Source organism: Archangium sp. (assembly GCF_057119385.1).
Genome location: NZ_DBNGVP010000130.1, coordinates 1 through 49,275, shown reverse-complemented (window position 1 = coordinate 49,275; position 49,275 = coordinate 1). Strand labels below are relative to the sequence as shown.

Sequence of the window (49,275 nt, the reverse complement as noted above, 5' to 3'; positions counted from 1 at the left end):
TCCTGCTTGCTACCCGCGCCCCCGGGAGGGCCGACGTCTGTTCTGTGCTCGAAATCGCTCACAAGAGCCCCTGGTTCCTGCTCTCATGCATGAGTTGGGCCAGTTGTCATGAATATGATGGGCTCACGCCAGCGCTCGGAAGCCGAGAAGCCGAACCAATTGCGCACGTCCGTCACCCGGCGGGTCCACCGGGCATCCAGCTCCGCATGGCCCTCGCGCCCGCGGAAGCGCTCGATGATGCGCTTGACCTCGAGGAACTTCTTCTCCGAGTACGCATCGTCCTCCGAGCCCGTGAGCGCCCCTTCCGTGCAGGCGCGCAAATCCTGTTGGAACTCGCGCACGTCCGGGTCGGCGCTCGAAGCGGTCTCCAGGACGATGTATCGCCCCGGGTTGTAGTCGATGCCTTGGAGTGAGCGGTTGATGAGCTGGATGCGCTCGAGGATGTCCTGGCGCTCGCGATGAAGCTGGGCCTGGAAGTTGGCCACCTCGCGGATGGTGTTCTCGTTCAGCAGGCTCTTGAAGCGCGCCTCGAAGGCGGGCAGGCCGTCCTTGCGCAACGACTCCAGCATGCCGATGTATTCGCCCGCGGCCTCCAGCCGGGCGTCCACTTCCTGGGTGTCCAGCGGAAAGGCCGCCCGGTAGGCCTCCATGGCGGAGATGATGGCGTCACGCACCGTGGTGAGCTTCCGGTTCTCGGCATCGATGCGCTTCTGGAGTTCTTCGCGCACCTCCCGTTCGCGCTCGTCACAGGTCTCCACCTCGAGCGTATCGCTCCCCCACCTCTCCGCGTACAGGGCCGCGACACGCGGGTAGTGCGAGCGCAGGGGCTCGGGAGTCTGCTGCTGGAGCAGCTCGCACCTGGCCAGCTCCTTGCGTGCGCTCTCCTCGTGCGTTTCCAGCCGGCCTTGGAGCTTCTCCACCTCCTTGAGCTTCGTTTCCGTCCGCTTCAGCTCGCCCTCGAGCTTCTCGAGCTGGCGCTGGAGGACGCGCAGCTTGTTGGACCCGGACTCGAGCTCGCGCAGTTGCTCCTCCAGGCGCTGGAGGTTGGCGGCGACGGATGGCCAGTCCAGCTCGCGGAAGGAGTCGAAGACGGCGAGTTGGCTCAGCACCTCGCTCCGGCCTTGCAACGCCTTGCGCCGGGAGTCCAACGCCTGCCAGCGCTCGAGCACCTCGTGGATGTGTGTCTCCAGCTGACGCGCCCCGGCTTCCAGGACGGTCCGCTTCTGTTCGTTCGTCCAGCCGAGTACCCACTGGGAGCGGTCATCGAGCCGATGCCGGTCGTCCTTCTCGTGCCGCCCACCCGGGTTCTTCATCTGGCCCGTGGCGGTCAGCGCCTGACGCTCGCGCCGGAACTGCTCCAGGGTGTCGCAGCACACGTAGTCGAAGCGCCGCGCGAGCTCCGCCTCCAGCCACCGGTACATGCCCGAGTCCGGTTTGATGGAGAGCTTGCGGAGCAGCGATTGGGGATGAGGCGTGTGCGCCCGTGCCGCTGGCTCTTCGTGGACCCGGTAATAGACGAGCCGTCCGCCCAGGTGGGTGCGATTCACCCACTGCGTCACCTGCGGGTAATGCGCGTCCGGCACCAGGAGCGAGAGCCCGAAGGCGTGCAGCACGCGCTCGATGGCTCCCTGCCAGGCGTGTTCCTCCTCCCGCACTTGCAGGAGCTCGCCCGTGAAGGGCAGTGTGTCCACGGGAAGCTCGAGCCCGGCACACAGCCGCTCGCGCAGCTCCAACATGCGGTGGGGGAGGTTGGAGCGCCGCCGCCGCAGCGACTCGAGCTCGGCGGTGACCTCTTGATGTCTGCTCTTGAGGTCGCGCAGCTCGACCCCCAGGTCGGTCAGTGCGTTCTGGGTCTGGGAGAGCTCGCCTTCCGCTTGCTGGCGCAGCCTGGGGAGGTCGCGGCTATTGGCCAGGAAGCGCTCGACGTCCGTGGCCTCCGGCAGCCCCAACTCCCGGGCCATGCGTGCATACCGCTCGGCCTTCTGGCGGCGCTCCTCCTTCTCCCGGTGGTGCTGGGCCAGCTCCGCTTTCAGCGACTCGATGCGCTCGCCACCATTGGCCGCGATGTCCTGCTTGAGCCGGTCTCGCTCCCGGCCCTGGTGACCGCGCTCCTCGGTCAGCTGCTCGGCTTCAATCCGCGCGCTCTCGCGTCTGGCCTTCAGCTCCGCGAGCTGGACCTCGACGAGCCGGGCCTTCTGCTCGGAGAACCACGGGCGCAGCGCCTCGCGGCAGTTCCGGAGTACCTCCACTTCGGCCACCAGCGTGCCGTGGCGCTCACAGTCCCGCACCAGCGGCTCGAGCTGGCTGACCTGACGCTTGGCCTTGAGCACGGCTTCGTGCGCGCGGTGAAGGTGCTCGAAGTGGGCAATGAGTGCCTCCAGGCGCTGCTCGGTGGAGGACGGCTGCAACATGTGCTGGCGCACGAAGTCCGTGAGGTTTCCCACGGACTTCATCGACACGGTCTGATGGAAGAGCTCCAGCGCCTGCTCGTTCCCGATCGCGAAACGCCGCCGGAAGGCGGCCTGGTAGGGCGGGAACGTCTCGTGCACCTCACGGGTGAGCCCCTTGAGGCGCTTCTTCAGGGTTCCGAGGTCCGCTCCAAAGCCAGCGAAATGCTCGGCAATCGAGAGCCGTGCGTCCGCCACCACGAAGAGCCGCTGGGGCTGGCCCTCGGCTTCGCGCATCCAGAGCACCTGCGCCAGCGTGACGTGCTGCGCATACCCCTCGTTGTAGAAGTGGCCGAGCAGGACGGAGTAACTCGTCCCGTTGCGCAGGAAGATGGGGCGGGCGCCATGTCCTGTCTCACCCCGCTCGGACTTGTACTGTCCCAGCACATAGGAGCGCGGGGTGCGCTCGCGCGACTCCGCCCCCGCCGCCTTGTTGTAGGCGAGCTTCTGCGGGGGGACGAGCAACGTCACCAGCCCATCCACCAGGGTTGATTTGCCCGAGCCGATGTCGCCGGTCAGCAGCCCGTTGTCGCCACCGAGGTCCAGGTGCCACACCCGCTCGTGGAAGGTCCCCCAGTTGTAGACCTCGAAACGGTGGAGCCGGAAACCGCTCCGCTCGCTGGAGGTGTGGGAGTCGAACAGGTGGCCTTGCGTGATGGGAATTCCGGTGCTCATGACCTGTCTCCCCCTTCCTGCACGAGGTGGGCGTGGTAGTCCGCGAGCCGCTGTTGGAAGGTGTCCAGCCACTGCGCATCGACGAAAGCCTTGAGGATGCGGCGGACCTCGAGCGCATCGTCGGTGCCCCTCATCCGGCGAAGGAAGCCCAGCTCCACCACCTTGGCGATGTCCGCATCGAGCCGGTCCTCCAGACGCGCCTGATTGGTTCCGTCTGGCAGGAACAGACGCACCATCTCCAGGATGTCGTCGCGCCGGAGCACGAGCCGGCTGTCACCTCCTGTCGCGTCCGCCTCCGCCAGCTTCTTGCGCAGGAGCGCCAGGAGCAGGCTCACCCCGTAGCCCAGCTGCCGGCGTGGGACGAGGCGCGGCAGCTCCGGCTCGCCCTCCACGGCGGGCCGCTGGCGCAGGTAGGCGTAACCCTCGGCCTCGTCGAGCATCAACTGCAGACCCAACACCGTTACATGGTCACGCACGCGCGCCTGCAACTGGAGCAGCTCCTGCCAGAGGGAGGGATCGCTCTCCTGGTAGAGCACCCCCTTCATCAGGGAGACGAGCACATGGGAGAGGGAAGGGGCGGAGCCCGTGGGGTTCGAAGTGGGGAGCGTCATCGGTGGAATCGCACCAGGGGAAGGATGGCGCGGCGCACGTGGCCCCGCGCGTCCGTCCAGAAAAGGGTCTGTGAGGTGTCCTCCTCGACCGCGGCGCGCCGGTCCTCGGCGGCGAGACTCAGGTAGGCCACCAGCTCGGCGAGTCCGTGCTGGAGTGGGTGCTCCCGCACGAGCTCCGCGAGCGACACCTGCTCGCGGGCCTGGAGCGCGTGACGGACGTTTTCACGCAGCTGCGCCTTGTCGATGAAGGTCTGATGGAAGAGGGCCTCGGCGGGGACCTCCTCGCTTGCCTCGAGCACCGTGGCGTCCGCCATGCACGGCCGGAAGGGGGGCGAGAAGAGGGGCCGCTCCAGGGGCAACTCCACCGCGGGGGCGGGCTCATCCAGCTCCATGAAGGCGCGCTCGGGCGGGTGGGCCCGCACCGCGAGTGCATGGTGCTCGACGCCCCGTAACAGCTGCATGATGCGGCGGTTCTCCAGCCAGACACGGTCGTCGAGATAGCGTCTCAACTGCTCGGAGAGCCGCGCCACGGTGCGCTGGGTGTGCTCACCCGCCTCGAGCCAATCGAAGTGGATGCGCATCAACCGTGGGTCCGGGTGGAGCGCCTGGACCGCCGGCTGGGCAAACACCCGCTCGAGCTGGCGGGTGAGCTCTTCCTGGCGTGTGGGCGACATGAGGAAGTCCCAGAAGGCCCGGAAGCTGCGTCCCTCGGCCGAGCCACTGATGGTGTCGCGCTCGCCAAAAACCGTTTCCAGCAGCTCTCCCTTGGCGCCTTCCCAGGTCGCGACCCGCTCACGCAGGGAACGGTCATGGTCGACGAACCTGTGCTCCAGCTCGCGGAAGTCGGACAGCAGTCCGCGGGCGGTGTCCGCCATTTGTTGGAAGCGGTCCTTGAGGGCGGACTCGTCCATCAACTCCAGGTGCCCGGCGCGCAGGCGAGCCATCTCCTTCTCGAGCTCGCCTTTGCGGCGCTCCAGCTCCGCGAGCCGGGCCTGGGCGTCCAGCTCCGTTCCCTCCGTCATCTGCTCCAACAGGTGGAAGATGGTGAGCAGCCTCGATTCCGTTCCCACGAAGGCCCGTTGGTGGAGCTGAACGAGCCAGTCCATGGCGCGCACGGTCGCCGGAGTCAGGTCGAAGTGGGGCTCGTCCGTGTCAGGTGGGTAGAACTTGCGCAGCCAGCCCCGGCCGTCCGCCGCCCAATCATCGAGGTAGGCCCCTGCCGTCCGTGGAAAAGCCTCTTCCCCCCATCGCTCGCGCAGGGCATGCAGGTGGTCCTCGAGCCTCGTCACCAGCTCGCGTTGGGACAGTGCCCGCGCGTTGGCCTGGAGGAAGACGCCGTGGAGGAAGCTGATGATGAGCGGAGCGTGGTCCGCGACGAGCAGCCGCCAGGCGGGATGTTTCTGTCGCAGGGTCTCGAGCGTCGCGAAGTCCATGGCGTCTGCCTCGGACGCGGGGCAAGGACACCCGCGTGAGGCCGCTCAGGGTAGGAGCCAGGAAGTCACTTCCCAGGCATGGCTCCGCATGGAGAGCGTCTCTCATTGGTAATGAGGACAGGGTGCTTTGTCTGTACCACTCGAGGGGTAGACAGGAACCTGCCTGGTGGGGAGGCGAGCAGCTCTGGCCGGCGTCCCCGTGGTTCCGCGATAGCCGCGTCGCGTTGGCCATCAGCCCACCAGCAGCCCCACCAGCGCGCCACCCAGCACGAGCCACGCGGAGTTGACGCGGTAGCGGATGAGCAGCACGGCGCTGACGAGCGCGAGGCCCACCGTCCACACGTCCACCAGGGCCGCGCGCCCGAGCTGCCAGGTGACGGTGGCCATCAGCGCCAGGGAGGCCACGTTGACGCCGTCGAGGAACGCGCCCGCCACCCACGAGCGGCGCATCCGGGGCACCAGCGGTCCGCTCACCGCGACGAAGAAGAACGCGGGCAGGAAGATGCCCACCGTGGCCACCACCGCGCCCGGGGCGCCTCCCAGCACGTAGCCGATGAAGGTCGCCGTGGTGAAGACGGGCCCGGGCGTCACCTGGCCCACCGCCACCGCGTCCAGCAATTGCGCCTCGGTGAGCCAGCCCCAGCGCTCCACCAGGTCCGCGCGCAGGAAGGCCAGCAGCACGTAGCCACTGCCGTACAGGATGGAGCCCACCTTCAGGAAGAAGAGGAACAGGCCGCCGAGGCTGAAGCCCGGAGCCGCCGTCGCCGCCATCACTCCGCCCAGTGGCAGGCCCGGGAGCAGTGCCTTCACCGACGGGGGCGCCATGCCTCCGCCCTCGCGCCGCCGGGCCACCCACCGGCAGAGCGTCACGAAGCCCCCCGCCAGCAGCAACAGGAGCAGCTCGTTCACTCCCAGGACGCCCAACGCCACGCAGACCACGCCCACCGCCGCCAGCAGCTTCGTCTTCGCCGCCCCGCGTGTCAGTCCCCAGATGGCCTGCAGCACCACGGCGATGATGACGGGCTTCACGCCATACAGGACATGCCCCACCCGCGGCAGCTGCCCGAAGCGCGTGTACACCCAGCCAATGGCCGACACGATGAGGAACGCCGGCAGGATGAAGCACGTGCCCGCCACCACCAGCCCGCTCCAGCCCGCCCGCCGATGGCCGATGTGGATGGCCAGCTCGGTCGAGTTCGGCCCGGGAATGAGGTTGGCGGCTCCGAGCAGATCCAGGAACTCCTCGTGCGTGAGCCACTTCCGGCGCCGGACGACCTCGTCCTCCATCAGCGCGATGTGTGCCGCCGGGCCTCCGAAGGCCGTCGTCCCCAGCCGCAGGAAGAGCAGCGCCAGCTCCCTCAGTGCCCCCGCCTGGCTCACTTCCGCCGCTCCGCTCCGACGAGCAGCGTCGCGGGTGGAGCCTCGCTGGACAGAAGGCGATCGAAACGCATCGCGTCACACCCTCCCTTTCCGGCCGCTCTTCGCACGGATTTCCCTCGCTGTCGCGGCTCATTCGCGTCACGACGCTGCGTGTCGCCGGGTGCACCAGGGGCCGGTGGACGCCCGGAGCGCTGCTCGGGCAGCATGCGCGACCTGAAGGAGGAGCATCCAGGCAGCCATGGGAATTCCCAGCCGCTCCTGGGGTTACCTGCCTTCGTCTCACCCGATACCGCACAGCGAGAACGCATGAACAGCAAGAAGCCCCTCCGTCTTTCCTGGGCTCCCACGCTCGGGGCCTGCCTCCTCCTGGGATGCACGGCCACCTCGCGCACCACCCAGCCGGACGCGGCCGTCCAGGCCTCCACGCCCCGCGCCCTCGGCGTCGACACCCAGAACTTCGACCCCAGCGTGCGCCCGCAGGATGACTTCTTCCGCTACGTCAACGGCACGTGGCTGAAGACGGCGGAGATCCCCGCCGACAAGGCCCGCTACGGCTCCTTCATCGAGCTGCGCGACAAGAGCGAGGCCGCCCTGCGCGTCATCATCGAGGAGGCCGCCTCCACCCAGGGCAAGAAGCCCGGGACGGATCCGCAGAAGGTCGGTGACCTGTACCAGAGCTTCATGGACACCGAGCGCATCGAGTCGCTCGGCCTCCAGCCGGTGCGCGGGGACCTCGAGCGCATCTCCGCGCTCCAGGACAAGCAGGGGCTGCCCGAGCTGTTCGCCGCGCTCGCGCGCATGGGCGTGCAGACGCCGCTCACCGTGTACGTGAGCCAGGACGCCAAACAGGCCACGCGCTACATCGCGCAAGCCAACCAGAGTGGCCTGGGCCTGCCGGATCGCGACTACTACTTCAAGCAGGAGCCGCGCTTCGCCGAGACGCGCGCCGCGTACCTCACGTACATCGAGACGCTGCTGGGCCTGGCGGGGGAGAAGGACCCGGCTGGCGCGGCCAAGGCCGTCCTGGCGTTCGAGACGTCGCTCGCGGAGAAGCACTGGGACCGCGTGCGCAACCGTGATCGCGAGGCCACCTACAACCTCAAGAGCGTGGCCGAGCTGGATCAGCTCACCCCGGGCTTCTCCTGGTCGCGCTACCTCAAGGCCCTGGGGGCGGAGAAGACGCCGGGCGTCGTCGTGCGCCAGCCGGACTACTTCCAGGCCATGGACGCGGTGCTCGCCCAGACGCCGCTGCCCACGCTCAAGCAGTACCTCGCCTTCAAGCTGCTCGACGACATGGCGCCCCTGCTCAGCTCCAGGTTCGAGCAGGCCGAGTTCGTCTTCCGCGGCAAGACGCTCCAGGGCCTCCAGGAGAACCGCCCCCGCTGGAAGCGCGGCGTGGAGACGGTGGACGGCGCGCTGGGCGAGGTGCTCGGCAAGCTCTACGTGGAGCGCCACTTCAGCCCCGAGAGCAAGGCCCGCATGCAGCAGTTGGTGAAGAACCTGCGCGTCGCCTTCGAGAAGGGCATCGACCAGCTCGAGTGGATGAGCCCGGACACGAAGACCCAGGCCAAGGCCAAGCTGGCGAAGTTCAACGTGAAGATCGGCTACCCGGAGAAGTGGCGGGACTACTCCGCGCTCACCGTCAGCAAGGACGACCTGGTGGGCAACGTGAAGCGCGCCACCGAGTTCGAGGTCCGCCGCAACCTCGACAAGCTGGGCAAGCCCATCGACCGGCTCGAGTGGATCATGACGCCGCAGACGGTGAATGCCTACTACAGCTCGACGATGAACGAGATCGCCTTCCCGGCCGCCATCCTCCAGCCTCCCTTCTTCAATCCCGAGGCGGATGATGCCGTGAACTACGGCGCCATCGGCGGCGTCATCGGCCATGAGATCAGCCACGGCTTCGATGACCAGGGCAGCCGCTCCGACGGTGACGGCAACCTGCGCGATTGGTGGAGCGCCGAGGACAAGTCCGCCTTCCAGCAGCGCACCGGCATGCTGGCGGACCAGTACTCCGCCTTCACCCCGCTGCAGGGGATGAACCTCAACGGCAAGCTGACGCTGGGAGAGAACATCGGCGACCTGAGCGGCCTGACCGTGGCCTTCAAGGCCTACAAGCTGTCGCTGGGCGGCCAGGAGGCTCCGGCCATCGAGGGCTTCACGGGAGATCAGCGCTTCTTCCTCGGCTGGGCCCAGGTGTGGCGCACGCTGCACCGCGACGATGCCCTGCGGCAGCTGCTCCTCACGGACACGCACTCGCCCGGCGAGTACCGGGTGAACGGCGTGGTGCGCAACATGCCCGAGTTCTACTCCGCCTTCGGTGTGAAGGAGGGTGACGGCGTGTACCTGCCTCCCGAGAAGCGCGTGAAGGTCTGGTAGTTTTTCAGTGACGGCGTGCTCCCGGGGGCGCTTCCGACGCGGCGAGTCATGTGACTCGGTGTCTGTTTCGGAAATACGCCCCCGGGCTGATAGGTTCGCGCGCCACCATGAAACTCCGCGCTTTCTCCGCCGCCGCGTGTGCCCTCTGGCTCACGCACTGCAGCCATGCTCCCGCGCAGCTGGAGGCCCAGTCCCCCAGCGCGTCCCAGCCCTCCACCGCGCCCTCCGCTTCCAGCTCGGCGAGCGCTTCCTCCCAGGCCTCCTCGCGCCCGAGCTATCCCGCCGCGCGCAAGGACGACGTGGTGGACGACTACCACGGCACGAAGGTGGCCGATCCGTACCGCTGGCTGGAGAACCCCGACTCCCCCGAGTCCCGTCAGTGGATCGAGGCCCAGAACCAGCTCACCTTCGGCTATCTGGAGAAGCTCCCCCTCCGCGCTCAAATCAAGCAGCGGATGACCGAGCTGTGGGACTACGAGAAGTACGGCGTGCCCTGGCGTGAGGGCAATCGCTACTTCCTCTTCCGCAACAACGGCCTGCAGGCCCAGTCCGTGCTCTACACGGCCGACTCGCTCGCGGCCGAGCCCCGCGTCCTGATCGATCCGAACACGCTGTCCGCGGATGGCACGGTGGCCCTCTCGGGCCTCGACATCACCGAGGATGGCAACCTGATGGCGTACGGCGTGGCCTCCGCCGGCAGTGACTGGAAGGAGATCCGCGTGCGGGACGTGCGCACGGGCAAGGATCTGCCGGACATCATCAAGTGGGTGAAGTTCTCCGGCTCGTCCTGGACGAAGGACGGCAAGGGCTTCTTCTACAGCCGCTATGACGAGCCCAAGGCCGCCGAGGCCATGAGCGGCGCCAACTACTATCAGAAGCTCTATTTCCACAAGCTGGGCACGCCGCAGGCCGAGGACGTCCTCGTCTACGACCGCAAGGACCAGAAGGAGTGGGGCTTCGGCGGCTTCGTCACGGATGACGGGCGCTACCTGCTCATCAACGTCTCGCGCGGCACCGAGCCGAAGAACCTCGTCTTCTACAAGGACCTGAAGGACTCCAGGTCCCCGGTCGTCGAGCTGCTCAAGGACTGGGAGGCGGAGTACGAGTACGTCGGCAACGACGGCACGGTCTTCTGGTTCAAGACGGACCTGGACGCGCCGCGCGGCCGTGTCGTCGCCATCGACCTGCGCAAGCCGGAGCGCAAGAGCTGGAAGGAGATCATCCCCCAGGGCGAGGAGACGCTGGCGCACGTCAACCTCGTCAACAACCAGTTCATCGTCAGCGTGATGAAGGACGCGCACTCGCAGGTGAGGCTGTACTCGCTGGAGGGCAAGGCGAAGGGCGAGCTGGCGCTGCCCGGCCTGGGCACCACCTTCGGCTTCGGCGGCAAGCGCCAGGACACGGAGACCTTCTACGCCTACTCCAGCTACACCACGCCGACGACCATCTACCGCTATGACCTGAAGGCCGGCCAGACCCAGGTGTTCAAGGCGCCGCAGGTGAAGTTCGACCCGTCGCAGTACGAGACGACGCAGGTCTTCTACACGAGCAAGGATGGCACGCGCGTCCCCATGTTCCTCAGCCACAAGAAGGGGCTGAAGCTGGATGGGAACAACCCGACGCTGCTCTACGGCTACGGCGGCTTCAACGCCCCGATGACGCCGGGCTTCAGCGTGGCCAACCTGGTGTGGATGGAGCAGGGCGGTGTCTACGCCGTGGCCAACCTGCGCGGGGGTGGCGAGTACGGCCGCGAGTGGCACGAGGCCGGCACGAAGCTGAAGAAGCAGAACGTCTTCGACGACTTCATCGCCGCGGCCGAGTGGCTCATCGCCAACAAGTACACCTCGACCCCGCGTCTGGCCATCACCGGCCGCTCCAACGGTGGCCTCCTGATTGGCGCGGCGGTGACGCAGCGTCCGGACCTGTTCGGCGTGGCCCTGCCGGGCGTGGGCGTGATGGACATGCTGCGCTTCCACAAGTTCACCATCGGCTGGGCGTGGACGAGCGACTACGGCTCCTCGGAGAACCCGGAGGAGTTCAAGGCGATCCACGCGTACTCGCCGCTGCACAACCTGAAGCCGGGCACGCGCTACCCGCCCATGCTCGTCCACACCGCGGACCATGATGACCGCGTGGTGCCGGGCCACAGCTTCAAGTTCACCGCGGCCGCCCAGGCGGCACAGGCCGGTGACGCCCCGGTGCTCATCCGCATCGAGACCAAGGCGGGCCATGGTGCCGGCAAGCCCACCGGGAAGATCATCGAGGAGTACACGGACCTGTGGGCCTTCACGCTGCAGCAGATGGGGCTGGGCGTGGGTCAGGCCGTCGCCGGTGACCAGGCGCGCTGAGCCGGGCGTCAGGCGGGCTTGCGGAGCACGTCCAGGGCCGCGACGAGCACGGGCGTGTAGTCGGTGAAGCCCTCGGGGGTCTTCCCTCCGGGGAGCAGCACCGCGCCCTTGCCGCCCACCGCGCCGAAGCGCACGCCGGGGGCCTCGAAGTACCCGCCATGGAAGGTGTCCTGGATGAGCTGGGCCTGCTGCTCGGGGTTCATCTTCGTCCAGGGCTTCCCCGCGCGCAGCGCCTTCACGTAGTCGTAGCCCTCGCCGAAGCTCTGGGCCCACAGCGACTCGGCCACGTAGCCGATGCCGCGGTGCTGGTACTGCCAGACGTGGGTGCTCTCGTGGACGAGCAGCCACGCCTTCGCCCTGTCCCCGCGCCACAGGGCGTCGTAGTCGATGGAGGGCAGGTGGAGCGTGTTGCCCAGCACGAAGGCCCGGCTCCCGTTGAGGCCCGCGATGAAGGGGGCCATCCGCACCAGGCGCATGGGCTTGTAGTCGAGGCCATCGCCGAACACCTCGCGCAGCAGCCGCACCTCCGCGTCACTCAGCGAGCGCTTGTCGCCGCCCGGAGCGGCCGCCTTGGCGTCCGCCGTTCCCACCGCGCGGAGGCCTGGCGCCTCCTGCTCCCGTCCCTCGGGAGGCACTGCCTGGGGACGGGGTGAATCCCGGCCTGACATGTCGAGGCTCCTCGCGTTGACCGCCGCGCGAAGGTTAGCCCGGCCCGCTTCAGCTCTCCAGCGAGGCGCGCAGGAACCAGGCGTGCTTCTCGAACTCGGTGATGATGCCGGTGAGCAGGTCCACCGTGTCCGTGTCCTGGTGCTGCTCGGCCACCTTGCGGCTGTCGCGCGCGCCCGTGAGGTAGGACTCGATGCGGTCGGCCAGCAGCCGCACGTGCTCCAGGTCCTTGGACGTGTCCTGCGGGTAGTCCGGCAGGCGGCTCGTCTTCGCCACGTGCCGGGCGGTGCCGTACGCCTTGCCTCCCAGCGTCACCGCGCGCTCGGCCACCGAGTCGTTGTGGGCCGCCAGGCTCACCGCGAACGTCTCGAAGAGCGGGTGGAGCGCCGCGAACTGCGGGCCCTTGATGTTCCAGTGGGCGACCTTGATTTGACTGTGCAGATCCAGACCATCGGCCAGCCGCTCGTTGAGGGTGGCGGAGACGGCGGAGCGGGTCTGCTCGGAGAGGGGGCTCGGGCTGCGGTACATGCGTTCGTTCCTTTCGTGTGTGTTTGAAGAGAGAGATGCGCGGGCCCGCAAAGTGACGCGCCCCCCGGTGTTGCCACCGGAGGGCGTGTCTGATGTCAGCGTGAAGCGGAACGCCTACGACTCGAGGCCCACCGCCGCCGCGTGGACGACCGCGGCGATGCGGACCGCGTCGTGCACCTGGTCCTCGGAGAGGCCGCCCTCGATGACGACCTTCTCGTGCGACTGGACGCACGTCTCGCAGCCGTTGATGGCGCTCACCGCCAGGCAGACGAGCTCGAAGTCCACCTTGGTGGTGAGGACCTGCACCAGCCGGTTCATCCGCAGGCCGGCCCGCTTGGAGGAGTAGGACTCCTTCCCCACCATGTGGCGGAACCGGTAGTAGACGTTGTTCATCCCCATCAACGAGGCCGCGGCGCGCGCGTCCTCGATGACAGGCTCGGCCTTCTCGCCCAGCGCCTGACGGGCCTCGTGCAGCATGGCCTCCTTCAGCCGCTCATTGCGAGCCGCGAAGGCGCTGCCCACCGCCACCCCCCAGCGCTGCTCGGGGGTGAGGCTGTTGTTCTCCAGTACCGCCTGGAGGTTCAGCCGGGTGTCCCGGTGGGCATCCGTCAACTCACCCCGAACGACTTCGAGCGACGCCATGACGCCTTACCCCGCCTTCGCCAGCTTCTTGGTGAGGGTCTCCTCGCCCTTCTGCCAGTTGCAGGGGCACAGCTCGTCCGTCTGGAACGCGTCCAGCGTGCGCAGCGTCTCGGAGACGTTACGGCCCACCGACAGGTCGTTCACCGACACGTGCCGGATGATGCCCTGGGGGTCGATGATGAAGGTCGCGCGCAGCGCCACGCCCGCGTCCTTGTGCAGGATGCCCAGGCCCGCGCTCAGCTCGCGCTTGATGTCCGCCAGCATCGGGAAGGGCAGGTTCTTCAGGTCCGGGTGGTGCGTGCGCCACGCGTGGTGCACGTACTCGCTGTCGGTGCTCAGGCCCAGCACCTGCGCGTTACGGTCCTGGAAGTCCTTCTCGCGCTTGCCGAACTCGGCGATCTCGGTGGGGCAGATGAAGGTGAAGTCCTTGGGCCAGGAGAAGAGCACCAGCCACTTGCCCTTGTAGCTGTCCTGGTTGATCTCCTTGAACTCCTTGCCCTTCTCCAGGCTCACGACGGAGGTGAGGTTGAACGCGGGGATCTTGTCGCCAACGGTCAGCATGTGATTCGACTCCTTGGGGGTTGAGGCCTGCCTGCTGGCAGACCGGACAGGGTTTCTTCGCGTACTACCGAGAGCAGCGTCCGTGCCAGGGAAACTCCACCTGTGATTCCAAAGGGTTGACTCCTCCCCAGTCCCTGGACGACGCCGCCGGACCGGTGCATACCGAAATATCGGTGCCCGGCGCCACTGACATTTCGGTGGCGCCCCGGTTATCTACAAGGACGCATGGCGGATGACATCGTTTCTGTGACGCGAAGTGGATTGCGGCAGGAGGCCCGGGACCTGGTCGAGCTGGCGGCCTCGGAGGAGGCCGTGGCGGAGCTGCTGCGCCGGGGCCTGGACTGGCTCACCCGGGTGGTGCGCTTCGATCTGGCCACGCTCTTCTTGTTGCGAGAAGGAAAGCTGGTGGCGGTGGCGGCACGGGGGCCATTGGCCTCGGACAAGGTGCGGCGCCACGAGCTGAAGCTGACGGACTTCCCCACGCTGCGCCATGCGCTGGAGACGCGCCGGGCCCGGGCCTTCACGCACGAGGACCACGCGCACGGGGATGGAGATCCGTTCGACGGGGTGTTGGACCTGCCGCCCGGGCACTCGTGCATGGTGGTGCCGCTGTGCGCGGGGGAGAGCTGCTACGGCCTGCTGACGTTGGACCGGACGGAGTGCGAGACGTACCCGCGGGAGCTGGTGGAGCTGGTGGAGGTGTACGGGCAGATGCTGGCCACCACGCTGCAGGAGACGCAGCAGAAGAGCACCCTGGAGCGGCTGCACCGGCGGGAGCACGAGCACGCGCGGCTGCTGGAGGCGCAGCTGGGCGGGGACGAGGTGGGGGTGCTGGAGACGTCGCGCAGCGCGGCGGTGCGCGAGCTGGCGCGGCGGGCGCGGCAGGTGGCGGAGACGGAGACACCGGTGCTGCTGCTGGGCGAGACGGGCACGGGCAAGGAGCGGCTGGCGCGGGCGGTGCACCGCTGGAGCCCCCGGGCCGAGGCGCCCTTCGTGACGCTCAACTGCGCGGCCATCCCCGCGGGCCTGCTGGAGAGCGAGCTGTTCGGCCACGTGAAGGGGGCCTTCACCGGCGCCATGCGGGACAGGGCCGGGCGCTTCCAGATGGCGCACGGGGGCACGCTCTTCCTGGACGAGGTGGGGGAGCTGCCCGTGGAGCTGCAGGCCAAGCTGCTGCGCGCCCTGCAGGAGAAGACCTTCGAGCCGGTGGGCAGTGACAGGACGGTGCGCGCGGACGTGCGGATTCTGGCGGCCACGCACGTGGACCTGCAGCAGGCCATCGCCCAGCGGCGCTTCCGGGAGGACCTGTACTACCGGCTGAGCGTCTTCCCGCTGCGGCTGCCCCCGCTGCGCGAGCGGCTGGAGGACCTGCCCCAGCTGTGCGCCGCCCTCCTGGAGGAGCAGGCCCGGCGCACCGGCCGGCGCGGGGTGAAGGTGACGGCGGAGGGCATTGCCCGCCTGGCGGCGTACGACTGGCCGGGCAACATCCGCGAGCTGGCCAACGCGCTGGAGCGCGCCACCATCCTGTCGCGCAAGCCGGAGCTGGGGGCCGAGGCGTTCGATCTGCCCCTGCGCGCACCGGGGGCGAAGGTGGCCGTGGAGGCGCCGCCGCTGGTGGAGGGCTCGGTGCCCACGCTGGAGCAGGTGCAGCGCCAGCACATCCTGCGTGTGCTGACGTTGACGCAGGGCCGCATCTACGGCCCGGGCGGCGCGGCGGCGTTGTTGGGTCTCAAACCCTCCACCCTGCAGAGCCGGATGAAGAAGCTGGGCATCACCCGGCTGGAGCAGTACGTCGCGGTGACACCCGAACCGGAGGAGTCATGAGCGATCCGCAGCAGCCCCAGGGGACACCCACCGGCGCACCGGTGCCCGGTCCCTCGCGCAAGCCCATCGTGTTGGCCATGGCCGCCCTCGCCGTGCTGGGCGCGGGCCTCCTGTGGTTCGCCCTGCGCGACAAGCCCCGGCTTCCGGAGTCCGTCGCCCCGTCTTCCCCGCCCGTGGCCGCGGCCCCTGCGCCCGACGCGCAGCCGGCGGCGCCCACCCCGCCCACGGTGCCCCTGCCTCCGCTGGGCCAGAGTGATGCCCGCGTGCGCGAGCTCGTGGGCCCCCTGTCTCCCATCCCCGAGCTGGCGAAGTGGCTCGCCTCCACCGAGGACCTCGTCCGGCGCTTCACCACGGCCGCCGGCAACATCGCCGAGGGCGAGAGTCCCCGCGCCGCGCTCTCCTTCATGGCGCCCGTGGGCACCTTCCAGGTCGTCGAGCGCGAGGGCCACACCTTCATCGCCCCCGAGAGCTACGCCCGCTATGACGGGGTGTCGCGGGTCGTCGGCTCGCTCGACACGCAGGCCAGTGTGAGGGCGTACCAGACGCTCGAGCCGCTCATCGACACGGCCTACAAGGAGATCAGCCGCCCCGGCCAGCGCTTCGAGCAGACGCTCGCCAATGCCATCCAGCGGCTGCTCGACACGCCGGTGCCCGAGGGCGAGCTGGAGGTGGTGGACACGCCCGGGGTGAACTATGCCTACGCGGCCCCGGAGCTGGAGCAGCTCAGCGCCGCGCAGAAGCACCTGCTGCGCATGGGGCCGGCCAATGCCCGCGCCATCCAGACGAAGCTGCGGGAGTTGCAGGGCGCGCTCGCGCTGCCCCGCGCCAGCCGCTGACGCTCCGGCTCACCGGCTCCGCGCGGGCTCCGCCATGTAGAAGTGGAAGCGCGTCACGGGCCGGTAGCCCATGCGGCGGTACACGGGCAGGCCCGCCGGGGTGGCGTGCAGCACCGTGCGGTGAATCCCCCAGGCGCGCTCCGCCTCGGCGAGCGCGTGGCGCATGACGGCCTCGGCACAGCCGAGCTGCCGGTGCGAGGGCAGGGTGGCCACCATGGAGATGTAGGCCACGCCGTCCACCCGGATGACGGCCGCGCCGGTGGCGGCCTCTCCGGAGCGGTAGCCGACGAAGCCCTTGCCGTCCCCCTGGAAGAGGCCCGGCACGTCGAAGGTCTCGCGCCCCGTGGGAATCGGCATGTCGTAGCAGCGGGAGTTGACGTCGGCGAGGTCGCACCGCCCCCGGGAGTCCTTCGCCTGGCGGAGCTCCATCACCGGCTGGGGCCGCAGGGAGGGCACGAGGCGCTCGGCCACCATGCCGGTGGCCACCATGGACAGCTTCAACCCGTGGGGGGCGAGCAGCTCCCCGGCCCGCTCCCGCAGCCGGGGCGGCACCTGGTCCTCGCACAGGGCGAGCATCCAGCCCCGTCCCTTGGGGGCCAGGTGCCGGGCGGCGGTGGTGGCCGCCCGCTCCAGGGCCTCCTCCGTCTCCACCGGGGCGGGGAGGAAGGCCGCGTTCATCATCGGCCAGGAGACGTTGCTCGACGCGATGCTCACCTCGGGCAGGTCGAGCACTTCTCCGGCGACGCTGTTCCTGGCGAAGAAGCGCCAGGAACCGTACAGCTGGGTGTTGGACTCGTGGATTTCGTCGTGGGACATGCCGGGCTCAGCGAGAGCCCGCATTATTGGAGCCGCGATCCCCGAAGGCCAGCGTGGTCATCTTGTCCGACGCGTAGAGCAGCTGGTAGGCCGAGGCGCTGCCCAGCACCCGCTTCACGTAGAGGCGTGTCTCCTCCACGGGAATCTGCTCCACCCACTCGTCCAGCTCGGCGCCGGGGTAGCGCGACAGCCAGCGGTCCACCGCGCCCGGGCCGGCGTTGTAGCTGGCCACCGCGTAGGCCGGGTTGCCCGAGAAGCGGCGCTGCAGGCTGCCCAGGTACGCCGAGCCCAGGCGGATGTTCTCCCGGGGCTCGAGCAGCGCGGCGGGCGTGGCCAGCGGCACGTTGAGCTGGCGCGCCACCGCGAAGGCCGTGGCCGGCATGAGCTGGGCCAGACCCAGTGCACCCGTGGGCGAGCGCGCGTTCGGGTTGAAGGCGCTCTCCTCGCGGATGAGGGCCTGCATCAGGTCCGGGTTCACCCGCGCCGCCCGGCTGTGCTGCACCACCAGGTTGCGGAAGGCGTGCGGATAGGCCGCCGCGTAGATGAGGCGCGTCTCGGCCTCGGTGGGCGCCGCCAGTCCCTCCCGGCGCAGCGCCCAGGCGATGGAGCGCGCGTACCGCTCGTAGCCGGAGGCGTGGAGGATGTGGAAGAGCAGCCGGATGGACTCCTCGCTGCGGCCCTTGCGGTCCACCGCCAGCAGCTCCGAGGCCGCCTCGCGGTGCTCCAGCTTCAGCAGCTCGATGCCGGTGACGAAGTGCGGATCCTCCGCGAGGTTGCCCGCGTCCAGGGGCCACACGCTCATGGCGCCCGCGGGGCTGCGCAGCCGCTCGTCCACGGCGCGGGCCCGCTCCGGAGCCTCCACCGCCAGGCGCGAGCGCGCCATCAGCCCGTACCACGTGGCCGCTCCCTCGGCCGCCACGCGCTCCATCAGCACGTTGGCCTCCTCGGCGCGGCCCAGCGTCCGCAGCGTGCGCGAGCGCCAGTAGCGGGCGCGCTGCACCGACTCGTGCGTGGAGCCCTTGCCCCGGAGCTCTTCAATCCGCGAGAGGGCCTCGAGCGCCGCGTCCTGCTGGCCCTCGGCGCGATACACCCAATAGCGCTGGAAGAGGGCCTCGGCCGCGAAGTTCCCATCCGGGTGGTGGGAGATGAGCTGATCCAACGCGGCCATGGCCGCCGCCTTGTTGCCGCGGTCCAGTGCCTTGTGCGCCGCGTAGAAGAGCGCGTCATCCGCGTACGGGTGCTGGGGGTAGTCCTGCGCCAGCTTCAGGTAGGTGGGGATGGAGCTGTCCGGCTCCACCACCGACTCCGAGTAGCCCAGCACGTAGAGGGCGCGCGGGCGCAGCGCCTCGTCCTGGCACTGCTCGACGACGGGCCGCAGCGCGCGGATGGCCAGCGAGTGCTTGCGCTCCTTGCGCAGCGCCGTGCCGTAGGCGAAGTGCGCGCGGCAGGCGAGCGGATCCGGCAGCTCCATCTTCGGGAGCATCTTCTCCAGCATGTCCAGCGCTTCGCGGTTGTGGTGCAGGGAGAGCAGCGTCTCCGCGCGCGCCACCTTCCACTTGGGCACGTAGGGCAGGTCCCTCAGGCCCCGGATGGCCGCGGGCACCTGCTTGGAGAAGGGGTGGAGCGCCCAGACGGCGAGGTGCGCCCGGTGCTCGCCGTTGTAGTCGGCCTGGTAGCGCGCCAGCCGGGCGATGGTCAGCCACGCCTCGGCCTGCCGGGGATTGTTCGGCTTGGGCGTGTCCGTCTGGACGATGGGCGTGAGCGCCGCCACGGCCCCGGCGTAGTCCCGCTTCTTCTTCTCGAGGATGGACGCCATGCCGAAGCGCGCCTCCTCATAGCGCCGCGCGCCGGGAGACACGGCCCCGTAGTGGGTGACGGCCTCCGTCCACTTGCGCATCCGCTCGTAGGCCTTCGCGGCCTCGAAGTGGCAGTAGTCGCGCAGGGGCGGGTGGATTTCCGCCAGCGCCGAGAGCTCCTCGGCCGCCGTGGCCCACTGGCCCATGCGCAGCGCGCTCATCGCCCGGAGGTAGCGCACCGGCGGCGTGGCCTCCTCCGTCTCCAGCAACTGGCGCGCGGTGCGGTAGCGGCCCCCGTCATAGGCGTCCTTCGCCTTCGCCAGCAGGCCCTCGGCGAAGTAGGACTTGAGGTCCGCGAGCTCGAACCTGCGCACCCAGCGGCGCTCTCCGGGCGCCACGGGCTCGGTGGGCCCGATGGTGAACTCGGGCTCCGCCTCCTCGTCTTCACTGTCCAGCGAGGAGGGAAGCTGATGCTTGGAGGAAGCGCTCTCGGCGAGGTTGGAGATGTCTCCCGCCGGAGGCTGTTGTTGCTGCTGCTGGGCCTCGGCCCGGGCAGCGGGCGCCACCCAGAGGGCCGCCACGAGCGGCCAGCTCAGCAGCCGGTTCGTGTACCGCAGGAGGCCTCGGAGCGTCGCGTGTTCCAGTCCCACACCCATTCCCCTTGTTCGAGGCACGCACCGCGCGTGAGCACCACGAGATAGGAATGGTGCAATGGGACCGGGAGTGTGGGAGCACGGCGCCTTGCTCGCCTGCGTTGTCTCGTGCACGGCACACATGCACGCCAGGGAGCAGGCGGGCGAGCTACGCGACACCGCGTGCGGGTGGCTCGCCCGCTCTCAAAACCTGGGAGCGGTGCTTCTCATGGCGCGTGAGTCTTCACGGCCGGCGCAGTGTCACCTCGTCGGCGTTGGCGCTCTCGGGCCAGCGGGAGAGCCGCGGCGTGCGCCCCGGCGCGTCGCACAGCTCCAGCCGGCGGCCTCCCGGGTGGAGGAAGTAGAGCGAGCGCGGCGCGCGGAAGGACGCGGGCAGGGCCGGGTCCTCGGTGGGCTTCATCAGGCGGCCCACGCGCCACGTGCGCACGACCGGCTTCTCGCGCAAGTGGTGGTGCACGGACACCACCACCTGCTCCACACCCTCCATCGTCCAGTCCAGCGCGAGCTGCGTCCCGGCGAGCCGCTTCTCGTCGAGCAGCGGGAAGGAGCGGCCGCCCGCATACGCCACGGCGTCCACCTTCGCGCCGCGCAGGTCTCCGAGGAAGCCGAGCTCCAGCCGGCGTCCGTCGCGGGGCACCCGGAAGGCGTAGGCCATGCGGCCCGGGCGCTCCGAGTCCGCGCCGGTGTACGCGGTGGCGTCCTGCTCGAGGAGGAGCGCGGGCTCGCCGGAGCGGAACCAGTCCACGTCCGCCGGGGCGGCGAGCGCCGGGGTTTCCTCGGGCAGCACCACGCGCTTCCACCCCGCCGTCTGGTCCGAGGGGACGAAGCAGCGGCCTTCGGGTGTGCCCGTGGCGAGCATCATCACGAGTGCGGCGAGGGGGGGCATGGTCACGCGCTCCGGGCCGTGCGGGGAGTGGACAGCCACGCGCCGCCGAGCATGAGCGCGCCCGCACCGGCGAAGCAGGCGACGCGCAGCGTGCCGCTCAGGTGCGTGGTGTCGTAGGCGAGCGCCTTGCCGAGGGCCACGGCGATGAAGGCGAAGCCCGCGTCGCGGATGACGCTCTCGCCGCGCAGGCGGCCGTACACCACGAGCCCCACGCCCGCGCCGAGCCAGCCGAGGGTGAGCACCAGCCGGCGGCCGAGGTCATCGGCGGCGAAGCCCAGGGTGAAGAAGTGGAAGTAGAAGGCCCACGAGGCGGCGAGCACCGCGGCCGTCAGCCCATACCAGAGGAGGCAGGCCTGCACCTTGTCCTCGCGCGCCTCGGTGCGGCGCCAGGTGCGCGCCACGGTGACGGCCGAGGCGAGGACGGTGAGGCCCAGGCCCGCGAGCAGCAGCCCGGACTTCGTGGCCGCGTACCAGAGGCCTCCCGAGAGGCCGGTGAGGAGCAGGGCGATGGGGCCGACGAGCGGGCGATGGCGGGGCACCTCGGCGAGGGCCAGCATGGCGGCGAGCACCGCGGCCACCGCGAGCAGCAACTCGTGCGGCACCTGCAGGTCGCGCCACAGGAACACGCCCGCGAGCCCCATCATCCCCGCGCCCGCCACAGCGAGTACCCGCACATCCCACTTCGTCGACATCGTTGCGTTCATGCGTTCGGACCCTCCGGGGTGAGGGTCCTCTGCACCGCGCGCGCCAACCGTGGCGCCCTGCGTCATGCAGAGGGAAGAGGAGGGCGCGGTGTGTAGCGGCTGTGCAACGGAGCACACAGGCTCCGGGCGACAGTGTGCAGCGGGCCGTCAGTCGAGGAAGCGGCGTTGCCAGCGACGCATGTCCTCCTCGCTGAAGCCGTCCAGGATGCAGCGGTTCATGTACAGCCAGGGCTCCAGGACGCGCGCCAGTTCGCGGTAGGCGGGCAGTGTGTGGCCCTGTTCCGTGTCGCCCGCTTCAGGCCATTTCCCCAGCGTCACCAGCACCTGCTCTCCATCGAGCTCCTGTACGGTGGTGTCAGGCGAATGCAGGCGTTCACGCAGGCCCGCGGCGCCTCCCAGTTCTCCCAGCACGGGTGGGCCCAGGAAGTTCAGCCAGTGCACCCCGTCCACCCGCGTACCGATGGCACTGGCGGAGGAGCGCGCTCCTGGGATGTCCATGCCGGGGTGGAGGAAGGCCAGGTCACGGATGGGGCGCGTGGCACCGAGGATGGTATCCGGGAAGTGGAAGCAGAGCCCCGCGTGGCCAGAGTTGAAGGGCAGCACTGCCGCCAACTCCAGTGCCAGTTCCTTGACGCGCCCCGGACCATGTTCCTCAAGGTATTCCGTGGGAAGATAGAAGGACACCTGACTCGCGGGAGCGCCTTGGTAGACCTCGAGCAGAAGCCCGTCATAGAGGATCTCGTACCCCAGGTTTTCACTGGCTGACTTTTGCAGCCAGAGGTAGGTGGCGGGTTCTTCGAGCATCTCCCGTCGAATGTATGCCCAGCCCTTGTCATCGAGTTCATCCCAGTCGCCGCTATAGGGATCGGCGTACCAACCCAGCGTTTGGAGTCCTACCGCACGGCGGTAGGCGTCCATGGCTCGCATCACGTGTTGCACCACCTCCTGGTGAGAGCGCTTCATGTAGAAGGTGATGCTCACGCTCTCCCGGATGCACAGGAGTTGTTTCTCCCCAACGCTCCTGTCGATTCGTATGCGCGGGTAGTGCTTGCTCATCGCTTGACTCCACCAGGAGTGACGGGACTGGGCGCGCCCTTTCGGTCAAGAAGCAGCTCCTTGTACATCTCTCGCTGGTCCTTCGGAAAATGCGGGTGGCCCTTGGCGTATTTCCCCCAGGAAGGAGGGTTGGTTGACTCTTCAGTCCAAGCTGGAGCCACTCCTCTACCTGCGCGGGATCAATCCATCGCCACAATCCAGTGGAAGGGTCCTTCTGGTAGGTGGGCTCCACGCTGACGTTGTCCGAAAAGCGTTCCGCGAACGCTGCCTTGACGCAGTCGAGCGCCAGCTTGTGTTTCCTGGCCCCGAGTTCCATGGCCCGCGTCATCTGGGTCTTGCCCTCCTGGCGGACGACCTGGCGGCACTGCTCGAAGGTGGGCTCCCGTCCCTGTAACTCCTCGTCCTCCTTGTTGACCCGTTCGTTCGCGGCCTGGGCGCACTGAGTCAGCGTCCGTTCGACGAACTGGATATCCGTCTCCTGCAGCATCATCGTCACATGGGTGGCGGTGCGGGCAGCGTCCACGGCACGAGACACCCAGGGGATGATGGCCTCCTCGCCCGGCTTCGTGATGTAGCAGGAGGGGTTGCGCAGACAGCCGTTCGTCGCCGAGTCCACCGTCTGCGCGTAGGCGCCCGGTGCGCGGGGATTCATTCCGGCATATCCCGGTAGCAGCACGAGCAGGACGGGGAGTCCGAACAAGGGTGGGGCAGTGAACCGGGTGGACACGTCGTGGTCTCCTGTGTTGACGGCGGTGAAGTCCCCATGAGAGCAGAGTCCGCCATGCCCATCACCCAGCTCGAGGTCTCCGGGTACCGCTCGGTGCGCCAGCTCGTGCTCCCCGTGGGGCCGCTCACCGTCATCGTGGGGCCCAACGGCAGCGGGAAGACCAACCTCTACCGCTCGCTCTACCTGTTGTCCGCCGCCGCAGATGGCCGGCTCGCCCAGGCACTCGCGGAGGAGGGCGGTGTGCCCAGCGTGCTGTGGGCCGGCTCGCGCGACAAGAAGCCCGTGCGCATGACCGTGGGCGTCACCCTGGATGACCTCGCCTACGAGCTCAGCCTCGGCCCCGTGCCGCCCGCCGCGGGCAAGGACCGCGAGTCCCCGAGCCTCTTCAACCTGGACCCCGAGGTGAAGGAGGAGCACCTGTGGACCGTGGAGTCCAAGCGCCGCGCCGTGTTGATGGAGCGCAAGGACCGCACCGCCTTCCTGCGCGACTCGGAGGGCAACCGCACCACCTTCCCCATGCAGCTGTGGGCCGGCGAGTCGGTGATGGCGCAGCTCTCCGAACCGCACCGCTTCCCGCGCCTCGCCGAGTTGCAGCGCGCGCTGCGCATGTGGCGCTTCTACCACCACTTCCGCACCGACCCCGAGGCGCCCCAGCGCTCGCCCCAGGTGGGCGTGCGCACGCCCGTGCTGGCGCATGACGGCAGGGACCTGGCCGCCGCGCTGCAGACCATCATCGAGATCGGCGACGCCGAGGGCCTGGAGCGCGCCCTCGAGGACGCCTTCCCGGGCTCGCGCGTGGAGATCCAGGCGCCGCAGGGCCGCTTCAGCCTCTTCCTCCACCAGCCCGGGCTGCTGCGCCCACTGGCGGCTCGCGAGCTGTCGGATGGCACGCTGCGCTACCTGTGTCTGCTGGCCGCGCTGCTGAGCCCGAGGCCTCCCGCCTTCCTCGCGCTCAACGAGCCGGAGACGAGCCTGCACCCGGACCTGCTCGAGCCCCTGGGCCGGCTCATCGTGGACGCCTCCATGCACAGCCAGGTCTGGGTGACGACCCATGCGGAGCCCCTGGCCCAGGCCATCGCGAAGCGCTCGCGCGCGGAGCCGGTGCGGCTGACAAAGGAGCTCGGCGCCACGGTGGTGGAGGGGGGGACGGCGCCCGGGGACGCATAGGCTCCCCTCCTGGCGGCGCCGTCAATGCATCGCCTTCCCGGGGCCAGGGGCCCCAGAGACCGCCAGGAGGGGGCTCACGCGCTCACGTGCCCTGGATGTCCGGCGTGTCCGTCATCCGGGCCTGGGAGGACTCCACGCCCGTGTCCTCCCCGGTGTGCTCCATCTCCATGCGCAGGCCGCTCAGGAAACCCTCCCGGTCCCTCGCGTCCATCGCGCCGAGCACCCGGGAGGCGAGCATCCGCATCACGCTGAGCTGGGCGTTGAAGGGGAGCTCGAAGACCTGGTCGATGAGCTTCGTCACCGTGTCCCCGGTGTTGGGCTGGGCCGTGGCCGTCGTGTCCGGGGACATGCCCATGTTCATCCCCATGCCCGTGTCCATGCCGGTGTGCCGCTTCACCGTCTCCGTCCCGTTGCCGAAGCCGTGAACCGGAACACCGCGGATGCCCGGCTCCATGTGCATGTGCTGCTGCTGGGACATCTCCATCGCGGCGGCCTCGCGGATGCTCATGTGGCCCTTGCGCTTGTCGGGGTGGTTCTCGGTCGTGGGGGTGATGATGTCCTTGTCGTCCTGCGTCATGGGGTCGCTCCTCGGGGGGTGGATGCTGGGGCCGGTGGTCTCCAGTCATGCCCCTGGCTCTGAGCTATGCAGGCCCCGGGGGCGTACCCAGTCACGAGAGAGCGGCGCTCCCCTCGAATGCCCGCTAGCATCGGGTGCTCCGTTGCCCCCCGGCCGCCAGACCACGTGCAACCCGGCTCGGAAGGATTCACCTTTAGACACGTCATGAGCCCACGCGACGCCATTGCCGTTCCTGATGACGACTTCCAGCTCCTCGTGGGCGTGCTGCCCGAGCCGCTGAAGGCCGCGGTCCGGGACCTGCCTCCCGGGGAGGTGCTCGAGGTGGTGATGGACCTCGGCCGCCCGCCCGAGGCCCGGCTCACCGGCCGGGTGGTGCGCCTGTCCGAGTCCCCCATCACCCGCGAGGACCTGGCGCATGTGCTCTCGCAGGTGGGCACCGTGAGCGAGGACAACCGCGCCGGCATCGAGCGCACCCTCCACCGCGTCTCCGCCATCCGCAACCGGCAGGGCAAGGTGGTGGGCCTCACGCTGCGCGTGGGCCGCGCCATCTTCGGCACCATCGACATGCTCAAGGATCTCATCGCCTCGGGCCTGAACATCCTGCTGCTCGGCCGGCCCGGCGTGGGCAAGACGACCAAGCTGCGCGAGGTGGCCCGCGTCCTCGCCGATGACCTGGGCAAGCGCGTCATGGTGGTGGACACCTCCAACGAGATTGGGGGCGACGGGGACATCCCCCACCCGGGCATCGGCGGCGCGCGCCGCATGCAGGTGTCGCGGCCGGACCGGCAGCACGACGTGATGATCGAGGCGGTGGAGAACCACATGCCCGAGGCCATCATCGTCGATGAGATCGGCACCTCGGCCGAGGCCTCCGCGGCCCGCACCATCGCCGAGCGCGGCGTGCAACTGGTGGCCACGGCCCACGGCAACACGCTGGAGAACCTGGTGCTCAACCCCACGCTGTCGGACCTCGTGGGCGGCGTGCACACCGTCACGCTCAGCGACGAGGAGGCCCGGCGGCGCCACACGCAGAAGACGATCAACGAGCGCCGCGCGCCGCCCACCTTCGACGTGGTGGTGGAGATGGTGAGCCGCGACGAGGTGCTGGTGCACCGCGACACCGCCCAGTCGGTGGACCGGCTGCTGGCGGGGGAGAACGTGGGCGGCGAGCGGCGCCAGCTCGTCGAGGGCCAGGTGGAGGTGAAGGAGGAGCCGCAGTCCGTGGCCCCGTTGCCGGTCCGGTCCTCCGAGGCTCCCGCTCCCGCCGCGTCCCGGGCGGCCGCTCGCAGGGGCGGTGGAGCCCAGCCCGGCCTGCGCCAGGGCACCACGCGCGTCTACGCCCACGCGGCCAGCCGGGACTTGCTCGAGCGGGTGCTGCGGGACCTGGGCCCGGACGCGCGGGTGGTGGGCCGGTTGGAGAACGCGGACGTCATCCTCACGCTGCGCTCGCGCGCCAATGACCCGAAGCTGCGGAAGGCCGCGGAGAAGACGGGGGCGCGCGTGCTGGCCATCAAGCGCAACAGCTCGTCGGAGATGCGGCGGGTGCTGCGCGACGTCTTCCTCATCGCCGAGGGCGTGGACGAGGACCAGGTGCGCGAGGCGGTGGCCGAGGCCGAGCACGCCATCCAGCGCGTGCTGAGCGAGAGCGTGGTGGTCCCCCTGGCCCCGAGGCCGCCCCGGCTGCGCAAGCTGCAGCACCGGCTCGTCTCGCGCTACCACCTGGAGACGGTGAGCCACGGCAGCGAGCCCCAGCGCCACCTCATCATCTACCCGCTGGGCGCGCTGGTGGACATCCCCCGGGATCAGCAGGAGATGGAAGGCGAGGAGGGCGTGGAGGGCCTGGCCTGAGGCCGCGGTCCCCACACGCCCTCCCGGGTGCCACGGGCTCTCAGCTGCCCATGTACGGCTGAGCGTCCCGGTTCTCCCGCGGCTGCTCGTCACGCGACCGCGAGGCTTCCCGCGTCATGGGCCTGTCCCGCGGCTCGCACCTCCGGCAAGGGGGCGTCCGAAGCGGGGCGCCCGGCTAACCCTCCCCGCGGGACGAGGCCTCCGCCCACCGCTCGACCCAGGTGCGCCGCGCCACCCAGGCCACCACCAGGGACACCCCTCCGAGCAGCCCCAACTCCAGGCCCTCGGGGTGCCGCACCGCGCAGGCGCCGACGAGCAGTCCGGCCAGCAACACCAGGAGCGTGGACAGTCCATGGTGGAAGCGGGCGACGTCCGTGCGCGGCCAGGAGTCATCTTCCGCACGGGCCTTCCGCCCCATGGCCACCAGTCCCCGGGCCACGGCCAGCAGGAAGAGCGCGTAACCGCAGCCCCACAGCACCTCGGAGTGGAGGCTCATGGTTGCCCCTCCGCGGGCCCGGCCTCGCCGTCCACCCGGGTGAAGAGCGGGGCGAGCTCCGGACCCGCCTTTTCCGTGTGCGGCACCCGGTGGCGCACGCCCCGCCAGCACAACAGCACCAGGGGCAGCACGCCGCCGGCGATGAAGAGCGCATCCCCGGGCAGCCGCATCCACTCGAGCAGCTCCACGCGCTCGCTGGTGAGGAAGTCCAGTTGGCGCGCCTCGTGGTAGCCGTGGCTGACGGACTCGTGCAGCTGCAGCACGCCCAGCGGGAAGAGCGTGGCGAACACCATCCACGCCAGCCCGAGGTTGAGGGACCAGAAGCTGAGCCGTGCGGCGCGCTCGGACCAGCGCTCCTCGGGGATGAGGTAGCGCAGGGCGAAGAGCGCCAGCGCCACGGCCAGCATGCCGTAGACGCCCATCATCGCCGCGTGGCCGTGGTTGGAGGTGAGCGCGGTGCCAATCTCGTAATACGACACGATGGGCAGGTTGATGAGGAAGCCGAAGATACCGGCGCCCAGGAAGTTCCAGAAGCCCACCGACACGAGGAAGAGGATGGCCCACCGGTGGGGGAAGGGCGCCTGGGACTTCGCGTCCTGCTCGCGGCCGAGCCGCAGGAAGCTCCACGCCTCCACGGTGAGGAAGGTGAGGGGGATGACCTCGGCGGCGGAGAAGAAGGCGCCCAGGGCCATGTGCTCCGCCGGGGTGCCGGAGAAGTACAGGTGGTGCATGGTGCCGATGACGCCGCCGGCCGAGTACAGGATGATGTCCAGGTAGATGACGCGCAGGGCCACGCGCTCGGACACCACGCCCAGCAGCACGAAGATGTAGGCCACCATGAGGGTGGTGAAGAGCTCCAGGAAGTCCTCCACCCACAGGTGCACCACCCAGAAGCGCCAGAACTCGGTGAGGGTGAAGTGCGAGCCGGGCCGGGCCAGCAGGCCCACCGCGTAGAAGGCGGGGATGGCCAGCGCCGAGTAGAAGAAGAGCCACGGCATGTTGGCGGCGCTCTCGGTGCGCAGCCGGCGCCGCAGCACGCGCCACAGCAGCACCACCCAGAACAGCAGCCCCAAAGACAGCAGCACCTGCCAGAAGCGCCCGAGGTCCAGGTACTCGAAGCCCTGGTTGCCGAACCACACGCTGGTGGTCCACCCGTGGATGCCGGCGAGTTCCCCCGCCATGCTCCCGAACACCACCACCGCGAGCGCCCCCAGCAGCGCGTAGGCGAGCCAGTGCTGTCCGCGCGGCTCGTGGCCCGCCACCAGGGGCGCCAGGAAGATGCCGGCGGCCAGGTACGAGGTGGCCACCCACAACAGGGCGAGCTGCACGTGCCAGGTGCGCGCGAGGTTGAAGGGGAGGAGGGTGGCCAGGTTGAAGCCGAAGAAGCTGGCCAGCTCGGCGCGGTAGTGCTGCGTGGCGCCGCCCAGCAGTGCTTGCATCAGGAAGAGCACCGCCATCACCAGGAAGAACCACGCGCACGCGCGCTGGGACGCGGTGAGGCGCACCTCGCTGGGGCGGCGGAAGGACACCGTGCGCTGCTCGTGGCCGTGCCAGCCGAGGAAGTTCCACCGCCCGAAGGCGGCCATCAGCAGGCCGATGCCGCCCAGCAGCGCGATGAGCGACAGCACGCTCCACACCACCATGGGGCCCGTGGGGCCGTTGCCCACGCGCGGCTCCGGGGGCCAGTTGTTGGTGTACGTGTAGTCCTTGCCCGGCCGCAGGGTGGAGGCCGTCCACGCCGTCCAGGCGAAGAAGGCGGTGAGCCGCCGGGTGTCCGCCTCGTCCGTGATGGCGCCCGGCCGCAGCCCCATCGCCGTCGTCGGCTGCGAGAAGGTGGCGTGGTAGTGCTTCGCCAGCGCCTCGAAGGCCCCGGCCTGCTCCGCCGTGAGGACGAGCGTGCCGGTGTCCGGCGCGTACCGGTTCTCCTTGAAGTCCTTCACCGTGCGCGCCGCCGCCGCCGCGTCCTCCTGCCCGCCGAGCCGCTCGCGCACGAGGAGGGCCGAGCGGCGCAGGTAGTCCGCCGTGTAGTCCGGCCCCAGGTAGGCGCCGTGGCCGTACACCGAGCCGTACTGCATCAGCCCGTTGCGCAGGAAGATCTCCTGTCCGGCCAGGATGTCCTCCCGGGTGTAGACGCTCCTGCCGTCCGGGGTGACGGTCCGCTCGGGGATGGGCGCGCTGTCCGTATGCGCCCGGTACGCGAGCAGCCCCAGGACGAAGAAGCCGAAGAGCGTCACCAGGGCGGCGGCCTGCACCCAACCCCTGGACAGGAGGAACTCGCGTCGTCGCGGCTCGGCGTTCATCCTCACTCCTTGGTATGCCTCGGGTCTGGAGTGCCGTGCTCCCGGATCGACGCGGCCCGGGCAAGCACGGACGCGCAAAAGTTGCGCGCTACATCCACCAGGGAACGGAGGCTTGCCGGAGGTGCCGACTCGCGAACATCATCGGCCATGTCCTCTCCTTCCTACGTCCACGGAACCAGCACCACCCCGCTGCTCGGGGAGACCATCGGCCACAACCTGCGCCGCACCGTCGAGCGGTACGGAGATCGCGAGGCGCTCGTCGTCGTCTCCCAGGGCTACCGCGCCACGTGGCGCCAGCTCTGGGACGAGACGACGAAGGTGGCCCTGGGCCTGCTGGCCTTCGGCGTGGAGAAGGGGGACCGGGTGGGCCTCTGGTCTCCCAACCGCTTCGAGTGGGTGGTGACGCAGTTCGCCGCGGCCCGCATCGGCGCCATCCTCGTGAACCTCAACCCCGCCTACAAGACGGCGGAGCTGGAGTACGCGCTCAACCAGTCCGGCACCAGCGTGCTGCTGCTCTCGCGCGGCTTCCGCCAGACGGACTACCGCAAGATGTTGGAGGAGGTGCGCCCGCGCTGCCCCCAGCTGCGCGTCTCGCTCGTCCTGGACGATGACTGGAAGCTGCTGCTGGACAACGGCACCCGCGTGAGCGAGCGCATGCTCACGGACCGCGAGGCCACGCTCCAGTTCGATGACCCCATCAACATCCAGTACACGTCCGGCACCACGGGCTTCCCCAAGGGCGCCACGCTCAGCCACCACAACGTCCTCAACAACGGCTTCTTCGTGGGCGAGGCGCTGCGGCTGGGGGCGGAGGACCGCGTCTGCATCCCCGTGCCCTTCTACCACTGCTTCGGCATGGTGATGGGCAACCTGGCCTGTGCCTCCCATGGCTCCACGATGGTGATTCCGGGCGAGGCGTTCGAGCCGCTCGCGGTGCTGCAGGCGGTGGGCGCCGAGCGCTGCACCGCGCTCTACGGCGTGCCCACCATGTTCATCGCCGAGCTGGACCATCCGCGCTTCGGCGAGTTCGACCTCTCCACGCTGCGCACCGGCATCATGGCCGGCTCGCCGTGTCCCATCGAGGTGATGAAGAACGTGCAGTCGCGCATGCACATGCGCGAGGTCACCATCTGCTACGGCATGACGGAGACCTCGCCCGTGTCCACGCAGAGCGGGTTGAATGATCCGCTGGACAAGCGCGTGGGCACCGTGGGCCGCGTGCACCCGCACGTGGAGGTGAAGATCATCGACGCGGCCACGGGCGCGGTGGTGCCCCGGGGCTCGCCCGGCGAGCTGTGCACGCGCGGCTACAGCGTGATGCTCGGCTACTGGAACAACCCCGAGGCCACCCGCACCTCCATCGACGCGGCCGGTTGGATGCACACCGGCGACCTCGCCACCATGGACGAGGACGGCTACGTGAAGATCGTCGGCCGCATCAAGGACATGATCATCCGCGGCGGCGAGAACGTGTACCCGCGGGAGATCGAGGAGTTCCTCCACACGCACCCCGCCGTCAGCGAGGCCCAGGTCATCGGCGTGCCCAGCGAGAAGTACGGCGAGGAGGTGATGGCCTGGGTGAAGCCCAGGCCCGGCGCCACCCTCACCCAGGAGGAGCTGGTCCGCTACTGCACCGGCCGCATCTCCACCTTCAAGATTCCCCGCTTCTGGAAGTTCGTGGACGAGTTCCCGATGACGGTCACTGGAAAAATCCAGAAATTCCGGATGCGGGAGGTGGCGGTGGTGGAGTTGGGTCTCCAGGGCGCGGCGGCAATCCGTACTGCCTGACACGTTTTGCGCTCTTTTGCGCTCTAATGGGGCTCCCCGTCCCCCCGGAGCTCCCCCCACCGTGTCCTCCCCCCCCGCCCCCGGACTGGAGCAGCTTCTCATCCTGGCCACGCCCATGGATACGTGCCGTGGCCTGTTCTTCAACGGGGTCTTCGAGGCGGCGCGCTCGCTCGGCGGCGAGGAGGTCCGGGCCCGGTGCCTCATGGCGGCCGCAGGGAAGAAGTACGTCGACTTCTTCAGCTACCCGGTGGCGGACTTCCTCAAGACCATCTTCACCGCCGCGGAGCTGCTGGGCGGACAGGGCGGGCGGGGCATGGTGCTGCGCCAGCTCGGGCGGCGGGCCACGGCGGACTTCCTCCACTCCACCGTGGGCAAGACGATGATGGCGCTGGCCGGGACGGATCCGCAGAAGCTGCTCGCGAGCTTCCCCAGCGCCTACCGGGCCTCGCTGAGCTATGGCGATCGCGCCGTGGAGCGGCTCGGGGAGAGGCAGGCGCGGCTGATGGCGCGCCGGGACTTCCTGCCGCTGGAGTACAACGAAGGCGTCCTCCACGCCGCCATGGAGCAGTCCACGGCCCGCGAGCTGGTGGTGCGGGGACGCCAGCTGGCACCGCTCGACGTCGACTACGACATCCGCTGGATGTGAAGGTGAAGACGTGAGCACACGGCGAATCCTGGTGACCGGTGGAGCGGGCTTCGTCGGCTCGACGCTCGCCCTGTCCTTCAAGCGCGACGAGCCCGGGGCCGAGGTCATCGCCTTCGACAACCTGCGCCGGCGCGGCAGCGAGGTGACGCTCTCGCGTCTGCGCGCGGGCGGCGTGTCCTTCGTGCACGGGGACGTGCGCAACCGCGAGGACCTGGAGGCGGTGGGCGCGGTGGACCTGTTGGTGGAGTGCTCGGCCGAGCCCAGCGTGCACGCCGGGTATGACGGCAGCCCGGACTACCTCGTCCACACCAACCTGCTGGGCCTCATCCACTGCCTGGAGCACCTGCGCCGCACCGGGGGCGACCTGGTGTTCCTGTCCACCAGCCGCGTCTACCCCATCGCCGGGCTGCGGGCCCTGCCGCTGGTGCCCGAGGGCGAGCGGCTGGTGATTCCCGAGGGCGCCTCGGGTCCGGGCTGGTCGCGCGCCGGCATCGACGAGCACTTCCCGCTGGAGGGCGGGCGCTCGCTCTACGGGGCCACCAAGCTGAGCGGTGAGCTGATGATCCGCGAGTACGTGGAGATGTACGGCATGAAGGCCGTCATCAACCGGTGCGGCGTGCTGGCGGGCCCGTGGCAGATGGGGAAGGTGGACCAGGGCTTCACCGTGTTGTGGGTGGCCCGGCACGTCTATGGCGGGGAGCTGGCCTACATGGGCTTCGGCGGCGAGGGGCGGCAGGTGCGGGACATCCTGCACGTGGATGACCTCTATGACCTGGTGCGGCTCCAGGCGGCCGACCTGGGGCGGCACAATGGCGCCGTCTACAACGTGGGCGGAGGCCCCGAGGTCAGCGTGTCCCTGCGGGAGCTGACCCGGTGGTGCGAGCAGGTGAGCGGCAGGAGCGTGCCCCTCACTCGCCGTCCGGAGACGCGCCCGGCGGACATTCCCTATTATGTGAGTGACTGCTCCCGGGTGCGGGAGGCCACGGGCTGGAAGCCCACCCGTCCGGCCGGCCGCATCGTCGAGGACATCCACCGCTGGTTGATCGAACACCGAGCCGCCCTGGAACCCATCCTCGGCGCGTGAGCAGGGAAGAGGAATCACAGGCATGTCCATCGCCATCGTCACCGGCTCCGCGGGGCTCATCGGGTCCGAGTCCGTCCGCTTCCTGGCGGAGAAGGGACTCACCGTCGTCGGGGTAGACAACGATCTGCGCAAGAGCTTCTTCGGGGAGGAGGCCAGCACGGACTGGAACCGCCGCCGGTTGGAGAAGGAGGTGCGCGGCTACACCCACCTCTCCGCGGACATCCGCGACGAGGCGGCCATGGAGGCCCTGTTCGCGAAGCATGGCCGGGACATCGCGCTGATCATCCACTGCGCCGCGCAGCCCAGTCACGACTGGGCGGCCAAGGCTCCGCTGGTGGACTTCACGGTCAACGCCAACGGCACGCTGGTGCTGCTGGAGAAGACGCGGCGGCACTGCCCCGACGCGGTGTTCATCTACCTCTCCACCAACAAGGTGTACGGCGACACGCCCAACCGCCTGCCGCTGCGGGAGACGGAGACGCGCTGGGAGCTGGACACGAGCCACCCCTACGCCGAGCACGGCATCGACGAGAGCATGAGCATCGACGGCAGCATGCACTCGTTGTTCGGCGTGTCGAAGGTGTCGGCGGACCTGATGGTGCAGGAGTACGGCCGCTATTTCGGCATGCGGACGGCGTGCTTCCGCGGCGGGTGCCTCACGGGCCCTGGCCACTCGGGCGCGCAGCTCCACGGCTTCCTGTCCTACCTGGTCCGCTGCGGGGTGACGGGCTCGCCCTACACGGTGTTCGGCTACAAGGCCAGGCAGGTGCGCGACAACATCCACTCCCACGACCTGGTCAGCGCCCTGTGGCACTTCTTCCAGAAGCCGCGCGTGGCCGAGGTCTACAACATGGGCGGCAGCCGTTTCTCCAACTGCTCCATGCTGGAGGCCATCGCGCTCACCGAGAAGATCTCCGGCCGGAAGATGAACTGGACGTACGTGGACGAGAACCGCGCTGGGGATCACATCTGGTGGATCAGCGACGTGCGCCGCTTCCAGAGCCACTACCCGGAGTGGAAGTACGAGTACGGCCTGGAGCGCACACTGCGGGAGATCCACGACGCCATGCTGGAGCGCGCCGCCCGGGCCCGGAGCGCCTGAGAAGAGAAGGAGCGCCCGTCCGGCTCCCCGCCCTGATACACCCGCGCCGCGCGACATAATCCCACCCCCCCACCCGTTGCGTGGAGAGGGGGGTCCGGGCCCGCGGGAGACGAGAGGACGACATGGGTGTGAAGCTGCTGCTGGCAGGCTGGTACGGAGGTGAGGATCTCTTCTCGGCACCCGAAGCGCCCCGGCCCTGGCTGCGGCGGGTGGAGCGGTGGGTGCGCGAAGCGGCGGAGGAGCAGCTGGAGAGCTCGCGCACGGTGGAGGGCCCCAAGGGACCCATCCTGTTCCTGAGCCTGCACCCGGCCGCCGAGGAGGTGGCGCTCGTCGCCGCCGGGCAGGGGCGGGTGGTGGTCCTGGCCAATACCTCCATGGTGGGGCCGGGCTACCACCGCTACCTGTGCGATCTGCTCCATGCCCTGGGGGATGCGCTCCGCATCGACTGGGCGGACCCGGCGCTCACGGTGGCGGGAGTGGGAGATCCCACGGGGTATTTCCACACCGGGGACCCGAGTGACATCGCGCCTCGCATGCTCGCATGGCTGGGGAGCATGGCGGGCCGGGTGCTGGACTTCCGGAGACATGGCCATTCGGGGGCCACGCTGTCGCTGCGTCCCGGGCACGGTTTCGAGCACCCCGGGGCGCTGCTGACGCCCATGGGCCCGCGCGACGAGGCGTGGCTGCGCGCCGTGCACGAGGATCCGCTGCGCGGCCGGGACATCTTCCCGTGGTGGGAGCCCGGCCAGGGCGCCGCGGCGAAGCTGGGCCGCGCGTTGAGCCTCATCTGGACGGAGATGGTGTGGCGGCCGCCGTTGCTCGAGGAGGAGCGCCACCGTTTCCGCGAGGTGGCCCGGTTGTTGGAGTCCGCGTGGCGGGAGGCGCCGGAGCTGTCCTATCCCTGGCGCGAGTGGCAGCAGGTGCTGGGGTATCTCGGCGTGGGCGGCACGCTGGCGGAGGAGGTCTCCCGCCGCGCGGTCGAGGCGCCCGTGGGTCCGCTCATCGGCTACCGGAGAGGCGCGGTGCAGGTGACGTTGCCGGAGGGCTGGGAGATTCGCATTCCCGGTTCGCTCGCCGAGCAGCGCCTGGCGGATGGGAGCTGGGTGGCGCGAGATCACAGACGCAGCGTGCGCTTCGTGCCATTGCAGGATGATGTGCAAGGGATTGCGCCAGGCCCCGGAGAGTCACTGCCCTACGAGTTCCAGCACCAGGGCGAGCGGGTGAGTGGACGGGCCACGCTGCACATGGAGCCGGGGGAGTGCCGGCTCACCGCGCTGTGCGAGGCGGGGGCGCACCGTGCATTGTGTGTCGTCAGCTTCGACGACCCGGAGGAGCAGGACTGGGCGCTGGGCACCTGGCGCTCGCTGGACCACGCCGCCGCGGCGTGATGCCGTCCGCGTGGTGGACGTTCTTCACCGGCCTTTGATGCTTGGCTCCGAGGAGGAGCCATGGCAGAGAGCGTGGCTACTTCATGCTCACCGGCGAACCGACGACGCTCGACTCCATGAGAATCCGCAGTTCTGGTCACACGATGCACTGGATTGCCCTGACGATGGTCATGGGGGTGGTCAGCACCGGGTGTGCCCATACACAGCTACATCCTCGAGAGACTGAAACCTACGTCATCTCCGAGGAGATGAGCGGAACTGGCGGCTCTGGTGGGCATGATTGTGATGCGGAGCAAATCGAGTGCTTCGATAGGTGCTGGAACTCACCACCGCCTCAGACGAGCATCAAGAGGGGCTCTGGAAAACACAACGAGGCTTGTTCGGAGAAGTGCCTCGAGGAGTACATGGAGTGCGTCAAGGAGCAGGAGCAGTGGGAGGAGGAGAGAAAGAAGAAGGAACTCCACTTCCTGGATGTGGCTACCGCGCTCTCCTGGCTTCGAAGCCACAAGACGGAACTCGTGATTGGAACCGTCGTTGTCGCTGGCGGCGTTTCTTTTGTCATCGCCATGGGTGGACCCGGCATGCTTCTTCTGGTTCCTCTTGCCCTCTGAGTTCGCGAAAGGTTGGAACATCAATGGCAAACGTTACGGATTTCAATCTGGATGCGGTCATTCAGGCCGTGGACTCAGCGGGCAAGGCCTGTCCGGCGGGCTCAACGGAGGAAGAGGCGCTGCGGATCGCGGCCATCTCGTTGCTGTACGTCCGCCACCTCAAGAAGGTCGATGATTTCCGACGGTACTATGCGGAGTTCTTCGACCCCTCGTTTCAGGTCAAGGTCGCCCATACGTTCGCGACGAGGGACGAAGCGGATGCATGGCTTGCCAGTGGAAAGGCAATCGACGGTGAACGTGTCAGAATCGCTGGACAGGGTTTCCTGGTCGTTCAGTTGCCGAAGGGATTGAAGTTCCTCCGCAATCCTCTACCGGAGGAACTGGGCCCTCCCAGGTCCGAGTCGCCGTAAGTGCAGACGGTGCCTTATTCGCTCTCCCGCGTACCCGTTCACTTCGCCCGGGTGAGCGTGAGGGTCTGCGTCCGGCCGTCCCGGCGGAGCGTGAGTGTGCACGGGCTCCCAGGGGCTCCCAGCTCGCGCTGGCGGGCCTCGCCGGGGTCGAGCACCGTGGCGCCGTCAATCGCCTTCACCACGTCTCCCACCCGCAGCTCCCCCGTCTCCGCGCCCTCGGCGATCCAGCTGATGGTGACGTCGTTGCCGCTCATGCCGAAGGTGAGCCCCAGCCGCCCGGGCTCCACCCGCGTCGGGCCCAGGCGCCAGTCACCCAACTCCTTCGTCTTCCCGGCGGTGATCGTCACCTCTCTCTCCACGAGCGCGTGGCCCCGGCTCCAGGCGGTGACGCGGTGCGCCCCGGGGGCGAGGTCGTCGACCTGGAAGCGCCCGTCCTCGCCCGTCGTCGGTGAGCGGAGCCCGTCCACATCCACATAGGCCTGGCCGATGGGCATGCCCGTCTTCGCGTCCAGCAACCGCCCCGTGAGGCTGCCTCCGGCATCCACGACCACCTCGACCCGGGCCGTGCCTCCCGGGGTGGCCGTCGTCTCGGCCTTGCCGGCGCGGCCGTCCGGCAGCGTGGCGGTGATGGCCAGCCGGGACGCGAAGACATCCTCCACGACGAACTGGTCCCCGGTGAACTCGAGCTGTTGCTGCGTGAGGTAGTCCTCATCCTCGGTCCTCAGCGCCGTCACCAGCAGCTTGAAGCCGTTGACGGCGCGGCCTCCCGCCGAGCGCACCGAGCCGGTCAGCCGCGCACCCGGCTCCAACTGGAGGGTGACCGCCGTCCGCGTCGAGGGCACCGAGAGCAGATCCCCCCGCCGTCCGCCATTCGTCGCCCACAGGTGCAGCGCGTCGCTCCCCACTCCATCCACCACCAGCGTCGCCCTTCCGGACTCGTCGCTCAGCTGCTCGGCCAGGATGTTCGACCTTCCCGCCTCGCTGCCCATGACGGTGGCGCGCACGCTGGGCGCTCCGTTGGGCTCGAGCACCGTGACCACGATGGGCTTCTTCGCCGCGTGCAGCTCCAACTCGACGTGCTGTGACTGGCCCGCCTTCAGCTCGACGACCCGCTCCTGGCTCTCGCTCTGGGCGCTGGCGTCCGTCATCCACGCGCTGAGCTGGTAGCGGCCCGCTCCCACCTTCATCGACCACGTGCCATCGGCGGAGGCCGGAGCTTCGAGTCCCTCGAAGCGGGGCGCACCGACCCGCTGGGCGAAGACCGTGACCGGCTTCGCCGGCAATCCGCCACCGGCCATGCGCACGGTCCCCTCGAGCACGCCCTCATCGGAAAGCTGGAGCCGCACCCGTGCCGTCTTGCCGGGCTCGACCTTGACGGGCTCGCGGGTATTCACCGCGCTGCCCGCGCGTACCGCGGCCACGTACACGTCTCCTGGTGGCATGTCCTCGAGGACGAACGCCCCCGTGGCATCGGTCACCGTCGCGACGGCTCCCTCCAGCGCGCCCCACCTGCGCTGGGGAGTCACCTGCACGCCCGCGACGGGCTTCTTCTCCCCATCCACCACGGTGCCCTCGATGCGGCCGTTGGCCTCCAGCTCGGCGAGCAGCTCGAAGCGCTGTCCCTCCAGCGCGGTGAGGCCCCTGCGGGAGAGCGTCTTGAATCCCCGGGCCCGCACCGTCACGTCATACGCACCCGGAGCGAGTCCGTTCACCTCGAAGTGCCCATCCGCCCCGGAGCTGGCCTGGGCGATGTCGCCGCGGTCCCCGTGTGGGCCGAGGACGATGGCCGCATCGGCGACGGGCTGGCCCGAGTCCTTGCGCCGCACCACGCCCACGATGGCGGTGGGAGACCCCAGCCGGATGCGCAGGTCCCTGAGCGTCATTCCCGCCGCCACCACGAGCCGGCCAGCGGCCGCGCCCGTCTTGTCTCCCTGGCGCGCCGAGAGCTGGTAGGTGCCCGGGGGAACGTCGAGCGAGAAGCCGCCTCCGGCTCCCGTCACGCCCGCCACGGCCTCGTCGGCGCCGAAGGCACTCACGCTGGCGCCAATGGCCGGCGTGCCATCTGCACGCTCGACGAAGCCCTCGAGGAATGCCGAGCCCTCCAGCTCGACCGAGACACCCGAGGACGGCACGTGCACGCGCGCCAGCCGCTTGGGAGCGTGGCCCGGGGCCCGGGCATCGAGCTGGTAGTCCCCCCGCGTCAGGCCCTCGAAGCGGAAGTTCCCGCGTGCATCGCTCACCGCCGAGAGACGCTCCTCCTCGGGCGCCGAGGCTCGGGAGTAGAAGCCTCCGGAGAGTCTCGGGGTGAGGGTGAGCTCCACGAGCGGCACCGGGTCGCGCGAGGTCCGCTCCACGGTGGAGCCCTCGAGGCCCTGGCCCGCGTCGAGCGTCAGCCGGACCGTCGTGCTCGCCTCTCCCCGGGGGCGGGTGACCTCGGCTCTCGCTGGCGCGAGGCCCTCGGTGCGGGCCGAGACGAGGTAGTTGCCCGCGCGGGCGGGGAGCACGGCCACTCCCGCCTCATTCGTGAGCCCGGTGCCCGCCAGACGCCAGGCGGGCTGGCCCGTGGTGGGCTCGTGCGCTCCGCGCAGGTACAGCGTCACGCGAGCGCCCTGACGCGGGCCCGTGGGCGAGAGGACCTCGACACGCAGGGTGCCTTCCTCCTCTCGCATGGGCTCGGCGACGGGGGGCGTCGTGCCGTCCATCGTGGCGCTCGTGTCCGGCCCACGCTGTCCGGTGCCATCCGGGGGGCCGGCCCTCTGTCCCGTGAGGCTCTTGCCCTGTATCGAGTCCCGCCCGGTGGTGGCGTGTCCTTCCCGGGCGGACGCCGCATCCGGCGCCGACGCGCCGCGCCAGACGAGGCCGAGCGCGAGCAGGAGCGTGGCTACACCCATCAGGACGAGTACCGTTCGTTTCATGCCCATTCCGTGGAAATGACCGCGCATCGGACAACGCGGGGCGCGCCGGGTTCCACGCCAAGGCGGAATTTTTCGCCGGGCCCGGTGACAACTCCTGACCGCCACGGTGTTTCAGCGTGCGGAGGCCGGCGTCACCGGTCAGAACTCCTGGGGGTCAGACGATGAAGAGCGTGTCTCGTGGGTTGTGGGTGGGGATGTCGTTGCTGGTGGCGGTGATGGGCTGTGGCCTCGGGCCGCAGGTGCAGGGCAGCGGCACTCTGGTGCAGGAGGAGCGGCAGGTGCCCGAGTTCGTGTCGCTCGACGTGGAGGACGGCATCGAGTCCGTGGTGGTGGTGGACCCCAGCCAGCCCCGGAAGGTGCGCGTGGTGGGGGACGACAACCTGGTGCGGCTGATGCGGACGGACGTGGTGGGGACGGGGACTCTCTCCGTCCACTTCCGCATGGAGGACGTGGGGAGCTGGCGCTCCTCCAATCCCCTGCGGGTGGACGTGAGCGGCAGCATCGGCGCTCCCTTCACCCTGGAGGCGAGCGGAGGGGGTTCTGTGAAGGTGCGAGGCCTCGACACCGGGTTGTTCTCGCAGGACGTGAGCGGTGGGGCGGACGTGACGGTGGAGGGGCGCGCCACCCGGGTGGAGAGCACGATGTCCGGGGGGAGCGTGCTTCGGGCGCGCGATTTTTCCGTGGAAGAGGCGGCGCTCATCTCCAGCGGTGGTGGCTCCACGGAGATCCGGGTCTCCAATGCGCTGCGCGTGGAGGCCTCCGGTGGAGGCGCGGTGCGCATCATTGGCCGGCCCACGGTGCTCCAGGAGGACCTCAGCGGCGGCTCGACGCTCCGCTTCGAGTAGCCGCCGAGGCTCCCTTCAGGGCACGAGGGGTGCTCCGACCAGGTCCGGGTATTTGGCCGAGGTCGCGATGGGCCCCTCGTGCTGGAGCAGCTCGCGGGCCGCCTCCTGGAAGGCGCGCTCGTTGGGCGCCAGGGGCTTGCGCTTCATCGCGGGCATGGGCGGAACGGGCCGTGCCGCCCGGTGGGGAACGGGCCGCTGGGCCGGTGTATCCGCGAGCGCCTCGGACAGGCTGCGGATGCCCTGGGCCCGGCGGTGGCTGACCGAGGCCGAGTAGTCCTCGGGGCCCGAGCCGAACTTCTCGGCGAGCAGCTGCAGGATGGACGTGTGGTCGAGGTTGCCGTGGAAGGCCTTGCCCGGCTGCACCCAGGGGGACACGAGCAGCCCGGGCACCCGGGGTCCGGTCGTCCTGAAGGGCTCCGTGAAGAGCGCTCCCGGCGCGGGCGGTTGCTCGATGGGCAGCGGCGGCACGTGGTCGAAGAAGCCGCCGTGCTCGTCATAGGTGTGGATGAACAGCGTCCGGGCCCACTTCGCCGGGTTGCTCGTGAGCGTCGTGTACACCCGGTGCAGCAGCGCCTCGCCATGGTCCACCCGGGCGAGCGGATGGTTGCAGTTGGGCGGCGCGTCCGACCAGAAGAAGTCGAAGTAGCGCGGCTCCAGGAAGATGACCTGCGGCGCCTGGTCCGGCGGCTCGTGCTGGATGTCGTGCGCGAGCTCGCTCATGGGGCGGTACTTCATCCCCACCAGCTCGTGGAAGCGCCCGAACAGCAGGAAGAAGGGCGGCCCGTCATGGTAGACGCGCCACCGGACGCCGTGCTGGTTCAGCCAGTCGAAGACGTGCTCGCGGTGGGGAATCAGCCGGGAGCCCGTGTCCTCGATGAGCGTGGTGCCCGTGAAGGCCATGCAGCGGTTGGGCTGCGTGTCCGAGGGCAGGGGCGTGAACCAGCGATCGCACACGCAGTACTCCCGCGCCAGGAAGGACGTCATCCAGGCGCCGTTCGAATCGAAGTACCCCATGGGGGGCGGGTGCTCGGCCTGGTGCTGGGTGTATTGGAAGTAGGAATCCACGAAGCCCGACATGCGGAACTTCTTGCCGCTGGGGCTCCGGGCCATCTGCACGTCCACCAGGTGCCGGCTGTGCGGTGGATCCCGGATGACCGAGGCCTCGTCGGTGATGCGGAAGGGCCGGTAGACGCGGTTCTGGAAGACGTTGGCGTAGCGCGCGTTGGTGTCGGGGTTGCGCAGCCCGTCCACGTCCGACTGCGGGTTCTCCAGCGACAGGTGCCCGAGCATGTGATCGAACGACCTGTTCTCCAGCATCAGGATGACGATCGTCTGGATTTGATGGAGCGCGGCCATGGTGTCACCTCGGGCAGGAGAGCTGGAGTTTGATGAGCAGCCGGCCATCCACCGACTCGAGCGCGTCCTCGCAGCTCTCGCCCTCGTCGAGCGGGACGCGCAGCCGCCAGAGGCCCTGGGCCGGCTGTCCTTCGAAGCCTGGCGCGTTCGCGCCTTCGGCCACCGTCTCGGACGCCTCGCCCTTGAGGATGACCAGCGTGCGCGCGTTCATGTTCGTCACCCGCCCGATGCGCACGTTGGGCGAGATGTCCTTGCCGTCCAGCTGGAATGTGGACTCCAGGGCTCCTGTCTGCGTCGAGCAGGTGAAGCGGCCCTGGCCCTCGGCGTCGACGATGCCGTACTTGAGGTCCTTCGGAGGGGAGAGCACCTCGCTCTCCGTCATCTCCTTCTTCAACCCGAAGACGCGGGAGACCTGCAGGCGGAAGGTGGTGGGCCCGCTGACGGTGACCGTCTGCTGGCCCGAGTCGTCCTTGCTGCCGAGCTTCGCCACCGCGGGGTTGGACTCGAGGCGGACGGGCCCGTTCGTCTCCCAGCGCAGGGTGACCTCGTCACCGGGGCAGGCCACCGGAGGCGACGTGGTGAACCGGTGGATGTGGGGCTTGGGGCAGCCGCCCAGCAGCACCGCGAACAGGACGCTCACCAGGAGTCCGGCCGGGCGGCCTTGTGGCCCGCTCCAGGGGCCCTGGGTCGATCTCACGCTCATACCTCCCCCCGTGCCCACCCGCTCGGGTGGGTGGCTGTCGCGCCATGAAGTGAAGGCGCCCCTTGAGGATGAGGGATGGCGCCTCGGTTGTGATGGGCCACCGGCCGCGACTCTCCTGTACCTGACAGGAGAGGAGGCAGGCACCCGGGTCTACTGGAGGGTGTAGACCACCGTGCCGGAGCAGCCGCGATTGCCGGCGCAGCCCGCGCGGAGCTGGTACGTGCCGTCCGCGGGGACGGTGTAGCTCAGGTGCGAGAGCGAGCCGCACGCGTTGTCGTTGGCGGCCACCAGGGCGCCGGTGGAGGTGTAGAGCCGCAGGTACGTGTCGCCGCTGCCGGATGCGCCCGCAAGGGTGCAGGTGCCGAAGGTGAGGATCTGTCCCGCGGCCGCCGTCACGTCGCGGGTGGTGGTGTTGCGGGTGGCGTTGTTGGTGCTGCTGGCGGTGTAGGTGAACGAGCCGGTGAGGGGGCCGGGCGGCGGGGTGCCGGCGGTGATCTTCCACACCACGGTGCCGCCGCAGCCGCCGCTGGAGTAGCAGCCGGCGCGGACCTCGTAGGTACCGCCCTTGCCCGCGGGCACGGTGTACTTGAAGTACGACGAGCGGCCGCCACAGGCGTCGTCATTGGAAGCCGCCTGCGCGCCCGCGCCATCGTACAGGCGCAGGTATGTGTCCCCCGTGGCGGTGGCGCCCGTGAGGCTGCAGGTGCCCACCTCCACCACGTCCCCCGCGTTGAAGGTGAGGCTCTTGTTCACCGTGTTCTGCTGGGCGCTGTGGGTGTTGGTGGCGCTGTAGGTGAAGGACTGGACGGGCGGCGGAGGCGGCGGGGGCTCGCTGTTGGCGCCCCACGGGTCCGGGCACGTGGCGCCGCGGAGGGCGCACGCCGGCAGGCTGCTGCCCAGGTGGGTGATGATCTCCTGGATGGGCACGCCGCGGTTGGGGCAGTTGGCGCAGTGGTGCAGCGACACCACCTGGTGGTCCGCGTAGCCAATCACCGGCGAGCCCGAGGAGCCTCCCTGCGTGTCCGCGTAGTACCCCACGTCGTTGGGGCCCCCGCTCTGGCAGGCCGGCTCGGTGAGGCTGTACACCTCGGCGTAGCCGGAGGCGTCGGCCGTGGCGCTGGAGGTGACGGCGATCTTCTTGCCGTACGCCGCCGGGTGTTGGGGAACGTAGATGCGCTCGTCCACCACCGCGCCGGTGGCGCGCAGCTGGAGGAAGCCGTAGGTGCTGGTGGGGTTGGTGGGCAGCTGCACCAGCGTGTAGTCGCGCGGGGCGTCCGTCTTCACCAGCGTGGCGCCGGTGGCCACCACCGTGCCCGGGCACGCGCCCCAGGAGCTACAGCTGGTGGCGCAGGTGGCCCCCTCGGCCATGAACTCGTAGGTGGTGTTGCGCGCGTCCGTGTCCGAGGCGATGCAGTGGTTGTTCGTCAGCAGGTGGCCCTGGTTGCCCACGAGCCACCCGGTGCAGGCGCTGGAGCCGTTGATGAGCAGGCGCGCCACCGCCCGGCCGTGGTTGTAGAGCTGCGGCTCGCTGCTCTCGTAGCACCGCGCCCAACCGGAGTCGTCCGCGCCGCACAGGGCCTCGGCCTGCAGGCCGTTCGTCCCCAGCTCCCGTGCGGTGTAGCCGCGCGCGTACTTGTCGATGCGGTAGCCGTACGGGTTGAGCACGCCCCGGCGCTCCACCCCGGCGCCGTGCAGCTCGATGATGGCGGTGTCTCCGGGAATGGGGATGCCCCAGAAGCCATCGCGTGCGCCCGGGTGCGTGGCGTCGTAGCGCCAGGAGCGCGAGCCATCCGGTGCACGGACGAGGACGTAGTCCCCCTCCGCGAGCTCGAGCGTGGCGAAGTGCGGGGCGATGTACGAAGCCCCGGGGTGGGTGAGCGTGCCGGTGTGGAGGGCCCCGGTGGCCGCGGGCCGCTCCACCGCCGCGTACGGGTGCGGCGACTCGAGGCGGAGCACCACCTCCTCGCCCACCTTCTGGCTGCCTTGTGACGCGGGGGAGGCCTCGCACACCGGTCCGCTCCCGGGCGACGCGGCCCATGCGGTGGCGCCGAGCGCGAGGCCCAGGGCGAGACCTGCCAGTCGGACGTTCTTCATCGGGACTCCGGAGTTGGGGGGATGGGCCGGAAGGTAGGAACGGGCAGGCAGGCATCCATCCCTCCCGGGAGTCCGACGTCCTAAAGTAGGCGCCACGATGCCGGATGCGTCCACGCTGGCCGATTGGGGACTGCCGGGGCTCTTCCTCGTGGCGATGGTGGCCGGCTCGGTGCTGCCCGCGCCCTCCGAGGCGGTGCTGGCCGCGCTCGTCTATGGCGGGGTGCCCCCGGTGCCCGCCGTGGCCGTGGCCACCGTGGGCAATGTGCTCGGCGCCCTCACCCTCTATGTCCTGGGCCGCTGGGTGGCGCGCGGAGGGGGGGGCCCGGTGGGCCGCTGGGTGCAGCGCCGCCGGGAGCGCGAGGGCCCCCGTCTGGCCCGGGCCCAGGAGCGGCTGGCCACCTGGGGCGCCCCGGTGCTCGCCCTCGCCTGGGTGCCCGTGGTGGGGGACGTCTTCGTGCTCGCCGCCGGCCTCGTGGGCGTGCGCTGGGCGCCCTTCGTCGGCTTCGTCACAGTGGGCAAGGGGCTTCGCTACCTCTTTGTCGCGCTGTCCGCCCTCGCAGCGTCCACCACTGGAATTTCACCGTGAGACTGCGATGATGGGGCCGCGGTCTTCCCCAGCGCCCGTGTCTCGCGGGCAGGAAGTGTTTTCCATGCGACAGCTGACCCCCTCCTCGAAGCGCTCGGGCCTGGGCCCCTGGCTTCTGGTTCCACTGCTCACCCTGGTCCTCGCCGCGTGCGGTGAGGGCGCCGCCGTGGACCCGCGGGAGGAGTCCGCGAACGAGGAGATGTCCACCGGAGCGGCCCCGCTCGGGGAGTTCCGCCTGCGCCTGATGGCCGCCAACATCACCAGTGGCAACGCCCAGAGCTACGACCCCGGCCACGGCATCCGCATCTTCCAGGGCACCAGGCCGGACGTGGTGATGATCCAGGAGTTCAACTACACCTCCGGGAGCATCCGGAGCTTCGTGGACACCGCGTTCGGCACGAACTTCTACTACTACCGGGAGACGGGGGCGCAGATCCCCAACGGCGTCATCAGCCGCTACCCCATCCTCGCCGCGGGCGAGTGGACGGACACGCAGGTGTCCAACCGCGACTTCGCGTGGGCGCGCATCGACATCCCCGGCCCCAAGGATCTCTGGGTGGTGAGCGTGCACCTGCTCACCTCGGGCAGCGGCGTGCGCAACACCGAGGCCACCAACCTGGTCAACTACATCAAGGCCAACATCCCCACCGGGGACTATCTGGCCATCGGCGGTGACCTCAATACCGACACCCGCACCGAGCCCTGCTTCACCGCCTTCAGCCAGGTGGTGACCACCAGCGGCCCGTACCCGGCGGACAAGAACGGCAACGTCAACACCAACGCGGGCCGCACCAAGCCGTACGACCACGTGCTGGTGGACTCGGATCTGCGCGCCTACCAGACGGCCACCGTCATCGGCTCCAGCACCTTCAGCGCGGGCCTGGTGGTGGACACGCGCGTGTACTCGCCCCTCTCGGAGATCTCTCCGGCGCTGTCGGGGGACAGCGGCTCCACCAACATGCAGCACATGGCCATCATCAAGGACTTCCTCCTGCCGGGGGATGATGGGACGACGCCCGTGTCGAGCGTGACGGTGGGCGCGCCCAACGGCGGGGAGAGCTGGGTGGGGGGCAGCAGCCAGAGCATCACCTGGACGGCGAGCGGCGTGAGCAACGTGAAGCTCGAGTACACGCTGGACGGGAGCACGTGGAACCTCATCTCCGCGAGCACGCCGGCCTCGGCGGGCAGCTACAGCTGGGTGGTGCCGAACACGGCGGCCACGGCGGCGAAGGTGCGGGTGAGTGACGCGGCCAACGCCACCGTCCTCGACACCAGCGACGCGGCCTTCACCGTCACCGTCTCGACCACCCCGGGGCCCACGACCGCCATCACCGCGGAGACCGAGTCCAACGACACCGCGGCGACCGCCAGCGGCCGGGTGGGCGCGAACACCGCCGTGAGCGGGAGCCTCGCCACCAGCACGGACGTGGACTGGTTCAAGTTCACGGTGACCACGCCGGGCACCGTCACGGTGAAGCTGACCATGCCGGGCAGCGCGGACCTGGACTGGTACCTGTACACCGCGTCCGACCTGAACTTCTTCGAGGCGCGCGGCTACACCACGAGCAACCCGGAGGTGGGCACCTACGAGGCGCTCGCCGCCGGCACGTACTACGTGAAGGTGGTGGGGTACGCGGGCGCGACGAGCAGCTACTCGCTGCTGGTGACGGGGGCCGGCGTCCAGCCGTAGCCCTCCGCGGTACGCAGCGGGCTCCCGGGTGCGCCGCGGCCCCCGGGAGTCCCGTCAGTGGTGGGGGCTGTCCAGCAGGTGCTCATCCGAGTGGAGCCCGGCGGGCTCGAACTCCTCGCCCTCGGCCACGGTGGGCTGGTTGCGCGGGGGCGTGGCCGGGTCTCCGGGGCGGGGAGAGGGCCGGCCGTAGTCGCGCTCGTAGATGCGCAGCACGGCGAGGAAGAAGGCCACGATGACGGGCCCCAGCAGCAGGCCGATGGCGCCGAAGACGGCCAGGCCGCCGAGCAGCGAGAAGAAGACGATGGCGCCGTGCATGTGCATGCCGCGCCTGGCCAGCAGCGGCTTGACGACGTTGTCGGAGAGCCCCACCACGATGATGCCCCAGGCGGCCAGCACGATGGCGGCGATGGGGTGGCCGGTGGCGAGCAGCAGCAGGGCGGCGGCCACACACACCACGGCGGCGCCCACGGCCGGGATGAGGGCGAAGAAGAACGTCACCGCCGCGAAGAAGATGGGGACCGGCACGCCCGTGATGAGGTAGCCCACCAGGGCCGCCAGCGCCTGCACTCCCGCGGTGAGGAGGGTGGACACCAGCACGGACTTGGTGACGTTGCGGAACTCCATCAGCAGCTCCGTCGTCTGCCCGCGCTTGAGCGGCGACACGCTCTCCAGCCACGCGACGAGCTGCCTGCCCTGCACCAGCAGGAAGTAGAAGGCGATGAGCATCATCACCGTCTGGAAGACCACCGTACCGGTGGTCGCCACCACTCCGCCCACCGTCTGGGCCGCGCTGGTGCCCCGGGTGGTGAGCTGCTCCTGCAGGGTCTGCCACAGCCCGGCGCTCCGCGACTGGAAGGTGTCCAGCAGCCGCGAGGCGTGGTCCTTGAAGGGGCCGGGGACGTAGGCCACCAGTCCCTCCAGCCCCCGCTTCTCCACGATGTCGGTGATGAAGGCCACCCCCTTGGAGATTTCCGAGACCAGGAAGGCCGTGAGGCTGGCCAGGGGCGCGAGCACCGCCAGGATGACGCCCACGCAGATGAGGCCGGCGGACAGCCCGCTCTTGCCGCGCACATGCCGCGTCAGCCACCGGTGCAGGCCGTAGAGGGCTCCCGCGAGCACCGCGGCCAGGAAGAAGGCCTCGAAGAAGGGGGAGAAGACCCACAACACCAGGGCGATGGACAGCGCGATGAGCCCGATGAGGACCCTCCGGGCGCCTTGTTCAGTGGCCATGGCCGGACGATGGGGGTGCTCCCCGGTGGGCGGTAGGGGTGGGGGACGGCCGGTTGTCCGCGGGTGGAGGCCGCTCGGCTCTTGGGGAAGCAGGCAGGCCGGGTAGAGTGCCCGCCCATGCCGGCTCTCGACTCGAACCTCTTCCCCCTCTGGCTCGTCCAGGCGCTGTGCGCCCTCTTCCTCGCCATCACCTTCCTCCAGTCCGGACTGGACAAGGTCATCGACTGGAAGGGCAACCTGGGGTGGCTCACCGGACACTTCGCCAAGAGCCCCCTGCGCGGGGTGGTGCCGCCCATGCTGGCCACCCTCACCCTGCTGGAGCTCGCCGCGGGGGCCGTGAGCGCCGCCGGGCTGGGGGTGCTGGTGCTCTCCGGGGGCACCCGGGTGGCCATGTGGGGCGCGGCCCTCTCGGGGCTGTCCTTCGTGGCCCTCTTCTTCGGCCAGCGCATGGCCAAGGACTACGCGGGCGCCGGAGGCCTGGTGCCGTACTTCCTCGTCACCCTGGTGGCCCTGATGGTGCTCCGCGGGTGAAATGTCCGCCCCGTGGCACTCCCGGCCACTTGCAGGCCGGGGTTCCCGCGGGCGCGAGCCGTAGTAGTCTGGCCCCCCGGCCCTTCCTCACTGGAGGGGACCGGAGGAGGCCCATGGAACGCCTGCGCTTCTTCCTGAATGACAAGCCCGTCGAGGAGACGGGGCTCTCTCCCACCACCACGCTGCTGCGCTACCTGCGGGACCGGGTGCACCTGACCGGCACCAAGGAAGGTTGCGCCGAGGGCGACTGCGGGGCCTGCACCGTCGCCGTGCTGGAGCACGACAGCCAGGGCGCGCCCGCCCTGCGCGCGGTGAACGCGTGCCTGGTGCTGCTGCCCATGGTGCAGGGCAAGCGGGTGTACACGGTGGAGGCCCTCAAGGAGGGCGGCCAGTACCACGTGGTGCAGGAGACGCTGGCGCGCGAGCTGGGCTCCCAGTGCGGCTACTGCACCCCGGGCATCGCCATGGCCATGCTGGAGGCCTGCCACCGCCGGGACATGGACGAGCCCTGGAAGCTGGACGCGCAGATGTGCGGCAACCTCTGCCGCTGCACCGGCTACCGGCCCATCCGCGAGGCGGCCAACCAGGTGGCCGGCCTGCGCCCCCAGGACCGCTTCGCCCGGGCGCTCGCGGAGACGCGGCCCGAGCCCATGGCGCTGGCCTACGAGGCCGGGGCCCAGCGCTTCTTCACTCCCGGCTCCCTGGACGCCCTCTGGGACGTGCTGGACACGCACCCCGACGCGCGCTTCGTCATGGGCGGGACGGACCTGTCGCTGGAGGTGACGAAGCGCTACGCGGAGCCGCCGCTGTTGGTGTCGCTGGAGGCCCTGCCCGAGCTGCACGTGCTGGAGCCCCGGGGCGGCGGCCACCGCCTGGGCGCCACCGTGTGGCTGACGGACCTGGAGGACTACGCGCGCGTGGCGTGCCCGCCGCTGGA

39 protein-coding genes are annotated in these 49,275 nt (G+C 69.7%); 18 read left to right on the top strand and 21 right to left on the bottom strand.

All coding sequences use genetic code 11. From position 1 onward, the window contains the following. Positions 1-83 precede the first annotated feature (83 nt). The 4 genes from AC16DP_RS31860 to chrA all read right to left on the bottom strand — a co-directional run bounded on the left by AC16DP_RS31860 (position 84) and on the right by chrA (position 6,546). Entirely contained in the window at positions 84-3,122 is a 3,039-nt protein-coding gene (locus tag AC16DP_RS31860) for an ATP-binding protein (protein WP_329725420.1), read from the bottom strand. Next, positions 3,119-3,733, bottom strand: coding sequence for a DUF4194 domain-containing protein (locus tag AC16DP_RS31855; RefSeq protein WP_329725419.1), 615 nt, complete (start codon positions 3,731-3,733; stop codon positions 3,119-3,121). Before AC16DP_RS31855 ends, AC16DP_RS31860 begins: the two co-directional genes overlap by 4 nt. After that, the gene (locus tag AC16DP_RS31850) at positions 3,730-5,166 is read right to left on the bottom strand and encodes a DUF3375 domain-containing protein (protein WP_329725418.1); all 1,437 of its coding nucleotides are present in this window, start codon (positions 5,164-5,166) and stop codon (positions 3,730-3,732) included. Before AC16DP_RS31850 ends, AC16DP_RS31855 begins: the two co-directional genes overlap by 4 nt. 231 nt (positions 5,167-5,397) lie before the next feature. Then, the gene (gene chrA, locus AC16DP_RS31845; RefSeq protein WP_329725417.1) at positions 5,398-6,546 is read right to left on the bottom strand and encodes a chromate efflux transporter; all 1,149 of its coding nucleotides are present in this window, start codon (positions 6,544-6,546) and stop codon (positions 5,398-5,400) included. 306 nt (positions 6,547-6,852) lie between these two features. Between chrA and AC16DP_RS31840 the strand changes: the two genes are divergently transcribed. Both AC16DP_RS31840 and AC16DP_RS31835 read left to right on the top strand, forming a co-directional pair. Beyond that, positions 6,853-8,928 (top strand): M13 family metallopeptidase, encoded by a 2,076-nt coding sequence (locus tag AC16DP_RS31840; protein WP_329725416.1) that lies wholly within the window; start codon positions 6,853-6,855, stop codon positions 8,926-8,928. Positions 8,929-9,035: 107 nt separating this feature from the next. After that, positions 9,036-11,276 carry a prolyl oligopeptidase family serine peptidase gene (locus AC16DP_RS31835; protein WP_483956911.1) on the top strand — a complete coding sequence of 747 codons (2,241 nt, stop codon included), beginning with the start codon at positions 9,036-9,038 and terminating at the stop codon, positions 11,274-11,276. Positions 11,277-11,284: 8 nt separating this feature from the next. On the opposite strand, the gene AC16DP_RS31830 is transcribed toward AC16DP_RS31835, so the two are convergent. From AC16DP_RS31830 to AC16DP_RS31815, 4 genes are all read right to left on the bottom strand, one after another. Continuing rightward, positions 11,285-11,944 carry a hypothetical protein gene (locus tag AC16DP_RS31830; protein ID WP_329725414.1) on the bottom strand — a complete coding sequence of 220 codons (660 nt, stop codon included), beginning with the start codon at positions 11,942-11,944 and terminating at the stop codon, positions 11,285-11,287. A 49-nt stretch (positions 11,945-11,993) separates the two neighbouring features. Further along, a complete protein-coding gene (dps, locus tag AC16DP_RS31825) occupies positions 11,994-12,521 on the bottom strand; it encodes a DNA starvation/stationary phase protection protein Dps (RefSeq protein WP_329725413.1) in 528 nt (175 codons plus the stop codon). A 63-nt stretch (positions 12,522-12,584) separates the two neighbouring features. After that, a complete protein-coding gene (locus tag AC16DP_RS31820; protein ID WP_329725412.1) occupies positions 12,585-13,112 on the bottom strand; it encodes a carboxymuconolactone decarboxylase family protein in 528 nt (175 codons plus the stop codon). A 6-nt stretch (positions 13,113-13,118) separates the two neighbouring features. Then, on the bottom strand, positions 13,119-13,673 hold the full coding sequence (locus AC16DP_RS31815) for a peroxiredoxin (protein WP_329725411.1): 555 nt from the start codon (positions 13,671-13,673) through the stop codon (positions 13,119-13,121). Between the two features lie 225 nt (positions 13,674-13,898). Between AC16DP_RS31815 and AC16DP_RS31810 the strand changes: the two genes are divergently transcribed. Further along, complete coding sequence (locus AC16DP_RS31810) at positions 13,899-15,497, top strand: sigma 54-interacting transcriptional regulator (RefSeq protein WP_329725410.1); 1,599 nt, start codon at positions 13,899-13,901, stop codon at positions 15,495-15,497. Continuing rightward, positions 15,494-16,333, top strand: coding sequence for a DUF3014 domain-containing protein (locus AC16DP_RS31805; RefSeq protein WP_329725409.1), 840 nt, complete (start codon positions 15,494-15,496; stop codon positions 16,331-16,333). Before AC16DP_RS31810 ends, AC16DP_RS31805 begins: the two co-directional genes overlap by 4 nt. A 9-nt stretch (positions 16,334-16,342) precedes the next feature. Here the strand turns inward: AC16DP_RS31805 and AC16DP_RS31800 are convergent, their stop codons facing one another. The 5 genes from AC16DP_RS31800 to AC16DP_RS31780 all read right to left on the bottom strand — a co-directional run bounded on the left by AC16DP_RS31800 (position 16,343) and on the right by AC16DP_RS31780 (position 22,244). Then, the gene (locus AC16DP_RS31800) at positions 16,343-17,149 is read right to left on the bottom strand and encodes a GNAT family N-acetyltransferase (RefSeq protein ID WP_329725408.1); all 807 of its coding nucleotides are present in this window, start codon (positions 17,147-17,149) and stop codon (positions 16,343-16,345) included. A 7-nt stretch (positions 17,150-17,156) separates the two neighbouring features. Beyond that, positions 17,157-19,595, bottom strand: a complete 2,439-nt coding sequence (locus tag AC16DP_RS31795; protein ID WP_329725407.1) for a lytic transglycosylase domain-containing protein — start codon at positions 19,593-19,595, stop codon at positions 17,157-17,159. Positions 19,596-19,821: 226 nt separating this feature from the next. Continuing rightward, positions 19,822-20,484 (bottom strand): hypothetical protein, encoded by a 663-nt coding sequence (locus AC16DP_RS31790; protein WP_329725406.1) that lies wholly within the window; start codon positions 20,482-20,484, stop codon positions 19,822-19,824. Positions 20,485-20,486: 2 nt separating this feature from the next. Beyond that, on the bottom strand, positions 20,487-21,188 hold the full coding sequence (locus AC16DP_RS31785) for a DUF2339 domain-containing protein (protein WP_329725405.1): 702 nt from the start codon (positions 21,186-21,188) through the stop codon (positions 20,487-20,489). Between the two features lie 147 nt (positions 21,189-21,335). Further along, positions 21,336-22,244: a type VI immunity family protein gene (locus AC16DP_RS31780; protein ID WP_329725404.1), complete on the bottom strand. Its 909-nt coding sequence runs from the start codon at positions 22,242-22,244 to the stop codon at positions 21,336-21,338. Between the two features lie 781 nt (positions 22,245-23,025). Between AC16DP_RS31780 and AC16DP_RS31775 the strand changes: the two genes are divergently transcribed. Further along, complete coding sequence (locus AC16DP_RS31775; protein ID WP_349257903.1) at positions 23,026-24,138, top strand: AAA family ATPase; 1,113 nt, start codon at positions 23,026-23,028, stop codon at positions 24,136-24,138. Positions 24,139-24,220: 82 nt separating this feature from the next. Here AC16DP_RS31775 and AC16DP_RS31770 read toward each other — a convergent pair whose 3' ends face one another. Next, a complete protein-coding gene (locus AC16DP_RS31770; RefSeq protein WP_329725402.1) occupies positions 24,221-24,715 on the bottom strand; it encodes a hypothetical protein in 495 nt (164 codons plus the stop codon). A 204-nt stretch (positions 24,716-24,919) separates the two neighbouring features. Here AC16DP_RS31770 and AC16DP_RS31765 point away from each other — a divergent pair, with 204 nt between their 5' ends. Further along, positions 24,920-26,563: a R3H domain-containing nucleic acid-binding protein gene (locus AC16DP_RS31765; RefSeq protein ID WP_329725401.1), complete on the top strand. Its 1,644-nt coding sequence runs from the start codon at positions 24,920-24,922 to the stop codon at positions 26,561-26,563. 175 nt (positions 26,564-26,738) lie between these two features. Here AC16DP_RS31765 and AC16DP_RS31760 read toward each other — a convergent pair whose 3' ends face one another. Together AC16DP_RS31760 and AC16DP_RS31755 are read right to left on the bottom strand one after the other, a co-directional pair. After that, entirely contained in the window at positions 26,739-27,059 is a 321-nt protein-coding gene (locus AC16DP_RS31760) for a hypothetical protein (RefSeq protein WP_329725400.1), read from the bottom strand. Beyond that, complete coding sequence (locus AC16DP_RS31755) at positions 27,056-29,359, bottom strand: nitric-oxide reductase large subunit (RefSeq protein WP_329725399.1); 2,304 nt, start codon at positions 29,357-29,359, stop codon at positions 27,056-27,058. Before AC16DP_RS31755 ends, AC16DP_RS31760 begins: the two co-directional genes overlap by 4 nt. A gap of 147 nt (positions 29,360-29,506) precedes the next feature. Here AC16DP_RS31755 and AC16DP_RS31750 point away from each other — a divergent pair, with 147 nt between their 5' ends. The 7 genes from AC16DP_RS31750 to AC16DP_RS31720 all read left to right on the top strand — a co-directional run bounded on the left by AC16DP_RS31750 (position 29,507) and on the right by AC16DP_RS31720 (position 36,388). Then, positions 29,507-31,147, top strand: coding sequence for an AMP-binding protein (locus tag AC16DP_RS31750; RefSeq protein WP_329725398.1), 1,641 nt, complete (start codon positions 29,507-29,509; stop codon positions 31,145-31,147). 61 nt (positions 31,148-31,208) lie between these two features. Further along, positions 31,209-31,793 carry a DUF2378 family protein gene (locus AC16DP_RS31745; RefSeq protein ID WP_329725397.1) on the top strand — a complete coding sequence of 195 codons (585 nt, stop codon included), beginning with the start codon at positions 31,209-31,211 and terminating at the stop codon, positions 31,791-31,793. 10 nt (positions 31,794-31,803) lie between these two features. Further along, positions 31,804-32,877 carry an NAD-dependent epimerase/dehydratase family protein gene (locus AC16DP_RS31740; RefSeq protein ID WP_329725396.1) on the top strand — a complete coding sequence of 358 codons (1,074 nt, stop codon included), beginning with the start codon at positions 31,804-31,806 and terminating at the stop codon, positions 32,875-32,877. Positions 32,878-32,899: 22 nt separating this feature from the next. Continuing rightward, positions 32,900-33,979 (top strand): NAD-dependent epimerase/dehydratase family protein, encoded by a 1,080-nt coding sequence (locus AC16DP_RS31735; RefSeq protein ID WP_329725395.1) that lies wholly within the window; start codon positions 32,900-32,902, stop codon positions 33,977-33,979. Positions 33,980-34,101: 122 nt separating this feature from the next. Beyond that, positions 34,102-35,367 carry a hypothetical protein gene (locus AC16DP_RS31730; RefSeq protein ID WP_329725394.1) on the top strand — a complete coding sequence of 422 codons (1,266 nt, stop codon included), beginning with the start codon at positions 34,102-34,104 and terminating at the stop codon, positions 35,365-35,367. An 83-nt stretch (positions 35,368-35,450) separates the two neighbouring features. Further along, positions 35,451-35,978, top strand: a complete 528-nt coding sequence (locus tag AC16DP_RS31725) for a hypothetical protein (protein ID WP_329725393.1) — start codon at positions 35,451-35,453, stop codon at positions 35,976-35,978. 23 nt (positions 35,979-36,001) lie between these two features. After that, a complete protein-coding gene (locus AC16DP_RS31720) occupies positions 36,002-36,388 on the top strand; it encodes a hypothetical protein (RefSeq protein ID WP_329725392.1) in 387 nt (128 codons plus the stop codon). Positions 36,389-36,426: 38 nt separating this feature from the next. Here AC16DP_RS31720 and AC16DP_RS31715 read toward each other — a convergent pair whose 3' ends face one another. Further along, positions 36,427-39,303 (bottom strand): carboxypeptidase regulatory-like domain-containing protein, encoded by a 2,877-nt coding sequence (locus tag AC16DP_RS31715; RefSeq protein ID WP_329725391.1) that lies wholly within the window; start codon positions 39,301-39,303, stop codon positions 36,427-36,429. Positions 39,304-39,464: 161 nt separating this feature from the next. Between AC16DP_RS31715 and AC16DP_RS31710 the strand changes: the two genes are divergently transcribed. Continuing rightward, the gene (locus tag AC16DP_RS31710; protein ID WP_329725390.1) at positions 39,465-40,148 is read left to right on the top strand and encodes a GIN domain-containing protein; all 684 of its coding nucleotides are present in this window, start codon (positions 39,465-39,467) and stop codon (positions 40,146-40,148) included. Between the two features lie 15 nt (positions 40,149-40,163). Here the strand turns inward: AC16DP_RS31710 and AC16DP_RS31705 are convergent, their stop codons facing one another. From AC16DP_RS31705 to AC16DP_RS31695, 3 genes are all read right to left on the bottom strand, one after another. After that, entirely contained in the window at positions 40,164-41,504 is a 1,341-nt protein-coding gene (locus AC16DP_RS31705; protein WP_329725389.1) for an alkaline phosphatase family protein, read from the bottom strand. 4 nt (positions 41,505-41,508) lie between these two features. After that, positions 41,509-42,201, bottom strand: coding sequence for a hypothetical protein (locus AC16DP_RS31700; protein WP_329725388.1), 693 nt, complete (start codon positions 42,199-42,201; stop codon positions 41,509-41,511). 156 nt (positions 42,202-42,357) lie between these two features. After that, positions 42,358-44,301, bottom strand: a complete 1,944-nt coding sequence (locus AC16DP_RS31695) for a serine protease (RefSeq protein ID WP_329725387.1) — start codon at positions 44,299-44,301, stop codon at positions 42,358-42,360. Between the two features lie 97 nt (positions 44,302-44,398). Between AC16DP_RS31695 and AC16DP_RS31690 the strand changes: the two genes are divergently transcribed. Together AC16DP_RS31690 and AC16DP_RS31685 are read left to right on the top strand one after the other, a co-directional pair. Continuing rightward, positions 44,399-44,887 (top strand): YqaA family protein, encoded by a 489-nt coding sequence (locus tag AC16DP_RS31690; RefSeq protein ID WP_329725386.1) that lies wholly within the window; start codon positions 44,399-44,401, stop codon positions 44,885-44,887. A 64-nt stretch (positions 44,888-44,951) separates the two neighbouring features. After that, positions 44,952-46,577, top strand: coding sequence for a pre-peptidase C-terminal domain-containing protein (locus AC16DP_RS31685; protein WP_329725385.1), 1,626 nt, complete (start codon positions 44,952-44,954; stop codon positions 46,575-46,577). A 54-nt stretch (positions 46,578-46,631) separates the two neighbouring features. Here AC16DP_RS31685 and AC16DP_RS31680 read toward each other — a convergent pair whose 3' ends face one another. Continuing rightward, complete coding sequence (locus tag AC16DP_RS31680) at positions 46,632-47,807, bottom strand: AI-2E family transporter (RefSeq protein ID WP_329725384.1); 1,176 nt, start codon at positions 47,805-47,807, stop codon at positions 46,632-46,634. A 117-nt stretch (positions 47,808-47,924) separates the two neighbouring features. On the opposite strand from AC16DP_RS31680, the gene AC16DP_RS31675 reads away from it, so the two are divergent. After that, positions 47,925-48,338, top strand: a complete 414-nt coding sequence (locus tag AC16DP_RS31675) for a DoxX family protein (RefSeq protein ID WP_329725383.1) — start codon at positions 47,925-47,927, stop codon at positions 48,336-48,338. 113 nt (positions 48,339-48,451) lie between these two features. After that, positions 48,452-49,275, top strand: an 824-nt coding sequence (locus AC16DP_RS31670; RefSeq protein ID WP_483956910.1) for a 2Fe-2S iron-sulfur cluster-binding protein, incomplete at its 3' end; no start/stop codon positions are given.

Bases quoted from the DNA above. Each gene is read 5' to 3' on its own strand.
- AC16DP_RS31860 (WP_329725420.1), bottom strand. From the start codon at position 3,122: ATGAGCACCGGAATTCCCATCACGCAAGGCCACCTGTTCGACTCCCAC.
- AC16DP_RS31855 (WP_329725419.1), bottom strand. From the start codon at position 3,733: ATGACGCTCCCCACTTCGAACCCCACGGGCTCCGCCCCTTCCCTCTCC.
- AC16DP_RS31850 (WP_329725418.1), bottom strand. From the start codon at position 5,166: ATGGACTTCGCGACGCTCGAGACCCTGCGACAGAAACATCCCGCCTGG.
- AC16DP_RS31840 (WP_329725416.1), top strand. From the start codon at position 6,853: ATGAACAGCAAGAAGCCCCTCCGTCTTTCCTGGGCTCCCACGCTCGGG.
- AC16DP_RS31835 (WP_483956911.1), top strand. From the start codon at position 9,036: ATGAAACTCCGCGCTTTCTCCGCCGCCGCGTGTGCCCTCTGGCTCACG.
- AC16DP_RS31830 (WP_329725414.1), bottom strand. From the start codon at position 11,944: ATGTCAGGCCGGGATTCACCCCGTCCCCAGGCAGTGCCTCCCGAGGGA.
- AC16DP_RS31820 (WP_329725412.1), bottom strand. From the start codon at position 13,112: ATGGCGTCGCTCGAAGTCGTTCGGGGTGAGTTGACGGATGCCCACCGG.
- AC16DP_RS31815 (WP_329725411.1), bottom strand. From the start codon at position 13,673: ATGCTGACCGTTGGCGACAAGATCCCCGCGTTCAACCTCACCTCCGTC.
- AC16DP_RS31810 (WP_329725410.1), top strand. From the start codon at position 13,899: ATGGCGGATGACATCGTTTCTGTGACGCGAAGTGGATTGCGGCAGGAG.
- AC16DP_RS31805 (WP_329725409.1), top strand. From the start codon at position 15,494: ATGAGCGATCCGCAGCAGCCCCAGGGGACACCCACCGGCGCACCGGTG.
- AC16DP_RS31800 (WP_329725408.1), bottom strand. From the start codon at position 17,149: ATGTCCCACGACGAAATCCACGAGTCCAACACCCAGCTGTACGGTTCC.
- AC16DP_RS31790 (WP_329725406.1), bottom strand. From the start codon at position 20,484: ATGCCCCCCCTCGCCGCACTCGTGATGATGCTCGCCACGGGCACACCC.
- AC16DP_RS31785 (WP_329725405.1), bottom strand. From the start codon at position 21,188: ATGAACGCAACGATGTCGACGAAGTGGGATGTGCGGGTACTCGCTGTG.
- AC16DP_RS31780 (WP_329725404.1), bottom strand. From the start codon at position 22,244: ATGAGCAAGCACTACCCGCGCATACGAATCGACAGGAGCGTTGGGGAG.
- AC16DP_RS31775 (WP_349257903.1), top strand. From the start codon at position 23,026: ATGCCCATCACCCAGCTCGAGGTCTCCGGGTACCGCTCGGTGCGCCAG.
- AC16DP_RS31770 (WP_329725402.1), bottom strand. From the start codon at position 24,715: ATGACGCAGGACGACAAGGACATCATCACCCCCACGACCGAGAACCAC.
- AC16DP_RS31765 (WP_329725401.1), top strand. From the start codon at position 24,920: ATGAGCCCACGCGACGCCATTGCCGTTCCTGATGACGACTTCCAGCTC.
- AC16DP_RS31760 (WP_329725400.1), bottom strand. From the start codon at position 27,059: ATGAGCCTCCACTCCGAGGTGCTGTGGGGCTGCGGTTACGCGCTCTTC.
- AC16DP_RS31755 (WP_329725399.1), bottom strand. From the start codon at position 29,359: ATGAACGCCGAGCCGCGACGACGCGAGTTCCTCCTGTCCAGGGGTTGG.
- AC16DP_RS31750 (WP_329725398.1), top strand. From the start codon at position 29,507: ATGTCCTCTCCTTCCTACGTCCACGGAACCAGCACCACCCCGCTGCTC.
- AC16DP_RS31735 (WP_329725395.1), top strand. From the start codon at position 32,900: ATGTCCATCGCCATCGTCACCGGCTCCGCGGGGCTCATCGGGTCCGAG.
- AC16DP_RS31730 (WP_329725394.1), top strand. From the start codon at position 34,102: ATGGGTGTGAAGCTGCTGCTGGCAGGCTGGTACGGAGGTGAGGATCTC.
- AC16DP_RS31725 (WP_329725393.1), top strand. From the start codon at position 35,451: ATGCTCACCGGCGAACCGACGACGCTCGACTCCATGAGAATCCGCAGT.
- AC16DP_RS31720 (WP_329725392.1), top strand. From the start codon at position 36,002: ATGGCAAACGTTACGGATTTCAATCTGGATGCGGTCATTCAGGCCGTG.
- AC16DP_RS31715 (WP_329725391.1), bottom strand. From the start codon at position 39,303: ATGAAACGAACGGTACTCGTCCTGATGGGTGTAGCCACGCTCCTGCTC.
- AC16DP_RS31710 (WP_329725390.1), top strand. From the start codon at position 39,465: ATGAAGAGCGTGTCTCGTGGGTTGTGGGTGGGGATGTCGTTGCTGGTG.
- AC16DP_RS31705 (WP_329725389.1), bottom strand. From the start codon at position 41,504: ATGGCCGCGCTCCATCAAATCCAGACGATCGTCATCCTGATGCTGGAG.
- AC16DP_RS31695 (WP_329725387.1), bottom strand. From the start codon at position 44,301: ATGAAGAACGTCCGACTGGCAGGTCTCGCCCTGGGCCTCGCGCTCGGC.
- AC16DP_RS31690 (WP_329725386.1), top strand. From the start codon at position 44,399: ATGCCGGATGCGTCCACGCTGGCCGATTGGGGACTGCCGGGGCTCTTC.
- AC16DP_RS31685 (WP_329725385.1), top strand. From the start codon at position 44,952: ATGCGACAGCTGACCCCCTCCTCGAAGCGCTCGGGCCTGGGCCCCTGG.
- AC16DP_RS31680 (WP_329725384.1), bottom strand. From the start codon at position 47,807: ATGGCCACTGAACAAGGCGCCCGGAGGGTCCTCATCGGGCTCATCGCG.
- AC16DP_RS31675 (WP_329725383.1), top strand. From the start codon at position 47,925: ATGCCGGCTCTCGACTCGAACCTCTTCCCCCTCTGGCTCGTCCAGGCG.